Raw genomic sequence first — 40,971 nt, 5'->3', positions numbered from 1 at the left:
AGTTTAGTTGACAAACCCAATAGATAATTCATTCATGTTCATTAGTCGAAGATCATACTAAAAAATCGCTCCTCATTGGGTTAAAAGCACCGAAATCATTCTATTTCTGAATTTCTCCTATTATTTGAATTGCTGTATTCCAAGAACAAACGATACCTTTTCTTATAGTCATTGCTATTCTTTTCTATAGGTTTATAGACTTTTTTGACTGAGTTAAAATTTCTCCATATTTCTTCTTGACTCTTCCCTTCGGAAAAGTTTATCGCACATATCAATGCACCAAATGCAGGTCCTTCATCCATTTCTAAAGCTTCTATTTCAGTTTCAAAGATATCAGAAAACATTTGTATCCAAAAAGGATTTTTTACGATTCCTCCAGTAATTCGAAACGTTTTAGATTTCTCATCATCCACATCCATGTTCTGATAAACATTTTTAAGCGAAAAGGCAACGCCTTCCATAATTGATCGAATCATATCATTTTCATCATGGCTTGCCTGAAGATTCTTGAATTCTGCAGTCATTTTTGCATTAAAATAAGGACTTCTTTCACCAAAAAGATACGGCAGAAAGATAAGGCCTTTGCTTCCAACTGGGCTCCTTTCAGCTCTTTTTATAAAGTCGCTAAAACTTACTGTTGGTGCAATCGCTTTTTTGAACCAATTTAATGAAAAACCTGCGGATAAGGTAACACCCATCTTATATTTTTGTCCATTTAATGCTGAATTAAAGTAATGATACTTACCCACTTGATCAGAAGCCTCATTGGAATATTTCAATACCACACCAGAAGTTCCAACAGAAATTAACCCTTGTTCCAAACCCGATAGATTTCCTAAAGCAGAACATGCATTATCTGCTCCACCCATTACAATATCAATATCATTCTTAAATCCAAACTTTTCTTTCAGCTTTTTCAACATCTTTCCAGCCGATTCATTTGAATGCAGTATTTCTGGACATTTTTCTCTTTCAAGTGATAATTCTGATAATAACTCCTCGTCCCAACACTCTTCTTCTATATTGCTAAGAATTGTACCCGCAGCATCAGAAACATCCGTATATACTTTCCCTGTCAAATAATAAACAAGATAATCTTTTGGAAGCATAAACTTCCATGTATTTTTCCAAATATCTGCCTGATATTTTTTTATCCATAGAATTTTTGGTAGAGTAAACCCTTCTAACGCAATGTTTTTTTCTTTTGACAGTAGGTGCTCTCCAAATTTTTCATTTAATAATATGACTTCATCAGTTGTTCTAGTATCATTCCAAAGTATCGCGTTTCTTAACGGCTTCCCTGCTTTGTCTAATAAAACAAGACTGTGCATCTGTCCTGCAAAAGCTAATGAGACTGTGGACTCAATTAAATTCGGTTGATTTACTAATAATTCTCTCAGTGCTAAGTCAAACGCCTTAATCCAGTCCTGAGGTCTCTCTTCACTATACCCTTTCTTTTCAGAGAGTATCTCAAAAGAAGAACTAGCTTTGCCAATAACGTTTCCTTCAGCATCCCCTGCAATGATTTTTAACGAACTTGTCCCTAAATCTATGCCCAAATATGTCTTCATGATAGGTCCCTTTCTAATTTAAAAGATTTTATATTCTGTGAATGAATAATAATCATTTACTAAAACATCGTCTTCAAGATGTACATAATTTGGAACTCGCTGCATTTCAAAAGTAATCCCACCAAATTTGGTGATCGGAATACCTCCATTAATGGATAAATCTTCACTAATTACATTTAATGTGTAGATTACGCAAGAATCTTGATTCGATTGAATCAACAATTTGTTTTCTCCAGTATCATTAGTGAGCAGGATTTTATCGGAAGATTTGCTATCAAGAAATCGATAAGCTAAATTGATGCCACCGCTGCTATATCTCAAAAGTTCATTACGGCCTTCGAAAGCTTTATCAACTCGACCAATTTCAGTAAAATCAAAGGATTGATAAGCATTTTTCATATCAGAATACTCCCCGGTGGGCACTAATTTTTCATTGATTAATTGTATTTCAGCAGGTGCAGTTCTTAAAAAGTGAGTATTAATTGGTTGCGCTTTGTCTCTATTTAGATTGAAATAGGTGTGATTGGTTAAATTGCAAATAGTTGGAACCTTAGACTTGCCGAACAGTTCAATTTTAAAAGTGTCGTCCACCAACTTATAAATTATTTTGAAATTCATTTCTTCATATACCGAATGAGTATCACTATAAGTTAATTCATAATTCTGGTGGTCTATTTGATCAACAGTCCATAGTTGATGTTGAAGCCCTTGATAGCCGCCATGCAAATGAATCGTATTCTCGTTTCTATCTAAAACAATGTGTTCATTTAAATAATTTGTGTAGGTAGATGGATAAGTTCGTCCAGCATTTCTTCCTATTATTGCACCGAGATAGTAAGGATTACTTTTATAGTTTTCACGATCATCCAGTGCAATAACATAATTTGTACCACTTGATTTTTTTATCATCTTAGTTATGCATCCCCCAAGATTAATAAACTCTATAAGGATGTGATCATTCTCCAATATATATCTTTTCATATATTTCATTTCTCCCAAAAAATGCAAAAATTGTCCACATCACTACAATTTTTCAAGAATAGCTAGCTATTCTTGAAAATTGAACTCTTTTTGATTATTCTCTTCAACTTCTTTCACTACTTCAGCTAATCGTTTGGGATTACTTCCAAAACGCCCAACAAAAACACCGTCTACGTTCTTACTTTGAACGATCAGTTTTGCATTATTCGGACTTACTGATCCTCCATAAATGATACGAACTTTTTCAGCAACTTCGTGTCCATATAGTTTAGTAATGATTCCTCGTATAATTCCACAAACCTTATGAATGTGCGGAACATTAGCGGCTTTTGTTTGACTAACTGTCCAAATAGGAGTGTACGCGATAATGACTTTTGTAGCATCTTCTGGATTTACCAATATAAAACTGTTCACTAACTGACGATATAGTTCAATCTGAATATAATCCAAATCTTCTGTCTTTTCTCTTTCGCCAATGCATAAGATCGGGACCAATCCTTTCTTTAAAGTCAACAGCATCTTCTTATTGATCAATTCGTCACTTTCATGAAAGAGGGTTCGTCTTTCCCAATGTCCCAATTCGACATATGAGCCATTCTCGTCAATCAAAGAATCAATAGAGTACTCTCCTGAAAACATTCCTGCCTCTTCATAACAGATATTTTGAGCTCCCAACCCAATCGATGAGTTTTTAATGAGGCCAGATACATGACTAATCACTCCCATTGATGGAAATAGAATTTTTTCTGTCAGTTCGTTTGTTCCTAGGAGCTCAACTAACTCCTGTGCAAATTCTGTTGCGTCTTTTTTTGTATTTTGTCTCATCGCCCAACTCATCACAACGATAGGTTTACGTTTTTCCATTGTGAGCCCTCCTTTTTCATGCCTTAAAATTTGATGATTTTGAAATTTTTACTGGATCTTGAAAAATTCTCTTTTGCACTAATTGTTGGATCAGTAGTCACTCTCCTACTAATCCAACATCATTTATTCGCTTTATTTCATCAATAATCACCGTATCAAAATCAATCGTTTACCTCTTTACTGTTCTCACCTGCTCTATGATGTTTCCAAACTGTTTTGGATCATGACCAAATCTACCTACGAAAACACCATCTACATCAATATTTCTGATTATTTCTTCCGTATTGTTTTGACTAACAGAACCTCCATAGATGAGTCGAACACTTTCTGCCACCTCGGAACCATATTCAGCAGTTAAAATGCTGCGAATAACTGTGTGGATACTATGAACATATTCAGGAGAAGCTGCCTGAGCTTTTCCAATCGCCCAGACTGGTTCATAAGCAATAATCAATTCTTTCAATTTCGTTTTTGAAATATCCTTTAGAGCCATCCTAATTTGATACTTTAAATGCTCTTCTACCCGTTCCTTTTCTTCTTCACGTTCTCCGATACATAGAACCGGTACAAGATTGTTTTCAAAAGCCAACTTCATCTTTTGATTAATCATCTCATCAGTCTCATGGAAATATTTGCGGCGCTCAGCATGTCCCAATTCAACAATACTTCCGTTCATGTCAATTAATGATTCAATGGAAAACTCCCCTGTTAGTGCTCCATTCGATAAAAATGCAATATTTTGTGCCCCATACTTGATCGAAGTATCCTCAAGTATTTTTCCAACTTCCCTTAAGGTTCCCATACTAGGAAAAACCAAAAGATCAACATCTTGTTCGTCACGGCTCAACATTTTTATCTCATTAATAAACCCAAGAGTTTGCTCCAATTTATTCATATATATTTTTAAGCTAATTCCAACAACTGGTTTACGCATTAATCATTCCCCTTACTTGGTATGAGCTTTTTCAAACTCAGATATTTGATTCACTTTACGTTCAGAGCGAGTCCCATGTTCAAAATTCTGAGAAAGATACTCCTTCATTAATAGCTTGCAGGAATCAATCCCCTGGACAAAAGCACCAAAAGTACCAATTTGAGCATTATTGCTCAATTGAGCTCTCTCTGCAGAATAAACATCTGTAATTTGAGCCGCACGAATTCCAGGAACTTTATTTGCCGCTATAGCCATACCAATTCCTGTTCCACAACAAAGAATGCCTCGATCAATCTCTCCTTTATCAATACTTTCCGCGACTTCAAAAGCAATCGATGGATAATCAACAGGTTTATCCAAGAAATAACCGTAGTCAATCACCTCGTACCCCAAATCTTCTGCGTATTTTTTTAGCTCATCTTTAAATTCCACAGCGTTTTCATCTGCTCCAAATCCTATTTTCATCACACATTCTCCTTTAGATAGTTTTCCATTGATTCAAAGATAATCGCGACAGTAGTAGCTCCTGCATCTTGATGTCCTAGTGAACGGTCACCTAAAAACTTGGCTCTTCCAAATTTTGCCGGATAATCTTTTGTTTTTTCTACACCCTGATACGCAGCGCTTGTTGCTTCTGAAAGAGCCTCAATCAGATTATTATCTGTATTCTTTTCAAGCACTTCAGAAGCGGGAATCAAAGCATCCAACATCGTTTTATCTCCAAGAGATGCTTTTCCTCTTTTTTTGATAGTGTCAATCGCATTTTTAACTCCTAAACTCAAGACTGTTGTAGATAATCTTTCAGTCTTCATTGCTGCTTTTCCAATGCCCAAAAAAATTGAGCTGAAAATAATTCCCGATGCCCCTCCCATGGATTCCATCATTGCTAATCCTGCTTTTTTAAAAACTGCTGAAACATCTATACATTGACTAGCTGTAAGATCAACAATAACTGCCTTCGCACCATTAGCCATTCCTGTCCCATGATCACCATCACCTATTTTTCGGTCAATATCACACAAAAACTCTTCATTCGTAATAAGCCGATTTGCTACATATAAAATCATTGATTTTGTTTGATCTAAGGTCAGGCCTTCTGTGATACTCACCTCGTTCATTAATAATCCTCCTTATGGAAGTAACAAGAACTGTATGCATCAAGATCGTATAACTCTTTCAGTTCGCTCGTTACAGCTTGAATAGTAATCGAAAAACCAGCCATCTCTTGGGTAGTGCAAACGCTGCCGATCAATGTGTCGTGAATTGTATAGCCTTCACTAATCAAACGCTTGTTTACTTCATTATTAACTATATAAAGTTCCAAACAAGTGGTTGATCCTAAGCCGTTAATGCAAATAATTACTTCTTTTTCGCCTGTTTCCTCCACCTCTTGTTTCACAACATCGTACATTCTATTGGTTAACTCTTCGGCTCCGACAATTTTCATTTTTTCAATGCCCGGCTCTCCATGAATACCCAAGCCGAACTCGATTTCATCCTCTGCTAAATCAAAATTCTTTTTCCCATTCATTGGATTTGTACCTGAAGCAATTCCCACTCCAATCGAGAAGATTTTCTCATTGGCTTCTTTTCCGATCCGTACACATTCTTCCAATGAATAGCCTTTAGCAGCAGCTGCTGCTACTTCTTTTATTACGAATAGATCTCCTGCTATCCCTCTTCGTTCTGCTTTTAACTCTTTTGGAGCAGAGGCTACATCATCTGAAATAGGAATATTTATAGCTAAAATATCCTCCATCGCGGCTAAGTCAACACCCATATCAAAGTTCAGCACGTCTCCTGCGTAGTTTCCAAATAGGCAAACTACACCTGCTCCTTGATCAGCTTGTTTAATTGCTTCACAGACAGTCCCAGGTGTTGGAGCAGCAAAAATGTTTCCGATAGCTACTGCATCGACTAAATTTTCACCTAACAAGCCTAGGAAAAGTGGTTCATGACCACTTCCTCCACCACTAACAATACCTACTTTATTTGCGATCTTTTTATTTCTATATAACACTCTTGAATTCTGATCTGATTGTGCCACTCTTCCATTTTCAGCAGCAATGAAACCCGCGATTAGATCATCAATTATTGTTTCCTTTGAATTCAATATTTTTTTCACAAAAACTCCTCCTCTAGATAAATAAAGCGCTTTCCTTCATGGAAATACTACTCCAATCGAAAGCGCTCAATTATTGCGTGCTATCTGTCTCTGATTACACGTTTAATATTGGGATCAGTGAATACATCAAACTCATCATAACTTGGTGAAGAAAACTCACTGATAACTGCTCCATCTTTTCCTGCTTTAAACCAATGTTTTATTTTGGGAGCGATCGTATACTGTTCCCCTGGCTTTAAATGAATCTCTTTGCCAGCAGTGTAGTAATCTTCTTTACCGTTAACAAGAGACACACTGATCGTATCAGAATCCAAAGGTGCATCGCCTTCTACATAAAGAAAAACTTCTCCCCAGCGACACCGGAAAGTCTCTTGTTTTCCTTCAAGTCCATTCTCTAAATCTGGATGCATATGTTCTGGACAGGTTTGATTTGGCAGAAGGACCATTTCTTTTGCACAATACCGATTGTTGTTAACATATAAAATTAGGTTTAGTCCTTCTTCTTCGATGTTGCTAAGGCTAAAATCTGCATAATCAATTGAAGCTAATTCTTCATCGGTTAATACGATCTTAGATTTTTTATACAGCTCTTTTACTTGATTCTTATATTCTTTAGTAATCTCACTCATTTTTTGACCATCCTAACTAATTTTCATTTCTGACAAATCAATATCTTTTTCCGTTTCAATTCCGTCATCTTTGACTTCATCATAGGCCACTGGTTTCTTCAAGATCATTAACAAAATTGCATCTACTAATGAACCGATCATTAATGCCGCAAACCAAGCTAAAGGATTTGTCATAGTGACCATTGCAAACAAACCACCATGAGGGACGGGTGAACCTGCTCCCCAAATCATACTCAAGGCACCACCAACACCTGCTCCAACGCCTGTTGACACAATGCATCGCCATAAATCATTGAAAATAATTGGATAGCACCCTTCCGTAATCATACAGACACCCATGGGAAAAGCTGTTTTGAGTGTTTCAACTTCCATCTTATTGTAGATATTTTTCCGGAAAAGCTTTTGGAAAAAGTACGCCATGGACATGCCGAAAGGAGTTACCATAGAAGCCAGCATTAATACCGCCATCGGCTCATTAATCCCATCTGATTGTAGAGATAGCAGGAACGCAAAAACGACTTTGTTAATCGGACCACCATAATCTACTGCAGATAGAACTCCGACAATTAGACCAAACATTAACTTCTGATTTGTATCTAAACCACGCAAGAAATTATTTAAAGCATCAGTCATAGCAGCAATCGGAATCCCTAAAACAAAATACATAACGAGTCCGATAACAATCGATGACAGAAATGGTAAGATCAACATTGGCTTCAAGCCTTCCGCCCAACCTGGTACTTTGATATGATCACGCAAGAATTTCGTTAAGTACCCAGCAATATACCCGCCAATAAATCCTCCAATAAATCCAGCATTCATATTTATTGAAATAAGACCAACTAGAAAACCAGGAGCAATACCAGGCTTATCCGCAATCGAGAACGAAATACCAGTACCAATAACAACTGGCAGCATACCTAGAACCAAACCGCCCATTGTGTACATAACGTCCCAAAAGTTATAAGAATCTTTGATACTTTCGATGGTTCCTCCACCTAGCAAGCTCCCGATTGCTAACATAAATCCTCCACTAACCACAATCGGTATTAAATACGAAATCGCCGTCAATGCGTGTTGCTTCAAATTAGTAAATAATTTACCGCTTGATTTCACTTCCGCCATTTACTCCCTCATCCTTTCTCTACAATTTCTTCGATTTTTTCAATAAACTTGTTTGGTGATTTTATGACAACTTCAGTCGGTACCTCAATGATCTTAATCCCTTTGAATCTTTCCTTACCACTTACTTTCACATCAGCGGCAATGACCGCCACGTCTGCATCTTTTAACGCTTCCTCTGGAATAATATTTTCCGTTCCAATAGTCCCCTGTGTTTCAACATGAATTTCGTGACCAGCTTTTATTGCCGCATTAACTAATTTTTCTTTTGCAATATAAGTGTGTGCGATTCCAGCTGTACATGCTGCTATTCCGACAATCTTCATATCCTACTTCTCCTTCCTATAAGAAAGCATCTTTCATATCATCTATAGAATCCGCCTTCAATAAATTCTCAACTACAGTGTCATTGCCAAGTTTTCCTGCAAGTGCCGCCAACATCCTCAAATGCTCATTCTCTCCCCCGTCTCCAGCTTTTACACAAAATAGACAAATGATTTTCACGGGTTTATCGTCTAATGATTCCCAAGGTATCTCATTTGTGAATTTTCCGATTGCAATACCATTTTTGACAACGCTTTCACTTTGACCATGAGGGATGGCAATGTAATTGCCGATCCCTGTTTTACCGAGAGATTCCCTATAGTAAATATCCTTTATAAAAGATTCTATGCTGGAAATATATTCTTCCTCATACAATAAATTGGCCAATTGGGTAATCGCCTCATCTTTGGTAGTGCCCGGAAGGTTAACTGCCATAATTTCTTTGTTCAAAATTTCTGATAGCTGAACTTGTGTATCCATTTCGTTCTCCTCCTAGCTAGTCCATCGATTAGAGACTATTCGTAATAAAGATCTGATTTATTATTGGATTTGAATAAATTGATTTTGTGCAGAGATGTTTTCTTTGATTCTTCAACACAATCTGGAAAAATTACATTCGGTTCACGTATCTCCATATTTCCATTGTTCAAAATTTCTCGTAATTTATCAGTGAAGGAAATTTTGATATCAGAAGAAATGTTGATTTTTGCGATTCCCATTTCTACAGACTCCCCAATTTCTTTATCTGGATTACTTGATCCACCATGCAAAACCAACGGAATATCAACAACTTTGGTGATTTCATCCAAAATATCTAACCGCAATTTTGGTTTTACGTCTTTAGGATAAATACCATGAGCAGTTCCAATTGCAATTGCTAGAGAATCAATCCCTGTGCGCTCTACGAACTCTTTAGCTTTAGCAGGATCTGTATATGTGACTTCTGTTACCCCGCCTTCAACGGTATTTCCTGTGTCTCCAATTGTCCCTAATTCCGCCTCAACTGAAACACCGACTGCGTGGGCTGCCTCTACAACTTTTTGAGTGACCGCAATATTTTCTTCAAAAGGTAAATGCGAACTATCAATCATTACTGAAGTAAAACCTAATTGAATAGCATGAATCACTTGATCGAATGTAGCGCCATGATCTAGATGAATAGCGACTGGAATCTTCGTGTGATTTGCTTCGTAAATTACTTGACTGACAAAGCTATCACGAAGAAATTCAAGTTCTTTGGGATGGATCGCCATCATAAACGGTGAATCGGCCTCTTCGCATGCTTCCATAACTGCAGATAATAACTGTCCTGATCCTGCATTGAAGGCTGGGACTGCAAAATGATTCGCTTTTGCTACGTCTAACATTTGTTTTCCTGTGATTAACATTTGAATACCTCTTTCTTTATTTTTCTTTTTTTTGCTTTTATTTTCTATTGCACCCTAAATATACCTTCGCATATTGAATAAGTCAACAAGAAATTTGTAAATAAAAGCAACTATTTCTCTAGTTATTACGTCCTAATTCTACTTAACAGAATAGTATAAGCATGATTAAGTCATACGCTAAATGAGATTACTACTTACGCAAAAAAGAAAAAAAACGATAAAAATATTTCTTTTATCATACAGTTTCCTTTTGTTTTTTTCTTTTATCTTTTTTTTTAAACGGAAATCATATATACTGACTGTAAGGAGAAGATGCGTATGTTAGCTACTGAAAGAGAAGATTTTATTCGTAATCAAGCAATTCTTAAGGGGGTTGTCTATGTTAATCAACTTGCTGAGGAGTTAAAAGTTTCCAGGCCAACGATAAGAAGCGATATTGATAAGCTGGCAAAGAAATATGATGACCTTCATAGAGTTCATGGTGGAGTTACCTACAAAGAGAAAGAAAACCAAGCTTCGTTATCAGAAATGATTTTGGGATATAACGAGAGGATTTTCTCAAATAGAGATCGAAAAAAAGAAATTGCTGAAAAAGCGATTGATTATATTGTTGAAGGTGAAACGATACTTCTTGATTCCAGTTCAACTTGTTTTGAATTTGCTAGTTTATTGTCTAAATTGGATAAACGTTTGACAGTTATTACTAACGGTTTATCGACTGCGGCTGTACTAAAACAAAACCCTTCGATATCAGTGATTATCATTGGAGGCCTAGTTAAATTGAATTCAAATACCGTTTACGATGAGTTTGACATCAATATCTCTACTTCTTTCAACATCGATAAATATTTCTTTTCTGCATCAGGTGTTTCGATTGATAATGGTTTTTCTGAATTTAATTTTATGGAAGTAAAGCATAAACGCTTGAATGTTCTAAATTCTAAACAAACAATTGCGCTAATTGATAGCACAAAGTTCCTTAAAGATTCAAGCTCAACATTTTGTAAAATGGATGAAGTGAACCTTTTAATCACTGATTCAAAAATCGATTATGAAACTTTTGAGACCTTCAATAAAAGAATCTCCATAGTTAGAAGTAATGACCCTGTCCCAACTACAAACTAAATGCGGTATGATAAGAAATAAAACTACATTATAGTTTACAAAGTGCGTTTCTTTTACTAGAAGGCGCACTTTGCGGTGCTCACTCCCTGAACAAATCTAAAACACTAGCGCTAAAAAACAAAAAAAGTACATTCCTTAATAAGAAATGTACCCATATATTCATTTAATCACTGAGACCTTCAAAGTTGAGGATTCAGTGATTTTTTATATCACAAGTCTATTTACTACTATTGAAAAATTACTTTATCCTCTCTAATCCCAGCTCTTTTATTTTCTTTTGATTGTTAAAAATCTGCAATATTATTCGTTTTCTATCTAATTTGATGATGTGGTATTCCGTATTACCGCTATTTTTTGTTAGTACAATGTTTCGTTTTGATGAGTTCACAGCGATTTGGGCATTTTCCATCAAGAAAAAGTCGTTTTGCTTAATATCCCAGTATTCACACTCGTCTTTTTTGCTCTTAATCAAATAAACATCAGATGGACCTTTCCAGCTTCCATCCAGCCACATCGCATTGTTGTCAGCCTGTTCATTGATTAGGCTGATTAAAAAGAAAGCGAGAAGGATCAGCAAACAATAGGTGAATTGCTGCTGCTTTTCCGTCAAGCCTTTGAATTTCTTCCATGTTTGATATACCCAAGCATCAAACTGTTCTACAAATTTCATTATTCCGCTGGCTCCCTCACTTTCATTCTGAACACTCTTTTCTATAACTTAACTATAGAGTAATTTTCAGCAAAAGCAGCCAAACTATCCTAAACGGTCGTTTTTTAGTCCTGAACGCGCTATATTTCGCTAGTTTTTTTATTCATTTCTTAAAAAGTTGGTAGATAAACGAAAAAACGTCTGCGATTTCGTCATCGCAGACGCTTGATAAATTGAGTTAGCTTAACACTCTTGTTGCATACCACGCGGTACCTTCAGATTTCCAACCAGCCTTGACCAAGCTGTCGCGTTCGTAAGCGAATGGCGTATAATGATGGCTGTCCTCTCTTGGTGCCGCATGGGGATTATATAAACGATAAACAGGAACTGTTCCACCTGTATACCAGGAAACACCTTCATACTTCCAGCCCACTTTTACTAAATTATCCTTTTCATAAGCATGGGGAGTATAGTGGTGTCTGCCGTTGTTAGGATTATACATTCTGTAAACAGAAGCACCTGTTGCAGGTGAAACCCAACCGACACCTTCATAATTCCATCCAACATTCATCAAATTGACCGCTTCACCGGTTAACTGCGTATAATGATGCTGACCATCATTTTTGTTATACATTCTAAAAATAAAGCGTTCGTTTGAAGCCTGCCCGTCTGTCGAAGGATAAACATTGGGATCAGTACCAGCAGATTTTAGAATTCTTCTGGCAAAGTTGGGATAAAAATATTTAATATCAACCGCCGTAACCGTTTGTCCTGGTTGCGGTGAATGAATCATTTGATTATTGCCGATATAAATTCCCACATGATAGGTCGCGCCGCGATTGCCATAAAAAAGCAGATCTCCTGACTGCAGATCACTCATACTTGCTTCTGTCCCGTACTTCTCCTGATTAATCGTCCCCATCGGCAGGTCAACATTCACAGCCTGCTTATAAACATACTTGACCAACCCGCCGCAATCAAATGCGTTAGGACCCGAAGCCCCCCAGGCATACGGCTTGCCAATCTGCTCTCTTGCTTTAGAGACAACAGAATTTTGCTGACCTGTTGCTCGCGGCATTGGAGGTAGATCCGCAGCGGCTAATTTAGGAATAGTCATAATCTGTTCAAATTGTTGTTGGGAAAAACCGGCTTGTGCAGCTTTCGTTTCTTCAAGTTCATTTGATGTTGATGCCGCCTTACCCTGCTGATTATTCTCATCAGATAGATTGGCAGAGCTGGTTGTTTGTTCTGAATTAATTAATTTACCCGTATTCTCTTCGGTACTCAAACTGGTTGCAGTGCTTGTCTCTGTCTGTATTGTCGAACGCACATTTTCCTCAGCATTCGCAAGCTCTGTGGTCGCCAAGGTCATACAGCTGAGCGCTGATATCGTAGCAGTAAATAAGCATAGGCCTGAATATTTTTTCATAAAATAACTCCTGTTTTTATTATAGACTTAATTAGCGGAATAGCAGCAGTTGAATGTTTATCGATTTAACTAAATCAATAATCCAAACCTTTCAATTCTTTCAACTATATAAAATAACTAATTACAACAGCTATTGTACAACAAATAAGCTGCCTTTTCACCCCCTTGCTTACTCAATTTTCTTCATTCGGACTTCTCAAATTTTGAAAATCGGACTAATTCCAAGCATCCATAATATATTTCGAGCGCCTTTGAGGATAATTCGTGACCGTTCGCGACTGATTTCCGACCATTCACGACATACCCCTTATCAAAGTGAAAGAAATTCTTTAAAATCATTGATAAGGAGGTCTCTTCATATGAAAGCACCGATTATTCTAGAAACAAAAACAGGAACTATTATTATACAAGCTACAGAGTTACTCTATATCACAGTAGATGACACAAAAGATCATTCTTTATGTTTCGTGACTAAAAAAGGGACGCATTATTGTACAGGGGATTTGAACAACTACGAAGATGCAGATCAGAACTGGTTATTTCGTTGTCATCGCTCCTTTGTCGTTAACCTGTTAACTATTCGCGAAATCAATAAATACGAACGACGGGTTTACTTTTTAGATGATTCTTCTAATAACAATTGTCCCTTCTCAAGGAGAAAATATGTCCCATTAAAGCAATCATTGAAGGAGATTTTATTTACAGAACAAGAAGCGTTATAGCTATCTGTAAATGGGATTTGAATTGTAGTAAATCACAAAATGGATTACAATCAAAAAGTAATGAGGACTATATCACAAGAGGTAGCTAAGAATGACACATAACTTCACAATATTTATATTAGATAAATTGCGAGCGCAAAATTTTATGACTGAGGAAGAGTTTGAAAACGTCCAATACTCATTAGAAATCTTGTTAAGTAATATTTTCAAAAGCATTCAGGTTTACCTTATTTCCTTTTTATTAGGTTTACTTTTTGAAACTTTTATTATGAACTTGGCCTACGTTCTTTTGAGATGGCACGCTAATGGATGGCACGCAAAATCTTCTCTTAACTGCTCTATTTTCGGGATAGTTACATTCGTGGGCATCCCTTTAATTTTTCAAAAAACAAATTTTACATTTCCTGCTTTTTGGATACTAGTTCTGTCTCTGATTATTTTGTGGTGCGTCTTTCGCTATGCACCAGCGGACACAGAAAAGAATCCTTTAGTTAGCATAAGCGAACGAAGAAGGAAGAAAATATTGGCTTTAATCACTGCTGTATCCATTATTTGTGTATCTCTATTCTTGGCAGGTAGCCAAATAAGCACTTTACTAATTACGGGTTTACTAGTGGAAATCGTTATGATTCACCCACTATTATATAAATTAAATAAAAGGAGCTATAAAAACTATGAAAACTATCAAAACCAACCCTAATTTACTGCAAAACATTTCGAAGATTCTTGTTGCGGCTTCAGTTGTATTGTTGAGTTATCCGTGTTTAATCTGGGGGTATGAACCCAAAAACCCCAAACTAAAAAAAATGACTCGAAATGGATAGCGTATCATTTTTTACGTTGTTCATTGCAATGTGCATAGAAAATGCTTGCCAGCTATTTCTCTATTCTAAGCTAACAACTAAAAAAATCCCTTTTAGGATGATGGTAATTCTTCCAGTAATTTCAATTGTGGTCTATCTCTTTTTTAATTACTGGATTTTTTTGGTAATTATAATTTATTTTTTAATCATCGGTAAAAAACTACATGGAGACTACTCGACTAACTTGATATGGTTTTTCGGAATATATACGACCTTCTCCTATGTTGTTTTTGCTTACTTTATGAACTCGTCAATCCTTTTTCTCATCGGAGAAGACGTGTTTGATCAATATATGTATTTAATCAACATGATAGTATCACCGATCTTTTCAATTGTATGTAATTTGATTTTATTGCGACTGATTAGACCTAGTGTTTCGTTTCTAGAAAAATATCAAGACAATTGGAATCAGATTTTTCTTTTGATCATTAATATCTTATTGACGCTCTGCTGCATTATTCAATTTGGGAACTATTGGATTGAACGCTATTTACTAAAAGACGAAAACCCTATTCGCAAATATCTGATCGTTGTTTTTATCCTTGTGATCATCCTATTAATCATCTATTTGAACATCAAAACTCGGCAGCTCGACAAACAACGTATCCAACGATTAAAGGACAGCCAGTTAGCTGACCTTACTTCTTATGTCCAGCAAATCGAAACGATGTATGAGGAATTGCGAGGGTTTCGGCACGATTATCATAATGTGTTGATCAGTTTAAATGAGAGTATCAAAACAAAGGATTTAACGGTCATTGAGGATACGTATAAGCGAGTATTGACTACGGAAGGCATTGTATTAGACGATGAACATTTCGCGTTAGCAAAATTGAACAACCTAAAAACTCTGCCGATAAAAGGAATTTTTTCGACTCATATCATTCAGGCCTTTCAGAAAAACATTTCGGTCCATCTCGAGATTGACGATATTATTCAAGAGGAGCCTATTGAGATTTTGGATTATGTACGGGTGGTTTCCATCTTGTTGGATAATGCGATCGAGGCAGCTGAAAAAGCAGCCAGTCCCTTTATGACGATTGTTTTTTTGAAAAACGAGGAAAATCGAGAAATCCAACTTACGATTGAAAATTCTTGTTCAGATGAATCCATTGATATCGTCAAGATTTTCAATAAGGATTACTCCACAAAAGGGAAAAATCGAGGTTTTGGTTTAGCGACTGTCCAATCAATTCTTCAGAACTACACCAATCTCTCGTTACAAACAGAGTATCAGGATGGCATATTTCGACAAATTTTGATGATCAAGGAGGATCTTCCAAGATGAATATTTTTTTATTAGAGGATGACATTTTACACCAACAGCGTTTGGAGCTGGTTATTCGAGAAATCTTGCTAGAAAAACGTTGGTCAGCAAAGTCGATTGTTACTACTGATAGACCAGATAGCTTGTTAAAAAAGGTGAAAGAAACGGTTGATCAAAATATTTATTTTCTGGATATTGAGATTAACGGCGAAAAGAAGATGGGATTAGAGATTGCTAGTCAGATTCGGAAAATGGATCCTCATGGCGTCATTGCTTTTATCACGACCCATTCAGAATTTGCACCAATTACTTATGCTTATAAAGTTTCCGCCTATGATTTTATTGCTAAAGACAGTCCAATAGACGAAATTAAGCAGCATTTAATTGATTGCTTCGAAAATCTTTTGGATACTAAAGCGACTGAGAAAAAGGAAGAGATGTTTCTTTTTAGCAATCAGCACAGTAATTTCCAGGTACCCTTTTCGGATATTCTTTACTTTGAGACCACTGATATTTCTCATAAGATCCGTCTTATTTGTAAATCTCGGTTAGTTAATTTTTATGCCACTCTTGGGGAGATCGAGAAATTGGACGAGCGTTTCTTTAAGGCGCATCGTTCTTACGTCGTGAATTTGGAAAACATTGTTCAGATTGATCGCGCGGCAGGAGCCGTCTATTTCGATATGATTCATTCCTGTGCGATTTCTCGCAGAAGAATAAAGCCGGCACTTGAGAAAATGAACGCTATAAATCATCTTTTTTTAAACAGTTAAAGCGGGATAGTCTCTCTTAACTGACTAGCCTTCTGAATATTTAGCATAAAAGTCTTTTTGAAAAATACTTAACAAAACAAAAGCCGAACGCCCCTATTACTATCCATTATGATAGTATATGGTCGTTCGGCTTTAATCGTTTTAAGTCGTAGGTTTCAGCAATCGGTAGAAGCTCTTATCTTCTAGTACCTGTCATCCCTCAATCAGCCATTTCTCGCATAAAATTTTCTTTTTCTGCTAAGGATTTTTTAAACAGCTTTTCGGACAATTCATTGACTAGGTTTTGGATCGCGACAATTGATTGTGGTGTGATATAAGGATCCATCGAAACTAAAGGAAACTCTTTGGGCAATCCTTCCCTTGATCCGGTGGTAATCAAGCCATCGTAGGTTAGGATTTTTTCTATTAGCTCTTCATCGCCATCCCAAATGTCCTCAAAGTGATGGATTTCAAAGTTCCCGTAAACAATCTGGGTAATGACCTTTGAGATGAATTCCTCTTCCGTTGGCGAAAGATCCGAAATCAACAACAGATGAAGGATCTGATCCTGAGAAGCCAATCGTTCCAAACTATCGACTTCGGCTGTCAGCAGCAGATAGACATAATTAGTAATGAAATCCTTATTTTGATAGATGCCATAAGTTTGAACAAAGGTTTTCGTGATTTCTGTGACCTTCTCTACTGCGTGCTGATGCATGATCTCCACCATTTTCAAAAAGATCGTTCGATTTTTTCGAAGGATGGAGACAAACTCGCCCCTCTCATCATAAAGATAAACAGCATTTACTAGAGTCGTGGTTAATTCTAGCACTCGTTCTTCCTCAGGGGAATCTCCCATTAATTTCATAAACGCATTCGTCAGCGTCAGGTGCTTCTTAAACAATTGACGATACCGTGAATTATCCGCTAGAGCCTGTTCTCTGTGGGCTTTACTGAAGACGACTGCATCTGAATAGGACAGCCACAAGCAATCCCGCATGACTTCATCCGTTAGTGATAGACCAAAAACATCAGACACTAGACTTTTAAAAGGGATGATCGTCTCACTATCCGGCAACAATAAGCCTTCTGTCCGCAAGGCTTCTGCAGGAAAATAATGCCCATTCTTCATTCGCCACAGGCTGATAAAAATCGTGTAGGTCAAACGTTTTTGAAAAATATGCTTCTTGTATAAACCGTTAATCGAAACAAATTCCTGTACAAATTTTTCAATTGACCGCAGCTGAAAATCATTCAAATTAGGCAGCACGGTCTTCAAGGAATAATGCTTTTCGATGAAGTAGCGATAGTAAAAGTGCCGTATTGTGCTTTCTTCACCTTCCAACCGCAATGGTCGATAACATAAATATATTCCTGCCTTTTTTAAAGAAGGCTCTAGTTTTTTTAAGTAGCGTTGTGCGTTGGATGAGCTCAAAAACAGTGATTTTGATAAAGTGCTGATGTTGTCATGCTCCTCATACAACAGCTTCTCGACGATTTGAAATTCTGGCGAATGAGTCAGCGCTTCAGCGTAGAGTTTTCCAATACTGATGTCCTCCATGAGCTTAACTTGGTACAAGCCATTGTCCTTTTCAACCAAAAAATATTTATTCTGCTGCGCATTTATCAAACTAATGTCACTCAATAAAATCGGTAATGAACATTTCAACTCACTGGTGAGCTTCTCACTTGGTGTGCCATCTCGGTTATAATACAATAGCTCAATCAATTTTAATCTGCGTCGATTGCTTACTCCTAAAACCTGGCGAAAATCCATTCTTTCTCCTCCAAATTAACTAAAGTTGATATGAGTATATGGTGACTATGCTCTTAAACGTCCTTACGTCAAAACTAACAATATTCTTTCTAAAACAAATAAAATAACGGTAGTGTTTTATTTGGAAGTGCCCATATCATTTTTATTCTACCCTTTTTCTATCCATCTACATAGTGTTTTTCAAACATAGTTAGCAATAATTTTATTAAATTCAACATCAAAGAACTTATATATTATTAATTGGATTTTAATTATGAACAATCTAACAGAGGGGAAGCATTAATTTTATTATGCTCTATATGGCCGTTTGGTTTGATTTTTTTCACTTTTCATCTTAAAAAGAACAAAAAAAGACATCCCTAAAAACTAAGGATGTCCTGTGAAACGCTGTGATTCATTGTTGGGCATAAGCTATTGGACTAGAAGTCGCTCCAATTTTCCTCTTCTTCTGCTTCTGCCCGTCTACGCTGCGCTTTTGTTTTTTTAGGCCGCTCATAGCTTTGCTGGTAAGAGGCATTGCGACTGTCTGCTCTTGGAACAATCAGCGCTAGCAATATATAAAAGAAGACTGGCATTCCAGCTAAAACCAGGCTGAGGAATACAAAGATAACTCGGGCAATGGTTGGATCGATTCCAAAATATTCCGCGATCCCTCCAATCGTACCTGTCAGCATGCGATTCGTTTGTGATTTCGTCATTCTTTTTCTCATTTTTGGTTGTTCCCTTCTATTTATCATAATCCTTCAAGAAAATATTTCCTGCCTTAGAAGAAACCTCGATTTGGGCCGCTTCTCCTGCGGCTCGTTGAAAATGCAAAACTTTTTGTGTGTCGCCGCTTCGTTCCTGGACTGTTTCACAATTGGCAAAGCGGTAATTGATGGTTCCGATTCCTGTTTTAGCAGAACCTTCAATCCCAACGGTTTGCGGTAATGATACTTTGACGTCCCCATTGACCGATTGTGCCTCGATTTTTTTCAAGTCATCATTTTTTGCCGTTAGTTTAATGTCCCCGTTGATCAGTGAATATTCCGATCGAACGACATCTGCTCTTGAAATAATCGTTCCAGTCACTGTCTCAATCGATGCGTCTAAAATTTGACCTTCGCGGATTTCAACCTGATTGTTTGTTCCTTCAAATTCAAGCATCGAAGCATCGAGCTCTTTGATTAGGATCGTCCCGTTGGTCGCCTGGATTGCTGTATTTTTTGCGGCAAGCTCGTCAATCATCAAGTCTCCATTCAATAAGCGCAGCGACAAATTATTGTACTGTCGTTTTGGCAAATAGAAGGTTAGCTTCGCATCGACTCTTTTATTTGGTACGTGGAATAATATCTGGTAGTTGTTCACATCGATTCGGCTGCGCTCTAAGAATGCATCAAGCGGATCCGGCTCATCCATTTGACCAAGCAAAGCTGCGGATGCTTCTACTTTGACATCATTGATTGTTTCATCTTCCCACGTCTTCAAAATTATCTTTCCTTTGGCAAGCTTGATATCGATGGTTTTCGCGTCGATATCTTCAAAAGTAAATTGATGACTGAAGTGTGTCTTGGCTGTCCCGTAAAATTTTTGATTGATATTTTTCCAATCAAAATCATTGTTCACTTTATCAGAGACTCTTCCAGCCGCTTTGTTTACGACCCGTCCGATACGGCTTGCCCAGTCATTCGGTTCCACCTGAGGGCGATCCATCGGACGATACTTTTGTTCCTCAAAATCATCAGGTACTTCAAAAAAGCCATCTGAGACATAGGGTCTCTCTGGAGATGAGAAAAGGTCTTCGTCGATTGCTTTTCGTTCGTGCTTCAGCAATTCGATTTCTTCCTCTAGTTCCTTCAGCTCAATTTTCATTTGCTTATATATCACTTCATTCTCCGCAGAGATAATTCCTAATTCAGCCTCAAGGTTTAGTTCCCTAAACTCTTCCTTTTTCTCTCGAAGAGCTTCAATTTTGGTTTGCAGTGCCAGATCAAACTCATCGATTTTCGATCTAACGGGATCTGTTTCCTTCGTTTCAGGCTCCGCCTTGTTCTCCCATTCATCAATCATACTGGCCACACTGTCGGAGGGCTGATTATTTTCTTGGAGCGCTTCTTCAACGGTTTCTGCTTCCATCTCAGGTTCCTGTTCAGAAGTCTCGTTAAATTCTGGTACTTCTGATGAAGCAGTTGTTTCTTCATAGGTGAACTCTTCTGATTGTGGTTCTTCTTCGGTTGCGAAGCTCTCTTCAGAAGCTGTACTTGCTCCGGTTTCTGGTATCTCTTCAGATTCAACAGCTTTTTCCAGCTCTATCGGTTCATTTGATTCAGCTACGGGGGCCACTACGTCCTCTGCTGTTTCTTTCGTTTGGGTTTCTGTGTCTTTTAAACCTAGACTTTCTAACAAATCTAACCCTTCTTCTGGAGAAAGGATGCCTTTTTTAATCGATTCTAAGATTTTTTCCCGTTCATTCATGATAATCTCTCCTCAACGAAATGTTCTGTAACTCTATTATGCACATTCCTTTTTTAATCGTCATGGGTCGAAAGGACTATCTTTCTTCCTTTCTCTCAACACCTGCTGCCCCTTGCCCGACTCATAAAAAAAGTGGATCGCTTTTTTAGCAGCCCACTCTTTCAATTTATATAGTAAGATTGATGGTAAACAATCCTTGTTTTTCTAATTAAAAGTCACTCCACGCATCGTCAGCAGTTGTCTCTGCTTGCTTGGGTTGACGCTCAGGCTGACGCTCCGGACGACTATACGGACGTTCGTAAGATCGATTGCGGCTTTCTGCTTTTGGCATGATTGCCATTAATACGAAGTACAGTAAAATCGGTGCGCCGTCTAAGAAAAAGTTGCTGAAAACAAATGCCACTCGTGCAATGGTAGGATCGATCCCAAAATATTCCGCGACTCCCGCTATTGTTCCTGTCAATACTCGATTGTTTTGTGATTTCGTCATTTTTTTCATCATGTTCACTCTCTTCCTTTATTTTCCAAAAACACTATTTTCGAGAATCCCATCTTATTTTAGATTTCGTTCATTTCGATCTTCCCACTTGCGATGTGTTTTTATCTTATGTCCTTATTATGCAGAATTTCCTTTACTTCGTCATAGGGCGAAAGACGTATTTTTGCTCTAATTATTTAGTATGATAACACTCCTTGATCATGCCTAACTGTTGAGATTTATCAAAAAACTGTTAAAATGCTTTTTAATCAATGAAAGCTTTTATGATCAGAAGGAGATGTTTGCTTGATTCAGATTCGCGAAATGACACCACAGGATAAGCCAAGACTGCGGAAGCTTTACTTGGAAAGTCGCCAAAAAACCTTTTATTGGAGTGATCCGAAACAAATGCACCTAACAGATTTCGACCGCGATACAAAGGACGAATCGATTTTTGTCGCAGAGGCAGATAAAACAATTCTTGGCTTCATTTCCTTCTATCTGCCAGATAATTTCATTCATTGCTTATTTGTCGACACTTATTTTAAAGGACAAGGAACGGGACACCAGCTCTTGGAAAAAGCCAAACAGCAGTTAAAACGTCCGATGAGTTTGAAATGCGTATCACAAAACACCCCGGCTTTGACTTTTTATGAAAAGGAAGGCTGGGAAAAGCTCAAGGAAGTAAACGACCATGAGGCGTATTGGAACATGATTTATCGTTAGCCATTTCTTCCGTAAAAATCCAACTTATCTGAATTCAGACATAAAAAACGCTTGCATTTGGATTAAAAACATGTGAAAATAAACACAATAAGTTCTTCAGGGCAGGGTTTAATTCCCGACCGGCGGTGATAGTCCGCGAGCCTTTTGGCTGACTCAGTGCAATTCTGAGACCGACAGTACAGTCTGGATGGAAGAAGAAAAGCGTGTGTTTGTTGATCGTTCAGATAACAAACGCTATTTGACGAATCAATACACCCTTTTTCTACTTTGACTGTGCCTTGCAAATGTTGTTGTAAGGTTCTTTTTTATGTTTTAAGAAAGGTGTGTTGAAATGAAATTTACTGCAAGAAAATTAGTGATGATCGCGATTTTTGGGGCGCTCTCCTATGTGTTGATGCTCTTCAAGTTCCCGCTGCCGTTCATGCCGCCGTTTATGGATTTTGATTTGGCGGGTGTTCCTGAATTATTAGGAACGTTTCTGCTGGGACCTGTTTCGGGTATCTTCATCGTATTGATCAAACTCATGATCAAACTAGCCACAGTCGGAACGGCTTCGATGTTTACTGGAGAAATCCAAAACTTTCTTTTGAGTGTCAGCTTTATTTTACCCGCTAGTTGGATCTATCAGCGTTCAATGAACAAGGGATCCGCCTTAAAGGGCATGTTAGCCGGTACTGCTGTTGTGACTTTTGTTGCCTGCTTATCAAATGTATATTTTATCATCCCTTTTTACACGAAGCTGTATGGCTTGTCGATGGAAGCGATTATCGCGATGACCCAAGCAGTCAATCCGATGGTAGACAGCGTGTGGAAATTAGTCATAATCGGGATCATACCGTTTAATTTGATCAAATACGGCGTCACTACCGCAGTCGTCTATTTTTCTCTGGATCGCCTGCGAGCAATTTTTCTTAGACGGGAGTTTTTATAGTGGAATTTAATGAAGCCGTTGAGCAATTTTATCAAAAGCTGGGGCAGAAAAAGATCATGGCTCTGGCTACCAGCCTGAATGATCATGTCATGGTTCGGAATGTCAGCGTCATCATCCATGATCAGAAAATCTTATTCAAAACAGATAAGAACTTTCGGAAAACCAAACAGTTGCTTGAAAATCCCCAAGTGGCGATCTGTCACTGGGGCGTTCAGATCGAAGGCATCGCCATTAATCATGGATTAGTTGTCGACCAAGAGGACCGCTCTTTTCAAACCTTGTATCAAAAACACTGGGAAAAGAGCTACAATGCCTATCCTCACAAGGACAGTGAAATTCTAATCGAAGTGGTACCCAAATTGGTAGAAATCTGGGATCAAGACAAAGATGACAATGGCTTTCAACTGTTTATTGATTTTGAGCAGGAAAAAGCTGAGATTGAAGACTATGATTAGCAAAAAACGATCGAGAAGCAGCGCTTCTCGATCGTTTTAATTCGAACCTTTGAGTCTTAAAAATTTCTTACCACCCTTTTAAGCTTTCTATAAGCTAACTATCGTAGAGTCTTCTTGTGGATGAACTTGGTGTTTAGACTCAGAAGTGGGACTGAAAACGACGGTTTGTTTCATTTTAATACGAGGTGTAGGTTCGAATCCTGCCATCCACGTTGTATAAAGAAAGAACAAAGGCAGTAATTTATACCTTTGTTCTTTCTTTCATTTCTTATCCATTGATGGCTTGCGCAAATCTAGCTATCTCTTCATAGTTAATTTCTGGTTCCACAAACTCCTTGCGAAAATCTTCAATTTTGTTCAACGATTGAAACAGCTTGCGGTAGGCGAAGTTCAATTTATCGTACCTCATTTCCCCACCAAAAATACTAGTAATTTTAGCATGGGTCAACAACCGTTGATCAAAAAAGGTGTCAAAAAATTTGGCATCCCCCTCTGTGGTATAGCAGCAAACAAATAATCCAAGCTTCTTCTCAAGCAGCTGTTTTTTATAGCGACTGCAAAAAGAGGCAATCTTTCTCTGGATCTTCATCATATGAACAGACCCGCCGACTATGATCGTATCGAACTCATCCAGCTTGGGGATCTTCTCCTTCACATTCACCACAGTGACTTCTCCCGTCAATTGCTCCTTCAAGTAGTGAGCACAATCGGCAGTGCTGCCTTTTTGCGATGCATAGACAATCAACGTATTCATACTCTTCACTTCCCTTCACTGCTGTATCTTTTATCAAATTGAAAAATGTGTTCCTTTAGAATGGCTAGCGCCTCTTCTTCTTTCTCCAGCTGTCCCTCGTATAAAGCAAGTAAGGTGTAAATCGGTGAGTAAAACTGTAGAGCAAGAACTTTTGGGTCACACTCGATAAAGCGCCCTTGCTGGATCATTTCGGAAAAAAGCATCGTTTGATAGTGTAAAATATCAGAGATAAAATATTTTTTGTAGCTTGCTTTTATTTCCGGATTTGAAAATTGTTCAATTGTCAGCATGCGTCTGAATTGAATTTCCACCGTATCTTTGAAGCTCATTAAAAATAATGCTGAGCTGATTTGATACAAATGATCGAGTGAAAGCTCACTGTAATCACCTGCTATTTCTTCAAATCGTCCTAACGGCATCGCCATTTCCTTCATTTTTTCATTGTGATAGCTCTCCATGTACGCTAAGATCGCATCAAATATCGCTTGCTTATTCTTAAAATGCTTGTAAAGCGAGCTTTCTCGTATGCCAACTGCTCTCGCAAGGTCCCGGACCGAGGTTCCTTCATAGCCCTTTGTTGAAAAGAGTTCTAGAGCAGAAAGTAATATTTTTTCCTTTGTATTTTGCTTTGACATAACTTCCTCCTATAAAAATAGATTTGCTGAAGCGAGAACGAGCATGATTCTGGATGCTTCGATCATAACAATTTTTAAAAGTATGCTCCCCGCTATAATGAAAAACAAGGCTTCTCTAGCACGCTGCTTTTTCAAAAATAGACAAAGAATAGCCGAAATGACAATCACGATTCCTAAGGCTGCTCCAACAATCGTTTGTGCACTAACTAACGGAAAAAGACCTGGCTCAACTGAACCATCAATCGCCTGCTGAACGGTGAAGTGCAGGCCATCTCTGGTCGCTCCTAAAATACAAATAGACAAACCGACCAAACAAATACCTAGTACAAACCGTCCCCAATGACGAACTTCTGCCCTCTTCTTTACTATCCCACCAAGAAAGACTAGAAAAATCACTAGTAAAACAGTTGTTTTGATGCTGATTGCATCACCAAAATAGAGGTTCATTGTGCTCTCCTTTCGAACTTTAGCTAACGATCGTTCCCTTTTTTATAGTTTAGCGAACAATCGTTAGCCTGTCAATACGTTCTGATCTCTTTTGTAAAGATAAAAATGAAATAAACCTTCATAACCATTGATAAATCAGTGATTACGAAGGCTTATTATATTTATCCTATTCCTTTAATACGATCGTCCCATACCCGATATCTACTGACGAGCCAGCAATACTAACATGGTTTATCTTTCCTTCTTTGCTTTCTACGGTTATCCTGATCTGACTTGGCCGCTCGATTTCGATTCCCTGTTCGCTGATTATTAAATAGTTTCCTTCTGATTCTTCAGAAACTAGCCCATAATGGACTAAGTAAGCACCTAAAGGGCCACTAGCTGCACCAGTAGCTGGGTCTTCTGAAATCCCCATCGTTGGACCAAACATCCGGCTGTGGACCGTTGCCTTCTTATCCAGCGTTTCTAGTGAAAACGCGAAGATGTCCACTTCCCATCCTTTGGCTAAAAATTCTTTTTCCCAAACATCTTGTCTAAATTTTATTTGCTTCATTGCAGCTGAATCCTTGATCGGGACAAATAGAAACGGCACTCCTGCAGAAACAATCTGCATGGGAGACCTATCTGAAATGTCTATGGCATCAATTGATAGCAGCGCACTAACAGACTCTTTATCTGCAATAACAGCTTTGAAATCAGGAAGTGGCTGGATCATCTCAACAGTTTCAATTTCCCCATGCTTTTTATATAGTTTTATTGGAATCTCGCCTACCAGTTCTTTGAATAGATAAGAATTCTCACCCTCAACCGTTTGGATCAGTCCATCTCTTGCCAACACATACCCTGTACCAATTGTCGGGTGACCCGCAATCGGCACTTCTCGATTCGGAGTAAAGATTCTCACCGTCGCTTTGTCTTGCGCTGCACTGGTGATAAAGGTTGCCTCTGATAAGTTCAATTCACTGGTGATTCGCTGCATTTCTTCGTCTGTTAACTTCGCCGCATCTTTAAAAACGGCTAATTGATTCCCGCCAAATGGCTCATCTGTAAACACATCGATCAGCTCATAATCAAATTTCCTCAAAAAATCGCCTCCAAATAGATTCAATGCTTTCTTCATAATTGATGGTACCTAGAATGAGCAATAAAAGCGAATAAAATAGCTTAAGCCCTTACTTCTTATTGAGAAGATGCAATGAATGCAGCAGCAAATACTTTTCGATTATTTGTTCTCTATATTAATCATTAGTTATTCTTCACAACTCCAGCAAAGTCCGAGTTCTCTTTTCAGCCTTGTTTCTGACAGAAGCAAATTCCAACGCCGTTTACAAATGAAACCATTTACATCATCTTCGGCCGATAGTAGACTTGAAGTAATACAAGATAGGATGTGATGAAATGGATATCAAAGCAATCGTACTAGATATCGATGGTACGTTACTAACCTCTGAAAAAATCATCTCTGAAAAGACCAAACAAGCCTTGATCGCAGCACAAGAAAAAGGCATCAAGGTAATCTTAGCATCTGGTCGGCCTACAACAGGGATGTTTGAGCTTGCAGAAGAGCTGGAAATGACAAAATATGAAGGGTATCTCGTTTCATATAATGGTTCACGCGTAACGGATTGTTTAACGAAGGGGGTTGTTTTCAATCAAGCGATGAGTGTTGAAACGGGACAGGCAATCTTAAATCATCTGAAAAAATTTGATGTTACTCCGATGATTGACAGGGAAGATTATCTTTATGTAAATGACGTTTACAACAATACGCTGCATTTGCCTGATGGCGACTTCAATATTATTGAATATGAAGCTCGCGGCGGCAATTTTAAGCTTTGCGAGATCGATGATTTGGCAGCCTTCGCCACATTTCCCATCAATAAAATCTTGATAGCAGGGCAACCTGATTATTTGCAGGAATATGCTGAGGCAATCCACGCGCCTTTTGTCGAGACGGTTACTGCCGCTTTTTCTGCTCCTTTTTATTTTGAGCTTACAGACAAAGGAATCGATAAAGCCAAAGCCTTGAACACTGTCTTTCCTGATCTGGGCATTCATTCTTATAATATGATCGCATTCGGTGATGGGCATAACGATCGCTCGATCATTGAATATGCTGGGATCGGAATTGCGATGGGCAACGCTGTTGAAGAGTTGAAGGCTGTCGCAGACGATGTCACGCTTACTTGTGATGAGGATGGGATCGCAGTGGGGCTAGAAAAATATCTTTAAGCTATAAAACAAGCTGAGTCATGAGACTCAGCTTGTTTTTTGTATCATTATGAAAGCAGCTTCTGAATTTCTTTTGCTTTAGGGACACGGCCAGAGACTACGACCTTTTCATCAATGACTAAGCCGGGCGTCCTCATAATGCCATATTTTTGTATCTCTACCATATCGGTGACCTTGACCACTTCCGCCTCTGTGTTGGCAGAAGTCAACGCTTCCTTCACATTCTTCTCTAGATTTTGACAATTTTTACACCCTGGACCTAAAACCTTGATAATCATTTTCTTCATCCTCTCGTTTTTATATTGGTAAAACATTAAAAGCAAAACCAATCATTAGAATGCCCACCAGACAAATTCCAATGAACACTCCTAATAGTTTAGGCTTTACCACCTTGCTCAGCATGATCATTGAAGGCAGTGAAAGTGTGGTGACAGACATCATAAAGGCCATCAATGTACCAATAGGAACACCTTTGCTAAAAAGTGCTTCAGCGATCGGCAAAACACCGAAAATGTCCGCATAGATTGGCGCACCAATGAGTGTAGCCAAAACAACAGCAAACGGATTCCCTTCTCCTAAGACATTTTGAATAAAGCTTTGAGGAATCCAGTTATGGATGGCCGCCCCGATTCCTACCCCGATAATTACATAGGGCCATACTTTCCCAGCAACTTCTTTTACTTGATCAAGGCCAAAACGAACCCGATCCTTCCATGCCAGCTCCTCGACAAAAGCTGCAGACGCTTCCATTTTTTTGATGTAATCTTGAATCTCATCCTCCATCCCCAACTTGTCAATGATCGTTCCGCCAACTACTGCTAAAACCAGCCCAACGGCAACATATAGCAAGGCCACCTTCACACCGAAAAACGACATTAACAAAATAATCGATGCAATATCAACCATTGGCGAAGAAATCAAAAAGGAAAAGGTCACACCCAAAGGCAGTCCCGCCGTCGTAAAGCCAATAAAAATCGGAATACTAGAACAGCTGCAAAACGGAGTTATCGTTCCTAAAAGTGCGCCTAAAATATTTCCCTTCCAGCCTTTTAATCCCCCTAAAAGCACCTTTGTCTTTTCAGGTGGAAAAAAGGATTGGATCACGCCCATCGTAAAGATCAAAACTGACAGAAGGATAAAAATCTTGATCGTATCAAAAATAAAAAACTGCAAACTGCTTCCCAGCCTGCTTTTTAGTGACAAGCCGACAAGCTCAACCAATTTACCCGCTAATTCGTTGAGCCATAACATTTTGAATACCTGATCACTCACCCAGTTCCACATAATGTTCTCCTTTTATTCTATAAAATCAGCAACCAGCTTTTTCATCTTTTCTTCGATGGTATCTCTTGTTTTCCTGAATTCAGCCAGCATCTCTTCCTCTGTTCCTGTTGCCTTAGCCGGATCCGTCAGGTCCCAATGCAGAGAGCGGACTTGACTTGGCGGTATAGGACATTTGTCCTTAGCATCGCCGCACAAAGTAATGATGATATCTGAATGATCAAAATAATCGGAATCGATCAGGTCAGAGGTATTGGCTGAAATATCAATGTTCAGCTCCCTCATCACCTGAACAGCGCGGGGATTCAATCCATGAGTCTCTACCCCGGCACTTCGAATTTCCCAGTTTGGAGGAAAGTATTTCTTCGCGAAGCCTTCTGCCATTTGACTTCTGCAAGAGTTTCCCGTACATAAAAAATAGATTTTACTCATGATGATCTCCTCAATTTTTCTGAACTGCTGTCTTCTTTGTCATTCTTTCCAGATCCTTCAAAAACGGATCAACAACTTCTCGGTTTAAAAAATAGTGATGCCACTGGCCCTGCTTAGTAACCGTCACCAACCCAGCGTTCTCCAATAGCTTCATATGATGCGAAAGTGTCGGCTGTGTAAAATCAAAATGAGCCAAGATATCACAGGCGCACAATTCTCCCTCTGATAACAAATCAATGATTTTCAAACGCTTCGGATCTCCCAAAGCCTTCAGAATTATAGATAATCCTTCATAATCCAAATGTTTCACCCCTTTACATAGATGTTTATCTATCTACAATATAGACACTTATCTATATAAAGTCAATCAGTTTTTAAACAAAAAAACGAGCTGATCAAAAGATCCAACTCGTTTTAATTTCTAAAGGGTATCTGCTTCGTTTTCGAAATCTTTGCGTTCCTCCAACTCAGCTTTTAGTTGCGGATAGATTTTATCCAAATTGTAAAACAGCATCGTGATGATCGAACAAATAATCAAAATCATCGGCACATATAGATACATCGCTTGAATCGCGAAAAGAGCTTTGCCATTCTGGATCGCCTCGCCCATCAGACCAGAACCTTAAAAAAAGCAAGACTCTAAAAAGAGCCCTGCTTTCAGCCTTCAATAGTCACTTGTGAATTTTCAGCATTCACAAAAAAATCGGTTCCTTCCACCTCGAAATAATCCGCGATCCGTTTCTTTAATTCCAGCATCGCTTGATCGGCGCGCTGAGCCTGCTCAGCGTTGACCGATTCCATAAAGAAGATGACGTCTTTGGTCGTTTCCGTCAGCATCGTTCGTTGCGCCTCCCGCCAATTCAAGCAGCGGCATATTGCTCCTTCGTCATCATAATAAATCATCTCACCAGGTAAAGCCGGTGCATCTGCTTCCGCCCCCAAAGGTAAAAAGGCCTCGCCGCCAGCTGCTTGACCTAAGTGAATCTCTCCGGCAATTTTTTGTAGGTCCTCTCCACCGCATGGCACTGCAAATTCCAGCGAAATACTGTTATAGATGTCTACTAATGGGTTGATTGGAGAAAACGCCCGATCCTGACTGACTCTTTTTAATAGTGCTTCAATAGAAGAACGGGCACCCTTTTTTGTTTTAAACTGGCTAAAGGCCCCGCGCCACTGGGCAATAACCGGATTTTGGCTAAAGGTTTCTTCTTGAAGATAGCCCTTCGCTGCTTCCTTTCCTTTCGCTAATAACTCAAGCAAGTAGGAATCATCGGTCTTTGCCTGATTGTCTGCAACTCCTTTTACGATCAGCACATTGATTTGCGCCTCGGGGAAAACTTCCCAAAATGATGGATCTGCAATAAATTTTGTCATGTGATTTACTCCTTTATTTGTTCTAAATACGATCTTTTATTTCCCTTTTTAACGGATAGCCATTCTTTATCAATATTCGCCACGACCGTTTTCAAGGCTTGGGAAAAAGCGGCGATTTCCTGCGGCGAGAGCTCATACAACGCCATTTGGTTGGAATACTCGTTTTCCAGCTGAATAATGGGCGCAAGCTCGGCACCTTCAGAGGTAACGAATAGGCGGCGGATTTTTTTGTTTTCCAAATCAGCCTTCTTCTCGATAAGGCCTTTTTCCTCCAGCTTTTTGATGGCTCGGGCGGCCGTTGTTCGGTCGACCTTGATCATCTCAGCTAATTTGTCAGGAATGATGCCAGGATTTTCATAAATTCGGCTCAAATATAAATACTGCCCCTTCGAAAGCTGGTAATCTTTAAATTCAATATTGGCGATAGAATCTAAGGCTCGGGCTATCTTTCCAATATCTCTAAGAACATCGGTCATCTCATCCCTCCTATCTAAGACACGCCTATCATAATTTATTTTTGTTGCAAATGCAACAAAAAAACAAGGCCATTTATTGAAAAACGCAGAAGAAGCATAGAAAAACGGGTCAGTTTTCCTATGCTTCTTTTGTTTTTTCGTTTCTTTTCTGTATGATCTTTTGCCCGAGATTGGCCCAGTCTAGCGGGCGCGGCGGGGACAGCCATACGACGCAGTCAAGATTATACGCTCTTCCCATCTCTCTAGAATCGGTCAATAAAATATCGGCTGATTCAATATCTGTAACAATTCTCGTCCCAACTAAATGGAAAAAATTCAGATTATCCGTAATAAATTGGTTGTACAAGCTGCCTAAAGAAAAATCGACATAAACGTTGATCGTCTCTACAAGGGCATCTTTTGAAAAGGTCTCTAGGATCAGAAATAAGTATTGAAAGAGAAGCTGCTTCTTCTTATTAAATAATTCTGGCTCATTCTGCTGCAGACGTGCGATATAGATTCGGCAAAAATCTAAAACCGCTGGATAATTCTGCTGAAAATATGCGATATTGATTTCAGGCTGAATGGTTTCACTGGCTTGACTAGTTTCCAATAATTGAAAATGTAGAAAATGACTTTGCTCTAAAAAGCGTTCATACTTCTCGGGAATCCCCGTCAGTTTAGGAAAGCCTTCGATCAAGCTCGACAGTAAATTTTGGCTCCAGTTCACTATCTGCTTGTTTTCCTGCAATGTCAGTTTTTTCCCTAACTCCTCTGAGCAAGAGTAGTAATAATTCAAGAAAGCTCTGGCCTCTGCCTCCCGCGCTTCAACCGGAACCCGTTCAAAGAAGCGATCGTTCATTGCTTGTTTGACATCCTCCTTTGTTAAAACATTTTTGATATCCTTTTCGACATACTTTTTCTGACGAATTCTTAAATCAGTCACGTATAAATAATGCTCTAGCGCGGTTTTTTGATGGACAGTCATTTTTGTCTTTTCCAGTGCCGCTTGCTTGGCCTGAACAAGACTTCCTTTTGTTTGCCCAAAAATAGCGTAATTGCATTTATAAATGCGGACAAACAGCTCCGTCAAAAACAGACGAACATTTTTTTCGCTGTCACCGACAAGTCGAAATTTTTTATCGATCTTAAGTCCATATCCGGTGAGATACTTATTCAGCAGCTTATAATTATTGTAGGCGATCGGATAACTGATCACGGCCTTTTCAGAAAGCTCATTCAATGATTTATACTTGCCTAAAACGGCCCCTGACAAAATGTTGAAGCCGATGGATTCTTCGACATATTTTTCTAAAAGCGTCTCTGAGCTGGCGGTCCCGGTAATCTCCAGTTGAACAAAGGGCTCCTCCAAATAAACGTGAATTTCTTGAGTCAATCCATATTTTTCAAGATCCTGGATCAGCTGCTCAATGGTGCTTTTAAGAACATAATTGGAAATTTCTAAGTGATCCATGATTTCTTTTTTGGATAACGCAAAATAAGAGCTCCGCTCCAACAGCTTTAAAAGCTGGTACTTCCGCCATTCTTCTTTTGCTAATAAATTATCAAGCAAAGTGATCACTCACCCTTGGTGTCAATTTCCCACTGGCCTCACCATATAAGACAACACCTGACAACAGATACGCGCTTTGAGCAAGATCCGAAAAATCATTGGGGGCACCAGCAGAACCTCCGCCACTATCCGGCGGAACTACTACGGTATTCATTGAAAAGAAAAAGTCATCGTCCAGCATCAGGACTTGATTCTTTGGATGGCCGTCCAGCTTAGGCAGATAAGGAGAGGGCGTTAAAAAACGATCCCCCGCCTCCTTTTGTCTCAATTTACTATCAGGCAGCAGACCTTCCAATTGGTCCTCAGCTTGAGCCGTATCATTGCTGCTCTCATCCGTTTCTGGTTTTTCCAAGATCACTTCGGCTTTTTGGTCTTTTGATGCATTAATTTCAGAAGATTCTACCGCTGCAGAATCATCCAGCAAATAATCACTCATCTCATGATCCTCATTGGGTACTGGAGTAATTGTGTTTTGCGGATCTAGCGGGTCATAAATGGCAGTAGTGGCAAAGACATGCTCTGAGTATAGAAAGATCGAAGCCCCGATAGCTACCACTAATGAACGTGTCCACATTCTCTTCATCCCATCACTCCTTTTTTGTTACTTACTGATCTTAGTAATGATTCGTATTCCAATCACCAAACTGACTAGAAAGAGAAGCATTACAACGATACAGTAGGTCAGATTTCTTTGTTGATTTTTTGTTTCGATCAAGCGCCTCTGCTGCATTGCTTTGTGCTTGATCCCTTTCACTGGTGTAACTAAGCGGCCTTTGACGACAAATCTTTGCTCTGTATGGGTCGGCTTATCACAGGTGATCAGTGTGATCTCGGCTTTGCTTCTATTCTCTAAAACGTGCAGCTCGGTTTGCTGAATCGTCTGAGTTTGGTTGACCCTGTATTGATAAAACTGATTCTGGTATTCCAGATAGATGGCATCGCCAACAGCGACATCCAGCAGCTTGCCAAACAACAGATTATTTTGACCTAGATGATGACCGATCACGACCATGTTTTGTTTTTCTGGGTTCCTTTCGGGAAAAAGAGTCCCTGCACCAACCAAAAGCTGATCATTGACTACACCTGAAAAAAGCGGCAGGCTGATTTCGATCCCCGGAATAACAATCTGGCCGGTTGAATCGAAGGATTGTCTTTGTTTAAACTCTAGAACATCGGATAAATCAGGCGGCTGCACTGCTTCCAGCGGAACATCCTTCGCTGCCCTGATCGTTTCGCTCGTTTGAATCGAAACATTTTGCGTCCGATAAATAATCAGCACTTGTTTTATAAAAGGCACGAATAGACAGGAAATCGCTAAACAATAAATCAGAATAAGGCTAAACCGAAGCTTTTTGGTCATTTTTTTTCTTGCGCCAGATTAAGAATAGAATGATCACTAATAATAAAAGAACACCGATCAAGATATAGATCCAAGTGTAATCCTTTTTGATCGTAACATCTGAATCATTCAATTTCTTAGCGACATCGGCTTTGATTTCAAAGTCCTTTTCCAAGCTCCAATGGTAACGGTAATTTTCTTCTTTTTGACTGCCTTTTGCCTGGAAGGGATAGCTGCCTTTTTGGTCTTTTTGCCCATAAGCGTCGATTTTCATCGTGTATTTTCCGGCTTTTAGCCGATCCCCTTTTAATGGAACTGATAAATTGAAGTTGGAATTCGGTGCCATTTGCATTTCAGACTGCTCATCTGTATAAAGTGCTTCCGAGCTGCCTTTTTTTGTAATCGTCGTTTTGGTGGCTAACTGATTTAAGTAGGTCGCGTTAGGATTTTGCAGATTGCCTTGAATAACATTGCGGGCGTTGCGTTGATCTGGGCTTGCGCTTAGTAGCTTCAGGTCTGGATCGCCGTTTTCTGTCGTTTGTCTCATCAGCAGTGCCACAACATAAGAATATTCGTTTTTGATCGCCAATCCCTTGCCGCTTTTATCCGACGACTCGCTTGTTTGATCGGCCTTTTTTTCTTTAAATGTGATTCCGCCAGCAATGATACCGGCAAATTTTTCGTTTGGCATATGTATTTTTACTTTGTATTCAGCTGCCGATTGCGGCTTTAAGATGATTTCCTCTGGTGCTTCTACATAATTTTTTATATCGTATTTCAACGTTTTATCCGCTTTGATCTCATTTTTGCTATACTCAATGACGCCGTTGCCATTGGTGGTTGCACTGTGAATCTGAGCTTCTACCACGACTTCTTTGTCCGTATCATTTCGCAAATCAACAGTCAATGTATCTTCCTGATTCGGTGCCAGCAACAAATCAAAATACGTCTTTTGCTTATCGAGTTGGTTTTCTGAGGGCTTTGGGGTAACCGCAAAATTGAACTCCGAAGCAAAGCTTGGTGTTGCCATCATCAAACTACTTAAAACAGTGATTGCCAGTATCGTGAATTTTCTAAATTTCATCGTCTCTTTATCCTCTCAGTGAAAGAAAGGGATGCTGAAAACATCCCTTCTTCATCCTTCTAATTGATTAGTTTCCTGGAACGTCGCTAAGAACCCAAGTAAATGTCGTCGAGTATTTTTTCGCATATTTCGTAGTTGAACCAGGGACGCTTAACTCGATACTTTCAGCCGCAGTAGCCGCATCCGTACCCCAATCAAGCAAGTAAGTTCCTGCTCCTTGACCTGCTTTTGCTGACATAACATCCTTTAAGTCTCCTGATGGGTCGGCTACGATCGTCGCTTGGCCTGTTGGTTTTACTGAATCAGAGGCAGTCACGACATTCCCATTTTTGAAGGTGATTTCAGCCCCTGTTAGTTCATCCGCATCTGTTGTAGCAAACTGACTATTTTGCTTCATCTGCAATGTCCAGCCAGCTTCTGTTCCGCGGTTATCGGTTACTTGGACAAAGTTAGGTCCTGTCTTTTCATTGCTGTCTTTGTCGAGGTATTTTTGGGCCTTCGCTTTGTAAACTTCATCTTTAGAAGTGATCTTTTGTGTACCAAAATCTAAGCTTGACGCATAATCGATCGATAATGGACCCGATGTTCCTGGCTTTGGACCGGTCGGATCGGTTGGATCAATTGGATCGATCGGATCTGTCGGGTCGACTGGATCGACTGGATTTGTTGGATCTGTATTTGGTGTAAAGGTGATCACACCATTTGAGTCATAATTTCCTCCGTCTGCTGCCAGTGATACTGCAGGTGCTGCCGTAAGTCCTGCTAAAATAGCTGTTGCTAAAAATAAAGAACCAAATTTTTTCATTGTATTACTCTCCTTTTTTATATAAACCGATTCATTTCTCCTGTCAGATACGCTCCAACAAAATCGCTCAGTTTTGATTTAGCAAAATCCTTTGTGCTTTTGCTTTCAACCCATGTTTCGATCATTCTTTTACTATTAGTTACCTGGTACGTCTGACAAGCTCCAGGTTAGTGAAGTGCTGTACTTCACCGCATCCTTTGGTGTACTGCCGGGTACTGCCAATGTAACTGCCTTCGTCACATCTGCATCGACTTCGTTTCCATCTTTATCGGTTTCTTTGACTGTTTCTACTGTTCCCCAACGATTGGTATACGTTCCTGCCCCTTGATTTACCTTCGCAGACATAACCAAGCTTTCTGTACCAGCCGGATCTAGCTCAATCGTTGCCGTTGCTGTTGGAAAAACAGCGGTAGAATTGCTGTTGACTGTTGGGCTGACCAGCTTCACTGCTGAACCAGTCAATGTATCGTTCAAAGTACCTGTCGCTTTAAATTGACCATTTTGCTTCACCTTTAATGTCCAGCCGGCGTTATTTCCGCGGTTGTCAGAGATTTGAACATAGTTTGGTGTAGCGGCGCGTCCATCTTTGTATTGTTGCGCTCTTGCATAGTACACTTCATCTTTATTGGTGATTTTATTTACCCCAAAGTCTAAAGATGAGGCATAGTCGATCGATAGTGGGCCGTCTGTTCCTGGGTTTGGACCATCTGGATCAGTCGGATCGACGGGATCAACGGGATTCGTTGGATCTGGATCGGTTGGATCGACTGGTTTTGTCGGATCCGTATTCGGAATAAATTCGACGACGCCGTTTGAATCGTAATCGACAGAAGCCGCCTGTGAAGTCAGTGCTCCAACTGTAGATAGAGAGAGTGCTGTCAAGGTTGCTACGGTCATAAGTTTCACTTTTTTCATAATTTTTTCTCCTCGCAATATCGCTTTTTCTTTAAGGTACGTTTTTTAAACTCCATGTCAGGGAGGTTTGGTATTTTTTTGCATATTTTACTGAGCTGCCGGGAACCGTTAATTGGACTGAACGCCCGCCGCTAGACTCATCGGAGCCGAATCGATACAGCCATGTGCCAATTCCACGCTCGCTGTTGGCAGTGACGACATCGATCTCCGTATCCAACGGCATTTGAACCGTTCCACTGGCATTCGGCGCAAAGGTAGTTGAAAGGTTTGAGATCATCTCGCCATTTTTGAATTGCAATTCGGCCCCTTCAAGCGTTTGTGCTTCGGCCGTTTGAAACTGCCCATTTTGCTTCACGCTCACTTGCCACCCTGAGCCTGTTCCTCGAATATCAGTGACTTGAACATAATTAGGGCCTTTTTTCTTTACTCCGTCAAAGTCGGTATATTCTTGAGGAATAGCATAGTAGGTTTGATTTTTCGTAGAAATTGCTTGATTTCCAAATTGAAAGCCAGAGGCAAAATCGATGGAAAGGCTTCCACCAGTACCAGCCGGCGGCCCAGTTGGATTGGTAGGATCGACTGGAATTACCGGCTTGGCCGGATCTGGCAGCATGGGATCAAGCGGCTTAATTGATGTGCCGCCTCCGCTTTGATACTTCATGTGAGTATCCGTATCATCGGCCCGCGCCACTGTTCCTCCGATAAAAATCGAAAGGAGCAGAAGGAGAAAACTAAATTGCGTTATTTTCTTCAGTGTTCTCCACCTCCCTCAGCTTAAAAAGAATAAGTGCCAACAAGGCAAGCCCAATCAATGTAGTCCACACATTGGAGGTATCTCCGGTCACGGGAAGAATGGCTCCTTCTCCCTTATAAGAAGGCAATGCACTTGCCAGATTCGCTGTTGTTCCAGATACTGCTCCTTGTGTCTCTTCATTTACAGCGTCCTTGTCGCCTTCATCGTTTTTTTCCGGCTGTTCCTTTTTTTGTTCTTCTTTTGGATAGTCATATTTTCCGTAAAACGCTGTTACCCCGTTACTATCATAGTTCGCTTCTGTCGCAAAGACAGGCACAGCAGTAAAGAGCGTCAACAGAATCAACAAACTATTTATCACTAATCGTCTCATCTACTCACCTAATTTCCTGGGACATCTTCTAGTTTCCATGACAATTTTCCTGTATAGTCGCCTACACGCTGCTTTTCGACAGGGACTGTCAACTTAAATCCGTTGTTGTCTAGCCAATCAGCGGATATATTTTTTGACCCATCAGAGGTAAATTCGCCCGACTCGACGATTTGTGTCGCCGTGGTAATTTGCTTTTCACCTAATTGAGAAGTGTAATAAAGCGCATCTTCCAGTGAAATCGTACCGTTTTTTAGTTCTTCTGATTGGTTCAAGGTCAATCGCCATGGTTTTCTTGCCCCGCCTCGGGTATCTGAAACGACTAAATCACCACTAATCGTTGGACGATAGTTTTCGGTCTTATTTGATACCTGATTGTCGCCAAACTCAAGACCATCAGGAACCGAAGCTAAGGATAAATAGCCCACCACTGTAGCTTTTGTTGCTGCTTTGAAGGTCGCGTCTCGATAAACCGTATCTGCTTTGGGATTAATATTTCCAATGGCATTGTTCGTACTTGGTCGATCGGCTTCACTTAGCTCAGTGATCTGTCCGCTTTGATCCTGTAAAAAGAATTGAAGCACATCGTCTTTTACAAGACTCAAGCTGGAGATATCGATCGCCCATTTTCCATCCGCGCCAACCAGCTGACCCGGGATTCCCGATGGCTGATCATTGACGGTTAATGTTATAATGCTGTTAGGCTCCCCAGTTCCCGTTAATCTTTTAGTAGTACTTTGGATGGCGTCCGAATTATCTACTTTAGCGGGTTCTGGCGGTGTAGCATCAATAACAGTTGCTTCGATTGGCTCAGGACTGATCCAAGGGCCCCGTTCAGCAATACCTGAAATTTTTTCTCTGGCTTTTTGAAACTGGATTGGGTCATTGGTATCTGTATAAGAGACATACCCATTCGCATCTGTTGATAGATCCGGTCGGACATTTCCATGTGTATCCGTCAGGGTTATTTTTGCTTGATTTTCTGAGGCATAGACGGGAATATATTTGATCTCGCCGCTGACAAGCCCATTATTATCTGGAACTTCTCCAATGACTACACGCCCTTTGATCGTCTTATCCGCATCCGTGACTGGTACCCACTCAATCCTCGGGTCCTGGTTCATTCCTGAGATTCGCCGATAATTGGCTTGTTTGAACTGATCCAAGCCAGCTACTGACGTCGTCACCGTTTCTCTTGTTCCGCTTCCAGTTACCTGCAAACTCGGAACTTTTGCATAGGTTTCGTTAGAAGGACCCAAAACCGGTACTCCAACCTTCCATAAATCAATATCCGAATCGAGAATGGAGAAGCTGTTATTCGCTTCGTTCCCATACGCAATATTTACAGCTGTTCGACTATCATTTAAGTTTCGCAAATCGTATTGGGCTGGACTATTTAACGTCATGGAATTCCCATTTCTGCTTACACTGGCTGTCCCTAGACCGTTTGCTGCTAAGTTGATCAAGGGCTGATTACTCGTTCCGATGACATAAAAATAACTGCCGGGCTCTGCATTTAAATAGGTATTATTATTACTAAATGCCACGACCGATCCGGATGTTTGTTTACTCGTCAAGTTCACGACAGCACCCTTTTTGATCGTCATCCCAGCGCCCGCATCGTCAAATCGCACCGCATTTCCCGGCATATCTACGTTGAAGACACTGTTTTCACCAACATTTAATGAAAGATAATGATGATACACCGCTGGAAACGTTCGGCCAACAGTTTGCGTTTGACCAGCATCGACCCGACAATTTTTCCCAATCGTAAATTCTCGGGAAGCGCCAGTTGAACCCGCGCTGGCTGCCACGTTAAACCAGAATACCGAAAAATCGTAATAGTTTACGTTCCCTTTATACTGCGTTCCGTCCTCCATAATGAGACTTCCCAGATAAAATTTTCCGCTCGCGTATCAATATCCATCTTGCCGTAAACCGTTACCTCTGAATGAGACGCTCTAGCCAACCGCTGCACACCGGGTTCTGTCGTGATATTCCCGAATCGGTACTTCCATTTCGCTCCGTAAGTATAGTTCAATCGCGTGCCCACGATATCTTCCGAGTAGGCGCCTCCATAATTTTGATTTAAAACAATGTCATGCATATGGAATGATCCCGTAGCATTTTGGGGCGACCCTAAATAGATGGAGGAATTCTTAAAATTTACCCGATAATTCTGTCCATCGATCTCTAAATCATTCTTTCTAACATACGTAGAAAGACTTGAATCCGATGAACTAGGATTTTCAAAGCTTGCTGTAAGAATGATCTTTGTAATATCTTCATTTCGAATGGCACTGACAAACTCAGACCATGCACTCACTTCTATTTCATTAGCGGCCAATAATCGGCTATCCGCCCTTTTGATCTCTTCACTATCCGACTCCGAATCTTCCTTCTCTTCATCCGCTACCTTTGAAGGTTCCGAAGTCTCTGTCGTTTCTTGTGTTTCAGAGAGTTCACTGTCCTCCGTCGTGCTAGCTGAGTTGCTTGAAGGTAAGTCGTTCTCACTGCTTTGAGTAGTTTCCTCAGATCCAATGCTGGAAGAACTGCTCGTCTCCTTATCTTCCATCGCAAAAACATTCACATTGGGAAGCAAAATGATTATTAATAAGAAAAAAGTTATTCTGCGTCGTTTCATTTTTCTCACCTCCTTCACATCAAAAAGCCTAACACAACGAAAACCCATTTTTTATAATTATTTTTAAAAAAATTGATAATTAACTTATAATGAACCTGCAATTAACACATTAAGGTAAAAACCAAAGGGACACATCGCTAACTTTTATTTAAAAAATAATGCATGTTACATTACAAATAAACTCAAAAAAAGTAATGACTGTCCTAATAAAAAAACCGAACTTAAATAACAGACTTTTTACAATTATTCTAATCTAAAAAAATAAATAATTTATATATAACAAAAATAATTTTTACAGCAAAAAAAAAGCATAA

The 40,971-nt window shown here is 39.5% G+C and carries 48 protein-coding genes, 1 pseudogene and 1 riboswitch; of the genes and pseudogenes, 10 read left to right on the top strand and 39 right to left on the bottom strand.

Annotated elements, in window-relative coordinates; genetic code table 11:
- Nucleotides 1-95: 95 nt before the first annotated feature.
- The 12 genes from xylB to JZO85_RS18325 all read right to left on the bottom strand — a co-directional run bounded on the left by xylB (nt 96) and on the right by JZO85_RS18325 (nt 9,938).
- Nucleotides 96-1,571, bottom strand: coding sequence for a xylulokinase (gene xylB, locus JZO85_RS18380; protein WP_207109966.1), 1,476 nt, complete (start codon nt 1,569-1,571; stop codon nt 96-98).
- A gap of 18 nt (nt 1,572-1,589) precedes the next feature.
- Nucleotides 1,590-2,552, bottom strand: a complete 963-nt coding sequence (locus tag JZO85_RS18375; protein WP_207109965.1) for an aldose epimerase family protein — start codon at nt 2,550-2,552, stop codon at nt 1,590-1,592.
- Nucleotides 2,553-2,618: 66 nt separating this feature from the next.
- Nucleotides 2,619-3,416, bottom strand: coding sequence for a triose-phosphate isomerase family protein (locus JZO85_RS18370; RefSeq protein WP_207109964.1), 798 nt, complete (start codon nt 3,414-3,416; stop codon nt 2,619-2,621).
- A gap of 169 nt (nt 3,417-3,585) precedes the next feature.
- Entirely contained in the window at nt 3,586-4,350 is a 765-nt protein-coding gene (tpiA, locus tag JZO85_RS18365) for a triose-phosphate isomerase (RefSeq protein WP_207109963.1), read from the bottom strand.
- Nucleotides 4,351-4,362: 12 nt separating this feature from the next.
- Complete coding sequence (locus JZO85_RS18360; RefSeq protein ID WP_207109962.1) at nt 4,363-4,815, bottom strand: RpiB/LacA/LacB family sugar-phosphate isomerase; 453 nt, start codon at nt 4,813-4,815, stop codon at nt 4,363-4,365.
- Entirely contained in the window at nt 4,815-5,468 is a 654-nt protein-coding gene (gene dhaL / locus JZO85_RS18355; protein WP_207109961.1) for a dihydroxyacetone kinase subunit DhaL, read from the bottom strand. The genes JZO85_RS18360 and dhaL overlap by 1 nt, the downstream gene beginning before the upstream one ends.
- On the bottom strand, nt 5,468-6,475 hold the full coding sequence (locus tag JZO85_RS18350) for a dihydroxyacetone kinase subunit DhaK (RefSeq protein WP_207109960.1): 1,008 nt from the start codon (nt 6,473-6,475) through the stop codon (nt 5,468-5,470). Before JZO85_RS18350 ends, dhaL begins: the two co-directional genes overlap by 1 nt.
- An 80-nt stretch (nt 6,476-6,555) precedes the next feature.
- Nucleotides 6,556-7,104: a D-lyxose/D-mannose family sugar isomerase gene (locus JZO85_RS18345; protein ID WP_207109959.1), complete on the bottom strand. Its 549-nt coding sequence runs from the start codon at nt 7,102-7,104 to the stop codon at nt 6,556-6,558.
- Between the two features lie 12 nt (nt 7,105-7,116).
- A complete protein-coding gene (locus JZO85_RS18340) occupies nt 7,117-8,229 on the bottom strand; it encodes a PTS fructose transporter subunit IIC (protein ID WP_207109958.1) in 1,113 nt (370 codons plus the stop codon).
- Nucleotides 8,230-8,237: 8 nt separating this feature from the next.
- Nucleotides 8,238-8,552, bottom strand: coding sequence for a PTS fructose transporter subunit IIB (locus JZO85_RS18335; protein ID WP_207109957.1), 315 nt, complete (start codon nt 8,550-8,552; stop codon nt 8,238-8,240).
- A gap of 16 nt (nt 8,553-8,568) precedes the next feature.
- On the bottom strand, nt 8,569-9,030 hold the full coding sequence (locus JZO85_RS18330) for a PTS sugar transporter subunit IIA (protein ID WP_207109956.1): 462 nt from the start codon (nt 9,028-9,030) through the stop codon (nt 8,569-8,571).
- 35 nt (nt 9,031-9,065) lie between these two features.
- Nucleotides 9,066-9,938, bottom strand: coding sequence for a ketose-bisphosphate aldolase (locus JZO85_RS18325; RefSeq protein WP_207109955.1), 873 nt, complete (start codon nt 9,936-9,938; stop codon nt 9,066-9,068).
- A 318-nt stretch (nt 9,939-10,256) separates the two neighbouring features.
- Here JZO85_RS18325 and JZO85_RS18320 point away from each other — a divergent pair, with 318 nt between their 5' ends.
- Nucleotides 10,257-11,063, top strand: coding sequence for a DeoR/GlpR family DNA-binding transcription regulator (locus JZO85_RS18320; protein ID WP_207109954.1), 807 nt, complete (start codon nt 10,257-10,259; stop codon nt 11,061-11,063).
- 238 nt (nt 11,064-11,301) lie between these two features.
- Here the strand turns inward: JZO85_RS18320 and JZO85_RS18315 are convergent, their stop codons facing one another.
- Nucleotides 11,302-11,733 carry a hypothetical protein gene (locus JZO85_RS18315; protein WP_207109953.1) on the bottom strand — a complete coding sequence of 144 codons (432 nt, stop codon included), beginning with the start codon at nt 11,731-11,733 and terminating at the stop codon, nt 11,302-11,304.
- 217 nt (nt 11,734-11,950) lie between these two features.
- Complete coding sequence (locus tag JZO85_RS18310; RefSeq protein WP_207109952.1) at nt 11,951-13,141, bottom strand: NlpC/P60 family protein; 1,191 nt, start codon at nt 13,139-13,141, stop codon at nt 11,951-11,953.
- A 359-nt stretch (nt 13,142-13,500) separates the two neighbouring features.
- Between JZO85_RS18310 and JZO85_RS18305 the strand changes: the two genes are divergently transcribed.
- The 4 genes from JZO85_RS18305 to JZO85_RS18290 all read left to right on the top strand — a co-directional run bounded on the left by JZO85_RS18305 (nt 13,501) and on the right by JZO85_RS18290 (nt 16,766).
- Entirely contained in the window at nt 13,501-13,863 is a 363-nt protein-coding gene (locus tag JZO85_RS18305; RefSeq protein WP_207109951.1) for a LytTR family DNA-binding domain-containing protein, read from the top strand.
- A 91-nt stretch (nt 13,864-13,954) separates the two neighbouring features.
- Complete coding sequence (locus JZO85_RS18300) at nt 13,955-14,563, top strand: accessory gene regulator AgrB (protein WP_207109950.1); 609 nt, start codon at nt 13,955-13,957, stop codon at nt 14,561-14,563.
- A gap of 440 nt (nt 14,564-15,003) precedes the next feature.
- The gene (locus JZO85_RS23455) at nt 15,004-16,014 is read left to right on the top strand and encodes a sensor histidine kinase (protein ID WP_347401810.1); all 1,011 of its coding nucleotides are present in this window, start codon (nt 15,004-15,006) and stop codon (nt 16,012-16,014) included.
- Complete coding sequence (locus JZO85_RS18290; protein ID WP_207109948.1) at nt 16,011-16,766, top strand: response regulator transcription factor; 756 nt, start codon at nt 16,011-16,013, stop codon at nt 16,764-16,766. The genes JZO85_RS23455 and JZO85_RS18290 overlap by 4 nt, the downstream gene beginning before the upstream one ends.
- A gap of 199 nt (nt 16,767-16,965) precedes the next feature.
- Here JZO85_RS18290 and JZO85_RS18285 read toward each other — a convergent pair whose 3' ends face one another.
- The 4 genes from JZO85_RS18285 to JZO85_RS18270 form a co-directional block, all read right to left on the bottom strand.
- On the bottom strand, nt 16,966-18,522 hold the full coding sequence (locus tag JZO85_RS18285; protein ID WP_207109947.1) for an AcpB/EbpR/MafR family transcriptional regulator: 1,557 nt from the start codon (nt 18,520-18,522) through the stop codon (nt 16,966-16,968).
- 419 nt (nt 18,523-18,941) lie between these two features.
- Nucleotides 18,942-19,232, bottom strand: a complete 291-nt coding sequence (locus JZO85_RS18280; protein WP_207109946.1) for a PspC domain-containing protein — start codon at nt 19,230-19,232, stop codon at nt 18,942-18,944.
- 16 nt (nt 19,233-19,248) lie between these two features.
- Nucleotides 19,249-20,976, bottom strand: coding sequence for a daptomycin-sensing surface protein LiaX (liaX, locus tag JZO85_RS18275; RefSeq protein ID WP_207109945.1), 1,728 nt, complete (start codon nt 20,974-20,976; stop codon nt 19,249-19,251).
- 208 nt (nt 20,977-21,184) lie between these two features.
- Entirely contained in the window at nt 21,185-21,478 is a 294-nt protein-coding gene (locus tag JZO85_RS18270; protein WP_207109944.1) for a PspC domain-containing protein, read from the bottom strand.
- Nucleotides 21,479-21,760: 282 nt separating this feature from the next.
- Here JZO85_RS18270 and JZO85_RS18265 point away from each other — a divergent pair, with 282 nt between their 5' ends.
- The 4 genes and pseudogenes from JZO85_RS18265 to JZO85_RS18250 all read left to right on the top strand — a co-directional run bounded on the left by JZO85_RS18265 (nt 21,761) and on the right by JZO85_RS18250 (nt 23,778).
- On the top strand, nt 21,761-22,180 hold the full coding sequence (locus JZO85_RS18265) for a GNAT family N-acetyltransferase (protein WP_207109943.1): 420 nt from the start codon (nt 21,761-21,763) through the stop codon (nt 22,178-22,180).
- Between the two features lie 88 nt (nt 22,181-22,268).
- Nucleotides 22,269-22,383: riboswitch (FMN riboswitch) on the top strand.
- Nucleotides 22,384-22,511: 128 nt separating this feature from the next.
- Nucleotides 22,512-23,111: an ECF transporter S component gene (locus JZO85_RS18260; protein ID WP_207109942.1), complete on the top strand. Its 600-nt coding sequence runs from the start codon at nt 22,512-22,514 to the stop codon at nt 23,109-23,111.
- On the top strand, nt 23,111-23,566 hold the full coding sequence (locus JZO85_RS18255; protein WP_207109941.1) for a pyridoxamine 5'-phosphate oxidase family protein: 456 nt from the start codon (nt 23,111-23,113) through the stop codon (nt 23,564-23,566). Before JZO85_RS18260 ends, JZO85_RS18255 begins: the two co-directional genes overlap by 1 nt.
- A 116-nt stretch (nt 23,567-23,682) precedes the next feature.
- Nucleotides 23,683-23,778, top strand: a pseudogene (locus JZO85_RS18250).
- 56 nt (nt 23,779-23,834) lie between these two features.
- Here JZO85_RS18250 and JZO85_RS18245 read toward each other — a convergent pair.
- The 4 genes from JZO85_RS18245 to JZO85_RS18230 all read right to left on the bottom strand — a co-directional run bounded on the left by JZO85_RS18245 (nt 23,835) and on the right by JZO85_RS18230 (nt 26,486).
- Nucleotides 23,835-24,320 (bottom strand): flavodoxin domain-containing protein, encoded by a 486-nt coding sequence (locus JZO85_RS18245; protein ID WP_207109940.1) that lies wholly within the window; start codon nt 24,318-24,320, stop codon nt 23,835-23,837.
- 5 nt (nt 24,321-24,325) lie between these two features.
- Nucleotides 24,326-24,955, bottom strand: a complete 630-nt coding sequence (locus JZO85_RS18240) for a TetR/AcrR family transcriptional regulator (RefSeq protein WP_207109939.1) — start codon at nt 24,953-24,955, stop codon at nt 24,326-24,328.
- 9 nt (nt 24,956-24,964) lie between these two features.
- On the bottom strand, nt 24,965-25,402 hold the full coding sequence (locus JZO85_RS18235; RefSeq protein WP_207109938.1) for a hypothetical protein: 438 nt from the start codon (nt 25,400-25,402) through the stop codon (nt 24,965-24,967).
- A gap of 166 nt (nt 25,403-25,568) precedes the next feature.
- Nucleotides 25,569-26,486, bottom strand: a complete 918-nt coding sequence (locus tag JZO85_RS18230; protein WP_207109937.1) for a PhzF family phenazine biosynthesis protein — start codon at nt 26,484-26,486, stop codon at nt 25,569-25,571.
- Between the two features lie 314 nt (nt 26,487-26,800).
- Between JZO85_RS18230 and JZO85_RS18225 the strand changes: the two genes are divergently transcribed.
- Entirely contained in the window at nt 26,801-27,634 is an 834-nt protein-coding gene (locus JZO85_RS18225; protein WP_207109936.1) for a Cof-type HAD-IIB family hydrolase, read from the top strand.
- Between the two features lie 47 nt (nt 27,635-27,681).
- Here JZO85_RS18225 and JZO85_RS18220 read toward each other — a convergent pair whose 3' ends face one another.
- The 17 genes from JZO85_RS18220 to JZO85_RS23180 form a co-directional block, all read right to left on the bottom strand.
- Nucleotides 27,682-27,912 (bottom strand): thioredoxin family protein, encoded by a 231-nt coding sequence (locus tag JZO85_RS18220; RefSeq protein WP_207109935.1) that lies wholly within the window; start codon nt 27,910-27,912, stop codon nt 27,682-27,684.
- Between the two features lie 19 nt (nt 27,913-27,931).
- Nucleotides 27,932-28,918 carry a permease gene (locus JZO85_RS18215; protein WP_207109934.1) on the bottom strand — a complete coding sequence of 329 codons (987 nt, stop codon included), beginning with the start codon at nt 28,916-28,918 and terminating at the stop codon, nt 27,932-27,934.
- A 12-nt stretch (nt 28,919-28,930) separates the two neighbouring features.
- Entirely contained in the window at nt 28,931-29,347 is a 417-nt protein-coding gene (gene arsC / locus JZO85_RS18210) for an arsenate reductase (thioredoxin) (RefSeq protein ID WP_207109933.1), read from the bottom strand.
- A 10-nt stretch (nt 29,348-29,357) separates the two neighbouring features.
- Entirely contained in the window at nt 29,358-29,648 is a 291-nt protein-coding gene (locus JZO85_RS18205; protein WP_207109932.1) for an ArsR/SmtB family transcription factor, read from the bottom strand.
- A gap of 120 nt (nt 29,649-29,768) precedes the next feature.
- The gene (locus tag JZO85_RS18200; protein ID WP_347401809.1) at nt 29,769-29,957 is read right to left on the bottom strand and encodes a hypothetical protein; all 189 of its coding nucleotides are present in this window, start codon (nt 29,955-29,957) and stop codon (nt 29,769-29,771) included.
- A gap of 47 nt (nt 29,958-30,004) precedes the next feature.
- On the bottom strand, nt 30,005-30,721 hold the full coding sequence (locus JZO85_RS18195) for a B3/B4 domain-containing protein (RefSeq protein ID WP_207109931.1): 717 nt from the start codon (nt 30,719-30,721) through the stop codon (nt 30,005-30,007).
- A 5-nt stretch (nt 30,722-30,726) separates the two neighbouring features.
- On the bottom strand, nt 30,727-31,197 hold the full coding sequence (locus tag JZO85_RS18190) for a MarR family winged helix-turn-helix transcriptional regulator (protein ID WP_207109930.1): 471 nt from the start codon (nt 31,195-31,197) through the stop codon (nt 30,727-30,729).
- A gap of 118 nt (nt 31,198-31,315) precedes the next feature.
- Entirely contained in the window at nt 31,316-32,758 is a 1,443-nt protein-coding gene (locus JZO85_RS18185; RefSeq protein WP_347401808.1) for a helix-turn-helix domain-containing protein, read from the bottom strand.
- Nucleotides 32,742-33,332 (bottom strand): hypothetical protein, encoded by a 591-nt coding sequence (locus tag JZO85_RS18180; RefSeq protein ID WP_207109928.1) that lies wholly within the window; start codon nt 33,330-33,332, stop codon nt 32,742-32,744. The genes JZO85_RS18185 and JZO85_RS18180 overlap by 17 nt, the downstream gene beginning before the upstream one ends.
- An 18-nt stretch (nt 33,333-33,350) precedes the next feature.
- Nucleotides 33,351-34,109, bottom strand: coding sequence for a class A sortase (locus JZO85_RS18175; RefSeq protein ID WP_207109927.1), 759 nt, complete (start codon nt 34,107-34,109; stop codon nt 33,351-33,353).
- A complete protein-coding gene (locus tag JZO85_RS18170) occupies nt 34,087-35,172 on the bottom strand; it encodes a WxLIP family cell surface protein (RefSeq protein ID WP_207109926.1) in 1,086 nt (361 codons plus the stop codon). Before JZO85_RS18170 ends, JZO85_RS18175 begins: the two co-directional genes overlap by 23 nt.
- Before the next feature lie 67 nt (nt 35,173-35,239).
- Complete coding sequence (locus tag JZO85_RS18165) at nt 35,240-35,977, bottom strand: WxL domain-containing protein (protein ID WP_207109925.1); 738 nt, start codon at nt 35,975-35,977, stop codon at nt 35,240-35,242.
- A 135-nt stretch (nt 35,978-36,112) separates the two neighbouring features.
- Nucleotides 36,113-36,892 carry a WxL domain-containing protein gene (locus JZO85_RS18160; RefSeq protein WP_207109924.1) on the bottom strand — a complete coding sequence of 260 codons (780 nt, stop codon included), beginning with the start codon at nt 36,890-36,892 and terminating at the stop codon, nt 36,113-36,115.
- A 31-nt stretch (nt 36,893-36,923) separates the two neighbouring features.
- Entirely contained in the window at nt 36,924-37,583 is a 660-nt protein-coding gene (locus tag JZO85_RS18155; protein WP_347401807.1) for a WxL domain-containing protein, read from the bottom strand.
- Nucleotides 37,584-37,623: 40 nt separating this feature from the next.
- Nucleotides 37,624-38,016 (bottom strand): EF2685/EF0750 family sortase-dependent surface protein, encoded by a 393-nt coding sequence (locus JZO85_RS18150; protein WP_207109923.1) that lies wholly within the window; start codon nt 38,014-38,016, stop codon nt 37,624-37,626.
- Nucleotides 38,017-38,024: 8 nt separating this feature from the next.
- Nucleotides 38,025-39,893: a WxL domain-containing protein gene (locus tag JZO85_RS18145; protein ID WP_242550427.1), complete on the bottom strand. Its 1,869-nt coding sequence runs from the start codon at nt 39,891-39,893 to the stop codon at nt 38,025-38,027.
- A complete protein-coding gene (locus JZO85_RS23180; RefSeq protein ID WP_242550426.1) occupies nt 39,860-40,657 on the bottom strand; it encodes a pectate lyase-like adhesive domain-containing protein in 798 nt (265 codons plus the stop codon). Before JZO85_RS23180 ends, JZO85_RS18145 begins: the two co-directional genes overlap by 34 nt.
- Nucleotides 40,658-40,971: the final 314 nt, after the last annotated feature.

The organism is Candidatus Enterococcus murrayae (assembly GCF_017315985.1).
Taxonomy (GTDB): domain Bacteria; phylum Bacillota; class Bacilli; order Lactobacillales; family Enterococcaceae; genus Enterococcus_A; species Enterococcus_A murrayae.
Note: the sequence above shows the minus strand (reverse complement) of the source record. Positions and strands in the feature narration are given on the sequence as shown.

Bases quoted from the DNA above. Each gene is read 5' to 3' on its own strand.
- xylB (WP_207109966.1), bottom strand. From the start codon at position 1,571: ATGAAGACATATTTGGGCATAGATTTAGGGACAAGTTCGTTAAAAATC.
- JZO85_RS18375 (WP_207109965.1), bottom strand. From the start codon at position 2,552: ATGAAAAGATATATATTGGAGAATGATCACATCCTTATAGAGTTTATT.
- JZO85_RS18370 (WP_207109964.1), bottom strand. From the start codon at position 3,416: ATGGAAAAACGTAAACCTATCGTTGTGATGAGTTGGGCGATGAGACAA.
- tpiA (WP_207109963.1), bottom strand. From the start codon at position 4,350: ATGCGTAAACCAGTTGTTGGAATTAGCTTAAAAATATATATGAATAAA.
- JZO85_RS18360 (WP_207109962.1), bottom strand. From the start codon at position 4,815: ATGAAAATAGGATTTGGAGCAGATGAAAACGCTGTGGAATTTAAAGAT.
- dhaL (WP_207109961.1), bottom strand. From the start codon at position 5,468: ATGAACGAGGTGAGTATCACAGAAGGCCTGACCTTAGATCAAACAAAA.
- JZO85_RS18345 (WP_207109959.1), bottom strand. From the start codon at position 7,104: ATGAGTGAGATTACTAAAGAATATAAGAATCAAGTAAAAGAGCTGTAT.
- JZO85_RS18340 (WP_207109958.1), bottom strand. From the start codon at position 8,229: ATGGCGGAAGTGAAATCAAGCGGTAAATTATTTACTAATTTGAAGCAA.
- JZO85_RS18335 (WP_207109957.1), bottom strand. From the start codon at position 8,552: ATGAAGATTGTCGGAATAGCAGCATGTACAGCTGGAATCGCACACACT.
- JZO85_RS18330 (WP_207109956.1), bottom strand. From the start codon at position 9,030: ATGGATACACAAGTTCAGCTATCAGAAATTTTGAACAAAGAAATTATG.
- JZO85_RS18325 (WP_207109955.1), bottom strand. From the start codon at position 9,938: ATGTTAATCACAGGAAAACAAATGTTAGACGTAGCAAAAGCGAATCAT.
- JZO85_RS18320 (WP_207109954.1), top strand. From the start codon at position 10,257: ATGTTAGCTACTGAAAGAGAAGATTTTATTCGTAATCAAGCAATTCTT.
- JZO85_RS18315 (WP_207109953.1), bottom strand. From the start codon at position 11,733: ATGAAATTTGTAGAACAGTTTGATGCTTGGGTATATCAAACATGGAAG.
- JZO85_RS18310 (WP_207109952.1), bottom strand. From the start codon at position 13,141: ATGAAAAAATATTCAGGCCTATGCTTATTTACTGCTACGATATCAGCG.
- JZO85_RS18305 (WP_207109951.1), top strand. From the start codon at position 13,501: ATGAAAGCACCGATTATTCTAGAAACAAAAACAGGAACTATTATTATA.
- JZO85_RS18300 (WP_207109950.1), top strand. From the start codon at position 13,955: ATGACACATAACTTCACAATATTTATATTAGATAAATTGCGAGCGCAA.
- JZO85_RS18290 (WP_207109948.1), top strand. From the start codon at position 16,011: ATGAATATTTTTTTATTAGAGGATGACATTTTACACCAACAGCGTTTG.
- JZO85_RS18285 (WP_207109947.1), bottom strand. From the start codon at position 18,522: ATGGATTTTCGCCAGGTTTTAGGAGTAAGCAATCGACGCAGATTAAAA.
- JZO85_RS18280 (WP_207109946.1), bottom strand. From the start codon at position 19,232: ATGAGAAAAAGAATGACGAAATCACAAACGAATCGCATGCTGACAGGT.
- liaX (WP_207109945.1), bottom strand. From the start codon at position 20,976: ATGAATGAACGGGAAAAAATCTTAGAATCGATTAAAAAAGGCATCCTT.
- JZO85_RS18270 (WP_207109944.1), bottom strand. From the start codon at position 21,478: ATGATGAAAAAAATGACGAAATCACAAAACAATCGAGTATTGACAGGA.
- JZO85_RS18260 (WP_207109942.1), top strand. From the start codon at position 22,512: ATGAAATTTACTGCAAGAAAATTAGTGATGATCGCGATTTTTGGGGCG.
- JZO85_RS18245 (WP_207109940.1), bottom strand. From the start codon at position 24,320: ATGAATACGTTGATTGTCTATGCATCGCAAAAAGGCAGCACTGCCGAT.
- JZO85_RS18240 (WP_207109939.1), bottom strand. From the start codon at position 24,955: ATGTCAAAGCAAAATACAAAGGAAAAAATATTACTTTCTGCTCTAGAA.
- JZO85_RS18235 (WP_207109938.1), bottom strand. From the start codon at position 25,402: ATGAACCTCTATTTTGGTGATGCAATCAGCATCAAAACAACTGTTTTA.
- JZO85_RS18225 (WP_207109936.1), top strand. From the start codon at position 26,801: ATGGATATCAAAGCAATCGTACTAGATATCGATGGTACGTTACTAACC.
- JZO85_RS18220 (WP_207109935.1), bottom strand. From the start codon at position 27,912: ATGATTATCAAGGTTTTAGGTCCAGGGTGTAAAAATTGTCAAAATCTA.
- JZO85_RS18215 (WP_207109934.1), bottom strand. From the start codon at position 28,918: ATGTGGAACTGGGTGAGTGATCAGGTATTCAAAATGTTATGGCTCAAC.
- arsC (WP_207109933.1), bottom strand. From the start codon at position 29,347: ATGAGTAAAATCTATTTTTTATGTACGGGAAACTCTTGCAGAAGTCAA.
- JZO85_RS18200 (WP_347401809.1), bottom strand. From the start codon at position 29,957: ATGGGCGAGGCGATCCAGAATGGCAAAGCTCTTTTCGCGATTCAAGCG.
- JZO85_RS18195 (WP_207109931.1), bottom strand. From the start codon at position 30,721: ATGACAAAATTTATTGCAGATCCATCATTTTGGGAAGTTTTCCCCGAG.
- JZO85_RS18190 (WP_207109930.1), bottom strand. From the start codon at position 31,197: ATGACCGATGTTCTTAGAGATATTGGAAAGATAGCCCGAGCCTTAGAT.
- JZO85_RS18180 (WP_207109928.1), bottom strand. From the start codon at position 33,332: ATGAAGAGAATGTGGACACGTTCATTAGTGGTAGCTATCGGGGCTTCG.
- JZO85_RS18175 (WP_207109927.1), bottom strand. From the start codon at position 34,109: ATGACCAAAAAGCTTCGGTTTAGCCTTATTCTGATTTATTGTTTAGCG.
- JZO85_RS18170 (WP_207109926.1), bottom strand. From the start codon at position 35,172: ATGAAATTTAGAAAATTCACGATACTGGCAATCACTGTTTTAAGTAGT.
- JZO85_RS18165 (WP_207109925.1), bottom strand. From the start codon at position 35,977: ATGAAAAAATTTGGTTCTTTATTTTTAGCAACAGCTATTTTAGCAGGA.
- JZO85_RS18160 (WP_207109924.1), bottom strand. From the start codon at position 36,892: ATGAAAAAAGTGAAACTTATGACCGTAGCAACCTTGACAGCACTCTCT.
- JZO85_RS18150 (WP_207109923.1), bottom strand. From the start codon at position 38,016: ATGAGACGATTAGTGATAAATAGTTTGTTGATTCTGTTGACGCTCTTT.
- JZO85_RS18145 (WP_242550427.1), bottom strand. From the start codon at position 39,893: ATGGAGGACGGAACGCAGTATAAAGGGAACGTAAACTATTACGATTTT.
- JZO85_RS23180 (WP_242550426.1), bottom strand. From the start codon at position 40,657: ATGAAACGACGCAGAATAACTTTTTTCTTATTAATAATCATTTTGCTT.